Genomic DNA, 52,793 nt, shown 5'->3' with positions numbered 1-52,793 from the left:
TTCCGCTCCGCGGCGCGCCCGAACTCGCCCTCAAGGTCATCATTGAAAGCGAGAGGCCACAATGGCTGCAAGAATCCGTCGACGTCGTTCCGCCTGGTCGCTCTCGCCATTCGAGGCCCTGCTCCTGACCCTGGCCATCGCTGCGCTCATCGGCGCCTTCCTGACGATCGGCTGATCACACGATCCGGAGCGGCTGTCGGATCAGAGCCCTTCGGCCGCTGCGGCTTCGCGAATGCGGCCCACCATGCTGTTCAGACCATTGGCGCGCTGGCGCGTCAGGGCCGACGGCAGACCCAGACGATCCAGGGCGGCGCGCGCATCGAAGGCCAGGATCTCGGCCGGGCGGCGGCCGGAATAGAGTTTCAGCAACAGGGCGATATTGCCCTTGGACAGGGCGCTGTCAGAGTCGGCGTCGAAAAAGAGCCGCCCATCGGCGCGGCGCGTCGCCAGCCAGACCTGGGCGGCGCAGCCCGGCACCTTGTTGGCCTCGACCCGATCGCGCTCGCGCAGGGGCGCCAGACCCTTGCCCAGATCGATGACATACTCGATCCGGCCCTCCCAATCGCCGAGCAGATCGAATTCCTCGACCAGTTCGCTCAGAACCTCGTCAATCGCGCGGGCAGGGATGGCGTCGGTCGTACTCATGCGGGCGACATAGGCTCAGCCGACGTTCACGACAACCGCCGCATTCTTCCCCAACTCCCCGGCCAATGATGCAGGGTTCCAGTCGCCCGCAAGGCGAGCGGCCTAGGGACTGGCGTCGTCCAAGCCTAGACTGCGCCGCTTGATTCACTCGCGTAAAGCTCCGGATTGAACCCGCCCTCCACCCCGCCTCAAGCCGCCGACGCCCTGCCCGACGACGCGCCGGGGGGCTCGGCGCTGGCTGCCTGGCACGCCGGCTGGGCGGCGGCGGTCGGCCTGACGGCGCTGGGCGGCGTCTGGCTCGGCGAGGGCAAGTCCCCCTTGGACGTTCCGGCCGCCCTGGCCATGGCGACGCCGGGCCTGCTGGGACTGAGCCTGCTCGGCCGCGACGGACATGCAGTGCGGACGGCGCTTCTGGTCGCCTGGTCTCTGGCTGCGGCCGCAGCAGCGGGGCTCTCAGGCGGACTGACCGGCCCCTTGGGCGGGTTCGTCTTCATGCCCCTGGCCGCCGCCATCGCCCTGGCGCCGTCGCGGCTGGGGCCCTTCGGCGCCCTGGGATCGGCCCTGGGGATCCTGGCTGGGCTGATCGCCGTCGCCATGAAGGGCGCGCCGGACGTCTCGCCCGGCATGGCGGCCGTTTCCGGCCTCTTGACCGCCGGAGCCACCGCCTCGGCCTTCCGCATGAATGCGGTCAGTCAGGCTCGCCGTCGAGCGGCGACGCGCGCCGCCGTAACCCAGGTCGAGACGGTTCTGGCCGGCCAGCCGGGGCTGACCCTGGTGCTGGATGCGTCGAACATCGCGCTGGCGGCCTATGGCGCGGCGCCGGCGGCCCTGCCGGTCGATCCCCTGTTCGAGGACGGGTTGATCGCCGCCGTCCACGCGCCGGACCGGCCCGCCGTCCAGGCCGCCCTGGCCAAGGCGCGTGCGGGCGCCGAGGCCCAGGTGCGGTTCGCCCCGCGTCTGGCGCTGGACCGCCGCATCCTTCTGGTCGTGCGCCGCCTCGGCAAGGACGAACCGACGCGCCTGATCGCCCTGGCCCTGGACGCCACCCTGCAACACGCCCGCGAGGAAGGCCTGGAAGCCGCCCGCGCCGAGGCCGAGGCCCAGAACGCCGGCAAGTCCCGCTTCCTGGCCAATATGAGCCATGAATTGCGCACGCCGCTGAACGCCGTGCTCGGCTTCTCGGACATCATGCGCCAGCGGCTGTTCGGCCCGGTCCCCGACCGCTACGCCGACTACGCCCAATCCATCCATCAGGCCGGCGGCCACCTGCTGGACCTGATCAACGACGTCCTGGACGTCAGCCGCATCGAGGCCGCCCGCTACAGCTTGACCATCGAGCGCTTCGACATGCGCGAGGTGGTGTCCGCCGCCCTGGCCCTGGTTCGGGTCCAGGCCGACGACAAGGGCGTCGATCTGGCCGCCGTCCTGCCGCCCGACGCCCTGACCGTCGCCGCCGACCGCCGCGCCCTGAAGCAGATCACGCTGAACCTGCTGTCCAATGCGGTGAAGTTCACCCCGACCGGCGGCGCCGTCACCGTCAGCGTCGAGGCTCTGGGCGCCGGCCTGGAACTGACCGTGGCCGACACCGGGGTCGGCGTCGCGCCCGAGGACCTGGCCCGGATCGGCCGCCCCTTCGAACAGGCCGGCGGGGCCGAACAGCGCGCCCAGGGCACCGGCCTGGGCCTGTCCCTGGTCCGGTCGCTGGCCGAACTGCACCAGGGCGCCATGAGCATCGACAGCACCCCCGGCGAGGGCACCGCCGTCACGGTCCGCCTGCCCGTCGTCGTGGCGACGCCCGCCCGCGCCGATGTCGAAGGCGAGGTCATTCCCCTAAACCGCAGTGCCTAGGCTCCCCGGCCCGCTCCCTTGTCAAGGCCATCGCGCCCAGCCTAGAACATACCCATGATTTTCCAGATTCTGTGTCTGACGTTCGGCGTGGCCCTGATGGTGCGGCCGCAGCTGGTCGCCGGCATTCCCGAAGGCCGACGTCGGCGGCGGCTGGCGGCGTTGAACGCCGGCGCATCGGAGAGGTTCTTCGAGGAGCGACGCGCGCTGGAAACCTACCCCGCGCGGCGGGCAGGTCTGGGCCTGTGGCGGCTGCTGGGCGCCGTCATGGTCCTGACGATGCTGGGCCTTCTGCTCCTGCCGCTCTGATCCGCATCCGCTCGTCCCCTAGTTTTCAGGCCTGATCATGATCGCCATGCTCTTCGCCGCCATGATGGCGACCGCCCCGGTCGCCAACGAGCCTCAGGCCCTGGGCGCCTGCGTCTGGTCTCGCCTGTCCCCGGCCGAACAGCAGCAGATCCTGACCGCCTATGAGCGTAGCGTGGCCTCGGGCATGAGCGCCCTCAATCACCGCGATCTGAAGGTGATGGCGGCGGCTCCGGCCTGCGCCGGGCGCAGCGACCTGCCGCCTATGTGGGTGCGTTCCGCCGTCGCCGCCCATGTCATCCAGACGGGCGCGGCCAGCGTCGTCCTGTCAGAAAAGGGCCTGGACCGCGCTCAACTGGATGCGGCCTGGGACGCGGCGCCCATTGACGCTCGCAACTGCACCCTGGCCAACGCCGCCAAGGTGTTCGGCATCGACGGTCCCGCCTGCGCCGACCGCCGCGCGCCCCAGGCCTTCGCCAGCGGGCTGGGTCTGGATCACTCGGTTCGCGCCGACCGCAAGGCGTCGGAACAGGCGCTCATCTACATGAACGCCAAGGCCCAGGAACTGATCGCCCTGACCCTGATCGCCCGCGCGCCGGCGTCCTGAACCTCTGCAAGTCATAGCCGCCTGCGCCACGGGGACCGCACCGGGCGACGCCTAGATCGCGCCCATGGCCAGGAAGGCGCGGCCGGCGGCGAAGTCACCGGCTTCGAAACGCGCCTCGGCCACGCTGTCGTCTCGGAACAGGAATTCGACGACGAAGGTCTCGCGTGGGTCCAGTTGGGCGATGGCGTCGGCAGCCGTTTCCGAGAAGGTCCAGATCTCGCCCTGGCGCGCGCCCTCGCTCAGCAGGGTCGGGTCGGCGGCATGGGCGGCGGCGGCGAAGAAGACGCGGCGCACGGATTCGGGCGGCAGGCCGCCGCCGGTCAGCCAGACGCGCGGGGCCTGCGCCTGATCGCGCATCACCAGTCGTGCGGCATAGGGTCGGGGCCGGCCGACGAAGGAGACCACGGCCGCCGGCGTCGTCGCGGTCGGGCCCACGCCCACCAGGCCGAAGCGGACGGGCGAGCCGCCGGTGGCGCTGTCCTGCACCAGTCGCCAGCCGACGGCCTGGCTTGCATAGCGATCGCCGCGCCAGGCGGCGTGGTCGCCGGGGAAGCTCATCCGCGCGGCGCGCGACCAGCCCGCGAAGCCCGCCTGCACCCGCGCCCGCACGCGGCCGAGGTCGCCGTCGTCGCAGGCGGTGCGCGAAGCTCTCGCCTGCGCCCGCGTCGCCGCCGCCGACAGGTCGGCGACAGGCGTGCCGGCGCGCAGGGCCGCTCCACGCGCCTGCAGCGCGGCGGCGTCCAGGGCGGCGATCAGCTTGGGTTCGAACAGGTCGCACTTCTGATGGGCCGCCAGCACGAAGACCCGGTCGTAGAAGGCGTCGGTCACCGCCGCACGCGCCGCGCCGACCGGCGCCGCCAGCGTCATGGCGGCGAGCGTCACAGCCAGCATTCTGCTGGCGGATCGGGGGGAAAGGCCTATCCTCATGCCCCGACCCTAGGGCCGCAAGGTTCCGGTCCCGTGTCCAATCAGGGTTAGCGAATTGCTTCTATCCACAGATGTCTGGGCCAGCGCCCTGATCCGCCGCGCTGAACTGGAAGGCGCCTACGCCACCGTGGTCAAGAAGGGCGACGCACGCGGCGGGGCCGTGATCGTCAAGGCCTACAACACCGCAGACCGCACGGCGCGCCTGTTCACCGAAGCCACCGGCATGGACGGCGAGCCCCTGTGGATCCAGCCGGTCGTCAGCGAGACGGAGAGCGAGCTGGACGCCTATATCGAGCGCCAGCGCCGCTATGATCCCGACCTCTGGGTGGTGGAGATCGAGGATCGGCAGGGAAGGCATTTCCTGACGGAGAAGGTGCAGGCGGCTTAGAGGCGACTTTCTTTCTCCCTCCCCGTTCGGGGAGGGCGGCTGAGCCGAAGGCGAAGACGGGTGGGGGCGCCAAGGCAGATCAAGCGCGACGCCCCTCTATCGCCGCGCCCTCCCCACCCGGTCGCTGCGCGCCCCCCCTCCCCCAAGTGGGAGGGAGAAAGATCGGGCCTCAAGTAGCCCGAAGGGCGGTAGGCCTCACCTCATCATCCCTAACCGCACGTTCACCGCGTTCGTGAACGGGACCGCAAGCGAGGCGGCGTAAACCGGTCTTCATCGGGCCAGAACGGCCTGCGTAGCGGTGGACGGCCCATGCTGTTTCTCTTGAACGACGTCGTCTTCGATCTGGACGAGGCCTGCCCGGCTCCGAGCCATGACGTGCGGCGCTTCGAGAAGCTGGACTTCGACTATGTGCTGGAAATGGGCTGCGACCTGTTCGCCGAGGACCCCCTGCTGCACCGGAACGACCCCGCCCGCGCCCGACGTCTGGCCTGGCTGATCGCGCACAAGACCGAGGGCGTCAACGCGGCCCTGTTCGCCGCCCCCGACGTCGGCTGCGCCCCTGAACTGGTCGAGCCGCGCTTCTGCGCCCTGCCTGAGATGATCATGCGCCAGCTTCAGTCCCGCGCCGCCCACGGCCGCCTGAGCGCGGTCGCCGCCGACAAGGCCGTCTGGGGACGCATGGCGGCCTGACGCCGCAGCCCCTTTTCCAACCGGGAAACCTTGGTTATGCCTGACGGCATCGCCATCGGGGGGCCATCGACGTGAAGCTTTTCAACCGTTTGCTGCAAGCCATGCGGCGTGGCGCCGTTGTCACGACCCTGTCGGTCGCAGCCGCGACGGCGGCGGGCGTCGCGCCGGCCCACGCCGACTGGATCAAGGCCGAAAGCGAACGCTTCATCGTCTATAGCGACGGCGGCGAGGGCAAGCTGCGCGAGTTCGTGCAGGAACTGGAAGCCTATGACCGCTTCCTGCGCCTGCGCATGGGCCTGGACGCCAGCGACGCGCCGCCGCGCAAACTGCCCATCTATCTGGTCGCCTCGCGCACCGGCCTGGTCAAGGTTCGCCCCGACCTGCCCGACAACGTCGCCGGCTTCTATATGGCGACCGACGAGGACATCTTCGGCGTCGCCATGCGTGACCAGACGGTCGACACGCTGAAGCACGAATATGCGCACCACTTCATGATGCAGAACTTCTCCTATCCCTATCCGGGATGGTTCGTGGAAGGCTTCGCCGAATACTACGCCACCGTCGAGGTCGAGAAATCCCGCGTCCTGGTCGGCAAGTACAACGAAAATCGCGCCTATGCCCTGCAGGCCGCGTCCTGGATGCCGATGACGGAGCTGCTGTCCAAGCGTCCTCTTCAGAGGGCGCGCAATCGCGACACCTATTACCCCCTGGCCTGGCTGCTGACCCACTGGTTCCTGGGCGATGTCGAGCGGCAGAAAACCCTGGATCTCTATCTGCGCGACGTCGGCGCCGGCGGCGATCCGGTCGAGGCGATGGAGCGGGCGACGGGACTGAGCCCGACCGAGCTGCGCCAGACGCTGCGCCGCTACATGAACGGACGGATTCCCTATCAGGGGGTGACGGTGTCCTATCCCGCCGTGCCGATCACGGTGACCCGGCTGCCCCGCTCGGCCAACGATCTCCTGCTACTGAATCAGCGGCTCAAGATGGGCGTCCCGGATTCCATGCGCGCCGCCACCGCCGAGGAGGTGCGCCGCGCCGCCGCCCGTCATCCCGACGATCCCCTGGCCCTGCTGGCGCTCGGCCACGCCGAACTGCATTTCGGTGATCCGGCCGCCGCCGAGGCGCCGCTGCAACGCCTGCTGGCGCTGGAGCCGGACAATGTCGAGGCCCTGCAGTATCTGGTGCGCGCCCGCCTCAAGGCGGCCGAGGACGCCGAGACCCTGGAGGAAACCGACCGCCTGAAGGCCGAGGCGCGGGTCCTGCTCCACCGCGCCTATCGCGCCGATAACGCCAACTACGTCACGCTGATGCTGATCGCCGAAGACCGGAGCGGCGGCGAAGGCTATCCGAACGACAACGACGTGACCGTGCTGGAGGAGGCCTTCGCCCTGGCGCCGCAGTTGGGCCAGACGCGCATCAACCTGGCGCAGGTGCTGATGTTCAAGGACCGCAACCCGGAGGCCGTGACCCTGCTGGAGCCCCTGGTCAACGACCCGCACCGCCCCTCAGCCGGCGCCCGCGCCATGCTGCTGCGCGCCAAGGGCGTGAGCGAGGCCGATGCCGACGCCGAAGAGGCCGAACTGCTGAAGCAGGGCGAGGCCGAGGCCGAAGACACGCCCGCCGAGGATTGAGGCCCGGCTAGAACAGTCCGAAGACGATGTGGACCGTCGTCGCCGCCAGGCAGATCAGGCCGAAGCCGCAGATCAGACCGAATACAGGGTGGAGTTCCCGTTCGCTACGCGCGGAGGGGACCTTGCCCGGATGCACCAAAGCCATGTCGTTTCCTTTCCCTTGCGGCGTCGATCTCATGGACCGGCGTCTCACAGAAACGAGCATGCCCCCAAAAGCCCCGCTTCGCGAAGGGTCTTTCACGGCATCGTGAAAATTGCGCCGTTTACCGACTGTCGCCGCGCTTGATCGCACCGAAATCGCGGCCCCCTCTTTCGCTGCACACCGGCGTTCGCTATCCGTTGAACCGCGTAACGGGGAGATCGCAAATGCGTGTTTTTGCACGAGGAAGTCGCCAGTTCGGTCCGAGGCTTGCAGGGCTTGCGGGGCTTGCCGCGGCGCTGACCGCGAGCCTGCTGAGCGCTACCGCAGCCCATGCGGAATGGCTGAAGGCCGAGACCGACCATTTCATCGTCTATGGCGACACGTCAGAAGCCAGCCTGCGCCGCTATGCCCGCAAGGTCGAACGCTTCGACGCCCTGCTGCGCACCTATTATCCGATCCCGACGGAACACGAGATTCCCAAGCTCGAGATCTTCATGGCGGAGGGACGTCGTGACATGAACCGCGTCTCGCCCGGCATCGGCGAGGGCGTGGCAGGATTTTATTCGCCCAACAGCGGCCGCATCTATTCGGTCGTGGATACGCGCAGTCGAATGGGGGACGTCGTGGTCTTCCACGAATACGGCCACCACTTCATGTATCAGATGCGCGCCAACGCCTATCCGTCCTGGTTCGTCGAAGGGTTCGCCGAATACTATTCGACGGCTGAAGTGGTGAACGACCGAATCCAGTTCGGACGCCACAATCCTGGCCGGATGAACTCGCTGACGATGGGCGCGAACACCTGGGCGGACATAGACGACGTGCTGACGTGGCGTTTGACGGCGGCCGGCCGCTATCCCGCCCATCTCTACTATGCTCAGGCCTGGGCCATGACCCACTACTTCATGAGCACGCCCGAGCGCACACAGATGTTGAGCCGCTATCTGGCGAGCGTCATCGGCGGCCAGGAGTCCGTCGCCGCCATGCAGGCGGCCACCGGGCGAACGTCAGAGCAGTTGCAGAACGACCTGTGGCGCTACATGTCAGGGTCCATCACGATGCTGTCCCCGCAGATCACCCTGCCCGAGCCGCAGGTCACGATCACGCGTGTCCCGCCGGCCGAGGCAGAGGCCGTCTGGCTGGACATTCGACTGGACAACGAGCCCGTTATCGAGACGCCGGCCGAGACTAAGAGCGATAGCGACAAGTCTGACAGCCAGAAGGCGCGCGAAGCACGCGAGCTTCGTGAGAACGCCGAAAACCGGGCTGAACTGATCCGGTCCGCCTTCGCCCTGGCCGAAAAACATCCCGGTGACCGGATGGGCCTGCTGTTGGCCGCACGCGCTCAACGCCTGTCACAGCGGCCCGATCTGGCGATCGGCGTGCTGGAGCCGGCGATCACCGACTCGTTGCAGGACGCGGACATCCTGCGCGTGGCCGGCCTGGCTTTGCTGGATCAGATCGCCAGCGAAGCCGACCCGGACAAGGCCCTGACGATGCGACGCAGGGCCAACGGTTATCTGGCGCGCGCCATGGATGCGGAACCGACGGATTTCCGCATCTACCTGGCCTTGAACGATGTGCGACGTGGTCAGACGGGCTATCCGTCCGACAACGACCTGTCGACGCTTCAGGTCGCCTACGCTCTGGCGCCCCAGTCTTTCGACGCCCGATTGCGCCTGGGTCAGGCCTACATCGCGCGAAATCTGAATGCTGAAGCCATCCAGGTGCTGACGCCTGTGTCCAACAGCCCTCACGCCAGCCACTTCAAGGGCCGTGCGCGCGCCATGATCACCCAGGCCCGGGCGGCCCTCGGCCAGGCAGCGGAGGCCTATGCAGAAGAGCCGAGCGAGGATGATGCGGCGGCGGCCTCAGGCCTACCGCAAACGCCCGCCGCCGCCGACTAGCTGCTCGCCCGGCCCGTTGTCCGGGTGCAGGCGATGGAGTGACTTTTGGCGCGCTCCGCGCTACCTGCCGCCCCATGTCGAAACTGACCCTGCCTGAAGAGGCCGGCCGCCGCCGGACCTTCGCCATCATCGCTCACCCGGACGCCGGCAAGACGACGCTGACGGAGCATATCCTGCTGGCCGGCGGGGCCATTCGCGCGGCGGGCGCCGTGCGGGCGCGCGGCGAGAACCGACGCACCCAGTCCGACTGGATGAAGATCGAGAAGGAACGGGGCATTTCGGTCTCGGCCTCGGTCATGACCTTCGAGCACACCACGGCCGACGGCGTGGCCAAGATGTTCAACCTGCTGGATACGCCTGGCCACGAAGACTTCTCCGAAGACACCTATCGCACCCTGACCGCCGCCGACTGCGCCATCATGGTGCTGGACGCCGCCAAGGGCATCGAGCCGCAGACGCTGAAGCTGTTCGAGGTGTGCCGCCTGCGCGACATTCCGATCATCACCTTCATCAACAAGCTGGACCGCGAAGCCCAGGACCCGATGGCCCTGCTGGACGAGATCGCGTCCCGCCTGCAACTGGACCCCGCCCCCATCTGGTGGCCGGCCGAGAGCGGCAACCGTCTGCGCGGCATGGTCGAAATGGGCACCGGCAAGTTCCAGCCCTACACCAAGAAGCCTGCGGGCGCGAAAGAGGACCCCGGCCACCCCGAGGCCCTGCCCCTGGCCGACGCCGCCCAATACTTCGAGGCGGGCGAGCACGAGGCCCTGATGGAGACCCAGGAGCTGATCGAGGCCGGCTATCCGACCTTTGACCGTCAATCCTTCCTGGAAGGCCATATGACGCCGGTGCTGTGGGGCTCGGCGCTGCGCCACTTCGGCATCGACGAACTGCTGGCCGCCATCGGCGAATGGGCGCCGCCGCCCAAGGTCATGCCGGCGCGGAAAGAAGCCCCGCCCGAGACCCGCAACGCCCCGGCTCCGGTCGAGATCGAGGTCGAGCCGGGCCAGCCCGAAGTCACCGGCTTCGTCTTCAAGGTCCAGGCCAACATGGACCCCAACCACCGCGACCGCATCGCCATGTTCCGCATGGCCTCGGGCAGCTTCAAGCGCGGCATGAAGCTGAAGGTGCAGAACACCGGCAAGCAGCTGAGCGTCAACGCCCCCATCATGTTCTTCGCCTCGGACCGTGAACTGGCCGAGGACGCCTATGCCGGCGACGTCATCGGCATCCCCAACCACGGCGTGCTGCGCGTCGGCGACAGCCTGTCGGAAAGCGGCCTGATCCGGTTTGCCGGCCTGCCCAACTTCGCCCCGGAAATCCTGCAACGCGTCCGCGTCAAGGACCCGCTGAAGGCCAAGCACCTGAAGAAGGCGCTGGAGGGTCTGGCCGAGGAAGGCGTGACCCAGCTGTTCCGCCCCGAGCTGGGCTCGGACTTCATCGTCGGCGCCGTCGGCCAGCTGCAGTTCGAGGTCATGGCCGATCGTCTGGGCGAGGAATACAACCTGGACGTCATCTTCGAGCCCAGCCCCTACGCCGAGGCGCGCTGGGTGGCGCCCGCCGGGGAAGGGACCAAGGCCGACCTCGACGACTTCGCCGGCAAGTACCGCCCGCAGATGGCCGTCGACATCGACCAGGCCCCGGTCTTCCTGGCCAAGTCGAGCTGGGAGACCGGCTACGTCTCCGAACGCTTCCCCAGGATCGCCTTCACCAAGACCAAGGAACGGGGCTGACCTTCGGGGTCAGCCGCCAGCCACCAGAGCCTCGGGCGCCTCGTAGCGTTCGGTCGAGCCGAGGAAGATCTTGTAGAGGTCGCCGACCTTCTCGACCCTGAAGCCCTGGGCGGCGGCGCCGTCCGCCTGACTGACGTCTGAGCCGACGGCGCCGGTCCGGTCGAAGAACAGGCTGCGCGTGCGGCCGTCGGGCAGGCTGACCTTGACCACGGCTGAGCCGTCCGCGTTGCGGATCACGCCGGCGTCGCACTGACCCATGGGCTGCTCAGCGGCCAGCGCGCAGGCGACCGTGCCGGTGGCGTGAAACGCCGTCCCCGCGACACGCGCATCGACCTGTTCCGGCAAGGGTTGAGCCTGAGGCGCGGGCGTATCGGCGGGCGCAGCCTCGATCGGTGCGGGCTGACTGTCCTGGCCGCAGGCGGCGAGGGCCAGGACGCCGACGGCCGCCAAGGCTGACCGGATCACCAGAACGGGCTGCATCTGCATCTCCCCTTGAATAGGCGCACCGAAGGTCGCCCCGGCGCGCCGCCGCGTCAAGGGCGCGCACGTTCAGGTCGTGCGGACCTGCGGCCAATCGACGTTTTGCAGTTGTCATGAGCCCGGCCTAGTCTCATCGCCAAGCGGGAGGTTCGCATGATGATTCAAAGGAATGGCGGACGCCAGCGGTCGCGGGCGCTGCGCAATCTGATGCTGGGCGGCGCCCTGGCGCTGTTGTCGGCTCAGGCGGCCCAGGCCGAGTGGCGGCGCGCCGAGACGGACAACTTCGTCGTCTATGGCGAGGGCGGCGAACGCGACCTGCGCCGTCAGGCCGAACAGCTTGAACGTTTCGACGCCCTGCTGCGTCTTCAGTTCGGCCTGCCGCCGGTCGACGGCGTGCGCAAGCTGCCGGTCTATCTGGTGCGGACCGGCGCGGAGCTGCGTGAACTGCATCCCCGACTGCCCGAACGGGTCGGCGGCTTCTATTCAGCCTCGCCGATCGACGTCTATGCGGCGCTGAACCGGCGCAGCGGCCAGCACATCCTGTTCCATGAATACGCCCACCACTTCATGTATCAGAACTTCCCCGGGGTCTATCCGGGCTGGTTCATAGAAGGCTTCGCCGAGTTCTTCGCCACAGCCACGGTCGATGACGCCGGCAAGATCGAGGTCGGCTATTACAGCCCCGGTCGACTGGCCAATCTGAACGCCCTGTCCTGGCTGCCGATGGATCAGCTGCTGAGCGTGCGGCCGAACCAGCTGGAGGGCCGGGCGCGTGCGGCCTTTTACGCCCAGTCGTGGCTGCTGACGCACTACCTGTTTTCCGATCCCGAGCGGCGGCGGGGCCTGGACGGCTATCTGGCGGCGGTGGGCCGGGGAACGCCCTATGAGCAGGCGCTGAAGGAGCATCTGAACCACACGCCCGACAGCCTGAACGACGCCCTGCGCGCCTATCTGCGCGGACGCATGCCCTATTCCCGCCTCGACATGGCCGAGGTCGAACCGCAGGTGGAACTGACGGTCCTGCCGGACAGCGCCGACCGGATGCTGCTGTATGGCGTCTCGCTGCGCTATGCGAAGACGCCGGAAGAGATGGCGCGCCTTCTGCCGCGGGTCCGCGCCGATGCCGCCCGCTATCCCGATGACCGACTGGCGCTGGTGACCCTGGGCCGGGCCGAACTGCGCGGCGGCGACGCGGCGGCCGGCGAGGCGGCGCTGAAACGGGCGCTGGAGATCGCCCCCGGCGACGTGGAGGCCTTGCAGACCCTGGCCTGGATCAGGCTGGACGCCTCAAAGGCTTTGGAGGGCGCTGCGCGCGGCCGCCTGATCGCCGAGGCCCAGGCCTATCTGGCCGAGGCGATGCGCACGGATCCGACCGACTATCGCACCTATGTCGCCCTGGCCCGGGCCCGGAGCGTGGCGCGCGACTATCCCAACGAGAACGACGTGGCGACCCTGAGGCTGGCCCAGGCCTATGCGCCCCAGGTCCTGGGACTGAGGATGCAGACCGCCGACGCCCTGCGCCGGACCGGGCGGGCCGAGGAGGCCGACGCCCTGATGGCGGCGGTCGCCAACTATGCCCACGAAGGGGCTTCGCCCCCGACGCCGGACACGCCGGAAACCCCGGACGCACCGCCTCCCGAACAGCCCGCCGGCGAGAAGGCCTCAGACTGAGGCCGCCGGGCGCGCCTCGCGCTTCGGGCCGATCTCGAACCAGGGCATGAAGCGCTGGATCAGGGGGCCGTTGGCCAGGGCGTAGAGGATGGTGCCGACGCCGGCCACGCCGCCCAGCAGCCAGCCCCCGCCCAGGACCGCGACCTCGATCGCCGTGCGCGCCCAGCCGATCCGCCAGCCGGTGATCCGCACCAGACCGGTGGTCAGGCCGTCGCGCGGGCCGGGGCCCAGCCCTGCGCCGATATAGGCCGCCGTCGCCGCGCCGTTCAGGACGATGGCGGCGATGAGGAAGGCGATCTTCAGCGCCAGCCCCTCGATCGGCGGCAGGGCCCACAGGGCGACATCCGCCGCCGTGCCGATGACCAGGACGTTGCAGATGGTGCCGACGCCCGGCTTCTGACGCAGCGGAATCCAGATCAGCAGCACCAGGGCCCCGACCAGATTGACGATCAGGCCCAGGCTCAGCCCCGTCAGCTCCGACAGGCCCTGATGCAGGACGCTCCACGGGTTCAGGCCCAGGTCGGCGCGGACCATCAGGGCCAGAGACGCCCCATAAAGCAGAAGACCGAGCTGAAGCTGGATGAAACGACGCATGAACATAGGGCCATAGAGCGCATCAATGGCCTTGTTTTATAGGGCCGCTTTGGCGAGGGTGGCCTTATGCGCGATCTGCTCGTCAACCCCGCCTCCCTGTCGCGTCAGTTGAAAGGCTGGCGCGGGCCGGAGGGCGAGCCCGCCTATCGCCGCCTGTCCGAGGCGCTGAAGCTGATGATCCTGGACGGGCGGCTGCCGCTGGCGGCGCGGCTGCCGGGCGAGCGGCGTCTGGCCGAGACCCTGGGCGTCAGCCGCATCACCGTCAGCGCGGCGCTGGACCGGCTGCGGGCCGACGGCTTCGTCGCCAGCCGCGTCGGCTCAGGTAGCTTCACCGCCCTGCCCGCCAGTCCGGCGGCCCGGCCCGCGCGACGTCTGGACGGCCCCCTGCAACAGGGCCATCAGGCGGGCGTCATCGACATGGCCACCGCCGTCATGCCCGCCGACGAACAGGTCCACGCCGCCTATGCCCGCGCGCTGGAGGCCCTGCCCGCCCACCTGCCCGGCCACGGCTATGAGCCGATCGGGGTCGAGGCCCTGCGCCGCGTCGTCGCCGACCGCTACGCCGCCGACGGCATGGCGACCTCGCCCGATCAGATCGTGACCACGGCGGGGGCGCAGAATGCGCTCGCCCTGCTGCTGCGCGCCGTCACCCGGCCCGGCGACGCCGTGGCAGTCGAGCACCCCACCTATCCCCACGCCCTGGACGCCATGCTGCGGGCGGGCCTGCGCCCCTTGCCGGTGGCCATGACGGCGTCGGGCTGGGACATGGCGGGACTGATCGCCGCCATCGAGCGGAACCGGCCCCGCCTCATCTATCTGATCGGCGCCCATCAGAACCCGACCGGCCATGTCCTGTCCGCCGAGGACGAGGCGACGGTGGCGCGGGCCGCCCAACGCGTCGGCGCCCTGCTGGTGCTGGACGACACCCTGCGCGAGGTCTGGTTCGACCGCCCGCCGCCGCCGCCCGCCGACCACGGCCCCCACGTCGTGCGGCTGGGCTCGACCAGCAAGCCCTATTGGGGCGGGCTGCGCGTCGGCTGGCTGCGGGGCCACGACGCGGTGGTCGAGGCCGTGGTGCGCCACCGCCCGTCGCTGGACCTGGGCGCCCCGGTCATGGAGCAACTGGCGGCCGCCATGCTGCTGAGCGGCGATCCGGCGCCCCTGGCCGCGCGTCGCCGGACGCTGGCGGCGCGCGAGGCCCACCTGCGCGCCCGTCTGGCCGAGGCCCTGCCCGAGTGGAAGACGCGCCGCCCCGACGGCGGCCTGTCGCTGTGGGTCGAACTGCCCCGGCCCGACAGCACGCGGCTGGCCCTGGCCGCGCCGGATCATGGGGTGCGGATCGCGCCCGGCACGCGGTTCGGCCTCAACAGCGCCTTCGACCGCTTCATCCGCCTGCCCTTCAGCCAGACCGAGGCCGATCTGGACCGCGCCGTCGCCGGGCTGGCCGCCGCCTGGCCCACGCTGGACCGCAGCGCGCCGCGAAGGGCGGCGAAAACGGTCGAGGACGCCGTGCTCTAGGCTCGCCGCTCCAGCCCGAAGGTCATGGCGAACATCAGGACGCAGACGAGACTGGAGGCCAGCAGCGCCATGCCCGCCGAGCGGTCCAGCAGGACGCCGTAGCTGAGCGGCGCCGCCGCCTGAAGGAAGCGGGCGGGGGTCAGGATCAGGGCCTGACGCGTGGCGTAGTTGTCCTTGCCGAACAGGTGCAGCGGCAGGACGCCCGAGGCCACGGACAGGAGGCCGTTGCCCGCCCCCTGACCCAGGGCCACCGCCCCCGCCACCCCCTTGCCGCCGAGATAGGCGACGGCCGCGCCCAGCGGGTGCAGCAGGGTGGCCAGCCGCAGCACGGCGACCGGCGAACCCTGGCCCGGCGCCAGGAAGGCCAGCAGCCGCACCCCCACCGCCGCCCCGGCCATCAGGCTGGCCGCGCCCGCCGCCTGGGCCGGCTCCAGCCCCAGCCGTCCCAGCAGGCGCGGCAGGTGGGCGCTCATCGCCGTGGCGATCCACCAGGCCCCCGCGAACAGGACCGCCAGCCGGATCATGCGCCCGTCCCAATGCACCGGCTCGCCGTCCGCCGGGGGACGCGGCCCGGCGCGACCGTCCGGCAGCAGGGTCAGATAGAGGGGCAGGCAGACCAGAAGATGCAGGGCCGCCCAGCCGAAACAGACGCCGCGCCAACCGACCAGCTCCGTCATCGCCAGGGTCATGGGCCAGCCCAGCGCCCCGCCGAAGGCGCCGATCAGGGAGACCGCCGTAATCGGCTTCTTCGCCGCCTCGCCGTGGATGGCGACCAGAACCGCGAAGGCCGGACCATAGAAGCCGACGCCCATGCCGATCCCCAGGGTCAGGATCGAGGCGACCATGCTGACCGGCCCCTGCGACAGGCCCAGCCCCGCCAGACCGGCGGCGAAAACCACCGAGGCCGCCGCCAGCACCTCGCGCCCGCTGCGCTGATCGACCCAGCGCCCGCCAAAGGGACTGAGCGCCGCCGAGATCAGGAAGGCCCCCGACAGACCCGCAAACACCAGCGACGGCCTGGTTCCGGTCCCCGCCGCCAGCGGTTCGGCCAGCACCCCCAGCAGGTAGTAGCTGGAGGCGAAGGCGACGATCAGACCAAGGCCGAGGACGGGGACGATCAGACGGTGCGCGAGGGAGGACGACATGGGCCGGTGTCGCCGCATTGCCGTCGTGGCGAAAGCGACCTATCGGGAAGGGCATGTTCGAAAACCTCACACCTTCCGGCGCCCTGCCCTCGCTGAACGCCCTGCGCGCCTTCGAGGCCATGGCGCGGACCGGCAGCGCCACCCTGGCCGGGGCCGAGCTGAACGTGACCCACAGCGCCGTCAGCCGTCAGGTCAAGGCGCTGGAAGCCCAGATGGGGGTGCGCCTGTTCGAGGGGCCGCGTCACGCCCTGGCGCTGACCCACGCGGGCCGCGACCTGCTGCCCGGGCTGACCGCCGCCTTTGACGGCATCGCCGCGGCGGTCGCCGGCGCGCGGGGCGAGGGTCAGGACCTGCGTGTCGCCGTCAACGCCAGCCTGTCGGTCAAATGGCTGATCCCCCGCTTGCCCGACTTCGGCCGGCTTCATCCCGAGGTGCGAGTGCATCTGGTCGAACTGGCGCCCCATGCGGTCAGCCATCGCGGGGCCGACGTGGTGTTGCGCCTGCTGGCCGCGGCCCAGATCACCGCCCTGAACGCCGAGGTCGTGATCCCCAGCGCCGTCGGCCCGGTGATCGCGCCGGCCCTCTCGGGCGAGGATGCGCGCACGGCGGTCCTGACCGCGCCCCGCCTGACCGCGCGCACCCATCCCAGCGGCTGGAAAGACTGGTCGGCGCTGAGCGGCCAGACCTCGATCGCGACCGCCGAACGCCCGGTAGCCCATCTGCATTTCGTGCTCGATGCGGCCCTGTCAGGCTGGGGCGCAGCGGTCCTGCCCTGGGCGCTGGCGGCGGAAGCGGTCGGGGACGGTCGGCTGCTGGCCCCGTTCGGGTTTCAGGCCGACGGCGGAGCGGTCGCGGCCATCCCCGGCGCGGGCGAGCCGTCGCGGGCGCGCCGCGCCTTCGTCCGCTGGCTGGTCGATCAGGGCCGCGCCATGCGCCCGGCGCCCCTGCCGACCTGACTGCAACCTGAAGCTTTACTGAACACGTCTTTCATCCGACACACGCTCGTGGTTGTCTAGGGAGAGGCGGCGCCGGCTCCTTCCCGCCCGGCGCGCCGTGGAGTTCCTGATGTTCATCCCTGTCGTCACCGCGCTTGCGGTTCTGGGCCAGACCGCCCCGACGACCCGGCTCGTTTCCTATGACGAGGCGGTGCGGTGCGCTGGGCTGACCCAGGCGGCGTCGGAGCTGGAAGGCGGGGAAAGCCGTTATGGCCGCACCCTTTATGACGCGGCCCTCTACTGGTCGCTGGCGGCGATGCAGGCCGCCACGGCTTCGGGCCGCGATCCCGTTGCGGCCGAGAACGACCAGACCCGCGCCCGCGTCGATTCGGTGAAACGGCTGTCCGCCGGCGAGGCGGACGCCCGCGCCGTGCTGCAACGCTGCCGTCAGAAAACGCCGCGCCTGGGCTGATTCCTCGGCCCGCCGACACGCCCCACATTTTCCTCGTTATGCTCAAGCCGAACCGTTCCAGCGGCGCTGCGTTTGCTTGTGCGTCTGCAGGATCGCCCTCGCGATCCCGAAGCGGGACGACGAAGGTCTGGAATGTTCGAATTCGGCAGAGATCTGCGGCGGCTGTTCGAGAAGGCGCGCGACAGCGACGATCTGGGCTGGCTGGAACTGATCGGGGTCGGCCTGGTCGAGATCGAGGCCCGGCAGCAGAGCGTCGACGCGGGTCGGGTCTCCTGCGCTCGTCCCCATGAGGCGGCGCTTCGCGCCTCCGCCCTGTGGCGAGAGCACGCGCGCCGCAGCGGCGCCGCCGCCAGCCTGAACAAGGCCGAGGCCGCCGCCCGCGACGCCCTTCATCACGCCCACAATGACGACGAGGCCATCCGCGCCACGCTGGAACTGGCCCAGGGCGGGATGCTCGCCTTCGACCTTTGCGGCGAACCCGCCAGGCTGGAGGCTGTGCTCACCCTGCTCGCCGCCCTGCCGGCCGCACGCCGCAGCGACACCCTGGCCGCCGTCACCGCCCTGCACGCCCGCCTGAGGGCGCGGCAGGCCTCCCTCTCGGGCGAGACGGAGGCCCTGCAAGAGGCCGCCGCCCTGCTCGACGGGGCCCTTCAAGGACTGAAGGGACAGCAGCGACCCCTGGAGGAGGATTTGCGCCTGGACCGCGCCGCCCTGATGCTGGAGGCGGGGCTGGCCGCGCGCGACCCGCGCATGCTGGATCAGGCCGGCGCCGACCTGCGCGCCCTGGTCGAGGCCGCCACGCCGGAACAGCGCCCGCTGAGCCGCGCCCGCGCCCTGGCCCTGTGCGCCGCCGGGATGGCGGCCCTGGCCGCCGTCGCCGACGACGTCATGGCGCGCGACCAGGCCCACGCCCTGTTCGACGCCGCCGCTGACCAGTTCACGCCCGATCACAGCCCCCTGGACTGGGCCGCCATCCAGGTGCTGCGGGCCGAGCGGGAGACCCTGCCCCTGCTGGTCCTGGTTCAGGCCGAGGCCCTGACCGAGGGCGGCGGACTGGTGCTCGGCGCCCTGGCGCACGAACGGCGGGTGGCCCAGGAAGCGACGCGCGCGGGTTCGGTCGGCGACCTGAGCGCCCTGCTGGACATCGAAACCGGCCTGCGCCGTCGTCTGGTTCGCCCCTCAGGCGTCTCGACGCCGCTGGACTGGGCCGCCGACCAGATCGGCATGGCGCGCATCGCCCTGGCCCGCGCCCGCTGGACCGGCGAGACGCCGCGCGAACTGGGGTTGATGCTGGTCGAAGCCGCCGCGACGGCGCGTGAGTATGGAGCCACCGCCCTGGCTCAGCGCGCCGAGCGACTGGCGCGAACGCCCGAGACGGCCTGAGCTCTTCCGCCGCAGCGGCCTTGACCCGGCCCCTCCGGGCGCCTAGCTGACGGGCTTCTCTGAAAGGCCCCAATCGTGACCGATCAAACGACCGCCCAAGCCGCCGACCCTGTCCACGCCTTCATCGCCCAGACCGTGGCCGAGCACGACGTGGTCCTGTTCATGAAGGGCACGCCGGACGCCCCGCGCTGCGGCTTCTCCTCGCTGGCGGTGCAGATCCTCGACCACGTGGGCGCAGCCTTCGTCGGCGTCGACGTGCTTCAGGACGAAAGCCTGCGCGACGGCATCAAGGCCTTCACCGACTGGCCCACCATTCCCCAGCTCTACGTGAAGGGCGAATTCGTCGGCGGATCGGACATCGTGCGCGAGATGTTCCAGGCGGGCGAACTTCAGGCCCTGATGGTCGAGAAGGGCGTGCCCCTCGGCGAGGCCTAGGCCCCGATGGCCCGGCCGCAGTTGATCCCGCGCGAGGACCGCGAGGTCTTCATCGTCCCTCTGGACGTGCGGCCGGAACACATCGACGAGAACAACCACGTCAACAATGTCGTCTATGTCGGCTGGCTTCAGGACGTCGGCACGGCCCACTGGAACGCGCGCTTCGACGAGGCGACGCGGGCGAAGTGGTCCTGGGTCGCCCTGCGGCACGAGATCGACTACCTGCGCGCCATCGCCCCCGGCGCGACCGGCGTGGTCGCCCGCACCTGGGTCGGCGACCCGCAAGGCCCGCGCTTCAACCGCTATGTCCGCATCGAGGACGGCGAGGGCCGCCTGTGCGCGCAGGGGCTGTCGGAATGGTGCCTGGTCGACGCCGAAGCCCTGCGCCCCGCCCGCATCCCGGCGGAGATGCTGGGGCCGTTTTCGGCTTAAGCTGACTGACTTTCTCCTCCCCATTCCATGGAGAGGTGGCGCGTCGCAATAGCGACGTGACGGAGGGGGCGGCGCTACGTCAGCCGCTCCAGCACCACGCCCCTGATGGCATTCAACACGCCCTCTATCTCGCCGCGCACATCGCTGGCTTGAACCCGGAGCACGGCGATCCCTCGCCCCGCAAACCACGCCGTACGCCTGGCGTCATGACGCGCCTGATCGGGGTCGCCGTGGACCATGCCGTCCACCTCAACGGCCAGCCTCGCCTCGGCGCAGTAAAAGTCGAGGATGTAGGGACCGACAGGATGCTGTTTGCGAAACTTCAGCCCATCGAGCTTGCGCCCCTTGAGTAGCAACCAAAGCTGAGCTTCCGGCGGCGTCAAAGCACGTCGCATACGACGCGCCCGTTCGTAGCTTATGCTGTCAGCCACAGCGTCGCCCCCTCCACCACTTCGTGGTCCCCCTCCCCATTGCTGCGCAACAGGGAGGAAAGAGCAAGGCCTACAAACTGATCGGGTTCAGCACGCGCACCGCAGCGCCCGATTCCAGGCCCAGTTCGGCGTAGGTCCAGCTGACGGTCACGCCTTCGCGGACGATCGCCTTGCACAGGTCAGGCGCGCGGCGGATCAAGCTGAGCTCGGTCGGATCTGTATCCTTGATCTTGACCTCGAAGCTGGAGGCCTCGGTGCAGCCGTTCGAGCCGACCACGACGCTCAGACGCTGACCGTCGAAGTCGACCTTGCGGACGGCTTCCAGGACTTCGGTCTGAACGGCGACCTGGTTGGCGGCGTTGATGTTGACCTTCCGCTCCCCGCCCTCGCTCGAATAGATGACGCAGCCGCCCAGCAGCGGCAGCAGGGCGAAGGCCGCGACGGCTGCCAGACGCATCAGTTGGCCTCGGCGGGCGACGAGTGGATGACGCGGGTGGTCGGCTTGTCGCTGGCGATGATGATGCAGCCCGAGAGCATGGGCGCGGCGACGGCGGCGACGGCGAGAGCGATGATGAGACGGCGCATAGGTGTTCCCCTTCTTGGCTGGCCGCAAACTGCCAGCGTCGCCGTTCCGTATCACGTGAATAATCGGAAAGGCGGGGGTTGAACGAAACCGCCACAGCCATAGCTACTGTGTCGCCCACCTCCCCGGGACCATCGAAAGACCTCTGCATGAGCCTGCTGTTCACCCCGCGCGCCGTCGGGCCGCTGACGCTGAAGAACCGCATCGTCGTCGCCCCCATGTGCCAGTATTCGGCCGTGGACGGCCTTCCCCAGCCCTGGCACGCCCAGCACATCGGTCGCATGGCCCTGTCGGGCGCCGGCCTGGTGGTGATCGAGGCGACGGGGGTCGAGGCGGCGGGCCGCATCTCCTGGGCCGACACCGGCCTGTGGAACGACGCGCAGGAAGCCGCCTTTGCGAAGATCATCCGCCACATCCGCACCTATTCCGACACCCCCATCGGCGTCCAGCTGGCCCACGCGGGCCGCAAGGCCTCGACCAATCCGCCGTGGATCGACCGGGGCGGCCCCGCCCCCGCCGACAAGGCGTGGGAGACCTTCTCCGCCTCGGCCCAGGCCTTCAAGGCCGACTGGCACACGCCGACGGCCCTGGACCAGGCGGGCATGGACAGGGTGGTCGAGGCCTTTGTCGAGTCAGCGAAACGCGCCGACCGGGCCGGGTTCGATCTGGTCGAGCTGCACGCCGCCCACGGCTATCTGCTGACCCAGTTCCTGTCGCCGCTGTCGAACGAACGGACCGATGCGTTCGGCGGCTCGCTGGAAAACCGGATGCGCTTCCCGCTGCGGGTGGCCCAGGCCCTGCGCGACGCCTGGCCCCGGAACAAGGCGCTCGGCGTCCGCTTCAACGGCTCGGACTGGACCGAAGGCGGCATCACCCCGGACGAGGCCGCCGCATTCGGCGCCGCCCTGCACGCCATGGGCTATGACTATCTGCACCTGACCAGCGGCGGCAATGTCGCCACGGCCCGCATCCCCGGCGACCAGCCCAACTATCAGGTCGCCTTCGCCGAGGCGGTCAAGGCGGCGACGCCTGAGGCCAATGTCATGGCCGTGGGCATGATCGTCACCCCGCAACAGGCCGAGGACCTGCTGGTTCAGGGCAAGGCCGATCTGATCGCCGTGGCCCGCGCCGTGCTGGACGATCCCAACTGGGGCCACCACGCCGCCGTCGCCCTGGGCCAGTCGGAGGGCCTGCCCGTCCAGTACGAACGGGCCGGCGCGGCGCACTGGCCCGGCTATGCGGCGGCCAGGGCCCTGGCGGACGATTCCGTCGCCGCCTGAGCCGGACCTGACGGCGTCGCCGCGGTCACGGCGGCGCCGTTGGACAGGGCGTCGGCCTCGGGCTGAGGTCGGCCCAGCAGGTAGCCCTGCACCTCGTTGCAGCCCTGGGCCCGCAGGAAGGCCAGCTGTTCCGGCGTCTCCACGCCCTCGGCCAGAACCGGGATCGACAGGCTTTCGCCAATGGTCAGGACAGCGCGGATGATGGCCCGCGACTGCGGCGCCTCGCCGTCCAGCTCGGTCATGAAGGAGCGGTCCAGCTTGATCTTGTCGAAGGGGAAGGCCCGAAGGGTCGACAACGACGAATAGCCGGTGCCGAAGTCGTCCATGGCGATGGTGACGCCCAGCGCCTTCAGCTGACGCAGCACATGGGTCGTCCGCTCCATGTCGCTGATCATGGCCGTCTCGGTGATCTCCAGCTCCAGCCGCGAGGCCGCCAGGCCCGTCTCCGCCAGGACCTGCTGCACCAGACGCGGCAGGTCGACATGACCCAGTTGCACCGGCGACAGATTGACCGCGATGCGATGGGGCTCGGCCCAGGCGGCGGCCTGCTTGCAGGCCTGACGCAGCACCCATTCGCCGATCGGCAGGATCAGGCCGGTCTCTTCGGCCACGGGGATGAAGTCCGACGGCGGAATGTTGCGGCCGGTCTCGTCCCTCCAGCGCAGCAGGACCTCATAGCCGGTGGCCTTGCCGGTCTCGACCGAGGCCTGGACCTGATAGTGGAGCTGGAACTGCTCGTTGTCCAAGGCCTCGCGCAGGGCCTGGGTGACGCGGCGCCGGGCGCGGACGGCCTGATCCATGTCGGCCTCGTAGAAGCAGATGTCGACCGTCAGCGACCCCTTGGCGCGGTACATGGCCAGGTCGGCGTTGTTGATCAGGGTCGACAGGTCGTCGGCGTCCTGGGGCCAGAGCGAGACGCCGATGCTGGCCCCGCAGGACAGGTCGGCGTGGTCGATGGTCACGGGACGAACCACGGCCGCGCGAAGCCGCTCGGCAACGGCCTGGGCCTCGGCGCGTGAGGCCACCGGGGCCATGGCCACGAACTCGTCGCCGCCCTGCCGGGCGACGAACTCGCCCTCCTTCAGGGCGTCGCGCAACTGATCCGAAATCCGACACAGCAGCTGGTCGCCGACGGCGTGGCCGTAGAGGTCGTTGACCTCCTTGAACCGGTTCAGGTCGAGGGCGAACAGGGCCAGGGTCTGTCCCGGCTTGATGGTCGCCGTCTGGCGGTTCAGACGTTCGAGGAAGGAGGCGCGGTTGGGCAGGCCCGTCAGGCTGTCGTTGCGCGCCAGATGGGCGATGCGGCGCTCCTGGGCCTGGCGGGCGCGCAGGTCGCGCACGGCGTAGATCATGACCGCCCCCTCGCTGACGTGGTCATGCTTGGCCGACAGTTCGACCGGCAGGACCTCGCCCGAGACCGTCTTCAACGACGACTGCACCATGTCCCCGTCGGCCAGGCGCGCGGCGTCTTCGGCCCAGTCGGACAGGCTCTGGCCGATCAGGGCCTCGCGCTCGACGCCGATCAGGGCGGTCAGGGCGCCGTTCAGGGCGACGATGACGCCGTCGCGCTCGACCGCCATGCCGTCGACGCTGCCTTCGATCAGGTGCTGCAGCCGCACCTCGGCCTGACCGCGCGACTGGCTGTCCAGCGCATAGCTGGCGGCGCCGGCGCCCAGGACCAGCAGGCCCACGCCCGCGACGCCGATGGCGATGGCCTGGTGGGCGTCATTTCCCGTCAGGGCGCCGTCCAGCGGCGCAAAGGGCAGGATGATCATGGCCGACATGGCGGTGAAGTGCAGGATCACGATGCCCAGGACCATGCAGACGATGGCCAGCCAGCGCCCCCGCGCGTCGGCGGCCTTGTCCGCCAGGCGGAAGGACAGGGCGCCGAACAGCAGGGAGCCCGCCACGGCGGCGACGACATAGGCGCTCGACCAATGGATCACCGCATCCACGGCGAACGCCGCCATGCCGATAAAGTGCATGCTGGCCACGCTCAGGCCGAACAGCAGGCCGCCCATGATCGCCGCCCCGCGCAGCCTTTGCGCGGCCAGCAGCAGGGCCGCCCCCGACCCTGCGATGGCCACCAGCAGCGACACGCCCGTCAGGCCCGGCTCATAGGTGACGAGAACGCCGGGCTCATAGGCGATCATGGCGACGAAATGAGTGCACCAGACCGTGGCGCCGCCGGCGACGGCGCCCAGGAAGACCCAGGCGATGCGCGCGCCGGCCCGCGTGCTGCGGACCCGCTTCAGCAGGCTGATGGTGATCCAGCTTCCCAGCACGCAGACAAGAGCGGCCAGGGCGACCAGCGCCGGATTATGGGCGGTGGTCAGGCAATCGACGAGACGCATGGGATCCTGGGGGGAAGGATACTGAAACGACCCTTTCCCTAGAGCCCCAATCCTTAATCCGTGGTCGTCTTAAATGGCTAACAAAGCCTTGCCGTGACACCGGGGGTCAGGACGCCTCTTTCGGCTTGTCTTCCGGGCGCATCATATAGGGGTTGTTGACCGACACCTCGGCGCCGGGCGGCAGGCCCAGCTCCTCGAAGCTCCATTGCAGCTGCACCCCGTCGGATCGCGGCTGGCTGCACTGGTCCTCGTCCACCCGGCGCAGGGTGATGACGGCGCTGTCGCGCAGCCGCGTGATGAAGGGTTTGACGTCAGCCTTGCTGGTGCAGCCGTTCGAGCTGACCCAGAAAACCGCCGTGTCGCGCGTAAAGGCGGCGGCGTGAATGGGCTCCAGCTGGCCCGGCATGTCCGCCGTGCGCACCGCCGGATCGCCGGACGTCGTGGCGCAGGCTGCCCCCGAAAGGGCGACGGCGGCGACGGCGCAAAGGGCGATGGTTCGTCTCATCTCGGCCTTCCGGAGCGGACCCCTGTCCGCCCGTGCAGAATGCGCTGCTTCTTTCCCCAAGGGAACAGCGATCCTGAATAAGAAAGAAGCCCCGGTTCTCACCGGGGCTTCCATCAACTCTATCGTCGAACGCCTGAAATCAGGACGAGTAGTATTCGACGACCAGGTTCGGTTCCATCTTGACCGGGTACGGCACGTCCGACAGTTCGGGAACGCGCACGTAACGGATCGAGAAGCCGCGATCACCCTGTTCCAGGTAATCGGGGATGTCGCGTTCCGACGACTGCTGGGCTTCAAGCACCAGAGCCATGCTGCGCGACTTTTCCTTGATCTCGACAACCTGGCCCGGCTTGACGCGGTACGAACCGATGTCGACCTTCTTGCCGTCGACGGTCACGTGGCCGTGGCTGACGAACTGGCGAGCGGCCCAGACGGTCGGGACGAACTTGGCGCGGTAGACGATGGCGTCCAGACGCGATTCCAGCAGGCCGATCAGGTTTTCCGAGGTGTTGCCCTTGCGGCGGCCGGCTTCATCATAGATGGCCGAGAATTGCTTCTCGGTGATGTTGCCGTAGTAGCCCTTGAGCTTCTGCTTGGCCTTCAGTTGCAGGCCGAAGTCCGAGACTTTCGACTTGCGGCGCTGACCGTGCTGGCCGGGGCCGTACGAGCGCTTGTTGACCGGAGACTTGGCGCGGCCCCACAGGTTTTCACCCATGACCCGATCGAGTTTGTACTTGGCGCTATGGCGCTTGGACATAAGTCACTCTTCATGCTGATGCGGCCCGGCCCCTCCCCGATTGGAGCGGCGATCTCAACGGCGGTCCACGCATCGTCCGTAGTCAATCTGCGCCTCGGGCCGGAACCCGATGCGAGAAGGGCGGGCTTATGAAGGCCCGGCCCTCCAGAGTCAAGCCAGACGGGCGTTTCAGCCCTTGGCGGCTTCGTACAGCTCGTTGACCTTGTTCCAGTTCACCACCGACCAGAAGGCCTTGAGGTAGTCGACGCGGCGGTTCTGATACTTGAGGTAGTAGGCGTGCTCCCAGACGTCGGCGGCCAGAAGGACGGCGCCCTTCTCATCGGCCACGTCCATCAGCGGGTTGTCCTGGTTCGGGGTCGAGGTGACCTTCAGCTTGCCGTCCTGCAGGATCAGCCAGGCCCAGCCCGAGCCGAACTGGCCGGCGCCGGCGGCGTCGAAGTCGGCCTTGAACTTGTCCAGACCGCCCAGTTCGGCGTCGATCTTGGCGGCCAGCTCGGCCGAGGGCTCGCCCGCCTGATCGGCCGGGGCCAGCAGTTCCCAGAACAGGCTGTGGTTCCAGTGGCCGCCGCCGTTGTTGCGCACCGCCTTGGGCAGTTTCGACATGGTGGCGAACAGCTCTTCCAGCGACTTGCCCTGCAACGAGACGTCGGCGTCCACGGCCTTGTTCAGGTTGTCGACATAGGTCTGATGGTGCTTGTCGTGGTGGAAGGTCATCGTCTCCTTGTCGATGGCCGGTTCCAGCGCGTCATAGGCGTAGGGCAGCGGGGGCAGGGTGAAGGCCATGGGGAGCTTCCTCTTGGGGGTTTTCGAGTCTTCTGCACCCTATCTAGGGCCGCGCGCGAAAGACCCAAGCCTTTAGGCCGGAGTTTGTTCGGTTTTTTGCCGAAAACGCCCTGATCTGGAACTGGACGGTCCAGACGGCTGTTCCTCCCCAGCCCCCTATCGCCAACACTGTTCGGAAAGGAGGAGGACATGCCCTCGCGATCCCTCCGCAAGTCCGCGCCCCTGAGCGACGCCGAAGCCGAGTCCCTGCGGTTGCAACTGCTGGAGATCATCCCCCGCCTGCGTCGGCACCAGCTGCTGGATCTGGCCGACACCCTTCACGAAGCCGCCCGCGAACGCCGCAGCGGCGAGCCGCGCCATTTCGACATGAGGGTCTAGCCGACCCTTTTCGTCCGATCAGGCGGCGCGAAGATAGTCTCTGACCCTTGTGCGGCGCGCCCGGACAGGCAGACTGCCTGGCGTGTTCGACAGGGGCGTCCTCGTGCTGAGACTGTGCATCATCTTGACGACCGGACTGACGCTGTCCGCCTGCTCGACCGGTGTGACGGAGTCCTTGCGCGCGGCGGACGCCGCAGCCTCCACCGCCCAATGCCGAACCACGCCGCAACCGGGCGGCGGTTCGACCATGGACTGCACCCTGTGGCAGCGCACCACGACGACAACCACCACCACCCGGCCCAATGGTGAAACCACCACGACCGTGGAGCGAACCCGCGCTGGCGGCGACACCTAGCCGGATTTCGGGCGCCACGCGCTTCAGCCCCCGGGCCGTTCCCGCCCGCGCTTTGGAGGTTGAGCGTCAAAAGCGGCTGCGGCGAATGTCAGCTGAGGGTGGAAAGCGGACGCTCTATGCGGAGGTCCGCCTCACCAATCTGCCATAGAGATAGCCCGCTAGAATGCCAGCCGCAGGTGCGCTTACTGCCGTTGTCACTGCCGCAATTTGACGGAACCCGTACGGCGTGAAGCCTAGCACTAAGGCCAACCCTCCGTATGAACCCAGCAGTAGAGGCCCAAGTATGATCCCCGCAGCGGCATGGGCTGCGCCGGATAGCCCCCCTGCGACCATGTAGCTTCGGCTGTCATCCCTCAGGCTCGCAATCGCGAAAGATGGGGCAAGGAAGATAGCTGCGCCGATAAACCCAAAAGGCACCGACAAGAGAGGCCCCAGGAATACGTCGTAGAGAAGCCTACCGAAACTGCTCCATAATTCACGCCCAAACGAGGTGTAACCGAGTAGCTGTCGTGTAGCGGCTGGCGAGCCGTCCATGCTGACGATGTACGGTAGGGTGTCGAACGCCCACAAGAATATCGAACCCAAACCCATGGTGAAGGCTGGCGCGATCACCGCCGCCATGGCCAGGCCGAAGATTGATAACTTCAAAAGGCAGCCCCCCGCACTCTCGAATTTCAGGATAGCTTAAACCCATGACCTTCACCAATGTCCGCAATGGGTCGATTTGCGAACATGACTACCGACCCGAAAGCACGCCGTCATCCCGGCCGTAGCGAAGCGAAGAGCCGGGCCCCAGGCGTCTGGACCTGATGCGGGCGGGGCTTGAAATCCGCCGCCAGGGTCGCGGGTTCTGCTGCGCAGCCCGGGGATGACGGCGTGGCGTCATCAAGCCCGCGTGGAGGTCCTGCTTCACGGCCAAGGTCTTGATGTCCAACGGCCTGCCCCCTTTCCTCCCCATTTCATGAGGAGGAAAGAGGAGTATCAGCCTGCGTGCAGTTCCTGCTTCACGCGTTCAGCCAGGGTCTTGATGTCCAGCGGCTTGGGCAGGAAGGAGACGCCAGTCTCGTCCTGCAACAGGTCCGAGAAGTCGCTCTCGGCATAGCCCGAGATGAACATGACCGGGGCGTCGCCGAGGAAGGGCCGCGCCTTTCTCAGCAGGGACGGACCGTCCAGCCCCGGCATGATGACGTCCGAGATCATCATGTCGATCTGGCCCGCCCATTCCTCGGCGAGGATCAGGGCCTCCTCGCCGTCGCAGGCCTCGATCACCTCATAGCCGCGCTGGCGCAGCAGGCGGGCGGCGATGCCGCGCACGGCGGCCTCGTCCTCGACGAACAGGATGCGGCCGGCGCCCGACAGGTCGCGCGGGGCGGCCTTGACCGCCTTTTCGACCACCGGGGCGGCGACCAGCTCCTCGGCCGAGGCGGCGGGCAGGAAGATGCGGAAGGCGGCGCCGGCGCCCTCCAGATTGCTCACGCTGATGTGCCCGCCCGCCTGCTGGACGATGCCATAGACGGTGGCCAGACCCATGCCGGTGCCCTCGTTGACCGCCTTGGTGGTGAAGAAGGGCTCGAAGATCTTGTCCAGCAGGTCGGGCGGCACGCCGGGGCCGGTGTCGGACACCTCGATCAGGGCGGTTTCGCCCGCAGCCTCGCGCCAGCCCAGGTCGCGGGCCTGAGCCTCGGTCAGGCGGCGGGTCCGAATCGTGACCACGCCCGCACCCGGCTCGACCACGCCGCGCATGGCGTCGCGGGCGTTGACGGCCAGGTTCATGACGGCGGTTTCCAGCTGGCTCTTGTCAGCCAGGACCAGGGGCATGTCGCGGCCGTAGTCGGTTTCCAGCCGCACGTCCTCGCGCAGCAGGCGGCGCAGCAGGACGGCGAACTCGCCGACCAGTTCGCCCAGGTCCAGACGCTCGCGCCGCACCGTGGACTTGCGCGAGAAGGCCAGCAGCTTCCTGACCAGATCGGCGGCGCGGATGCCGGTCTGGCGGATCTGGTTCAGGCCGTCATAGGAGGGGTCGCCGACGGGATGCCGCTCCAGCAGCTCGGACAGCTGCATCTGGATGGCGGTCAGCAGGTTGTTGAAATCGTGGGCCACGCCGCCGGCCAGCTGGCCCACGGCCTGCATCTTCTGGGCCTGCGACAGCTGCAGCTCCATCGACTTCTGCGACGAGACGTCGAACAGCCAGACGCGGCGCTTGTCGCCTTCCGGGGCGACATAGAGGTGCAGGTGGCGGTCGGGATAGGCGCGCGCCACCAGCTCGATCGGCCCCGAAGACCCGGCGGCCAGCTTGGTCCTGGCCTCGGTCACGCCCGCCAGGTCGAACAGGTGGCCGAAGGCGGCGTCGCCCGAGGCGGCGGGGCCGGTTAGGACGGCCAGCGCCGCGTTGGAATCCTCGGCCTTGCCCGCGAACAGGTCGTCGCCGGCGATGACGGTCGAGCCGAAGGGCGCGCCGGCGGCCATGGCGCGGGCCTCGCCGCTGACCTTGGCGGGGGCGACCACGGGCGCGGTCTGCGGCACCGGCAGGACGGCGTCCGGGGCGGCGCGCACCAGGAAACGCCCCTGCCCCGCCTGACCGATCAGGACCTCGATCTCGCGCGCGCCGATCTGGACGATGGCGCGGCCCTGATGGCCTTCGCGCGCCTGGGCGAAGGCCATGTAGAGGGCCTGGGCCGACTTGCCGCGCGGAAGGGCGGTGACGGCGCCGTTCTCCTCGGCCCAGGCGCCGTTGTAGGCCAGGACCTGACCGGACGGCCAGACCAGGGCGGCGGGCTCCGCCATGGCGTCCAGCATCTCGACCGCCGTGTCGCCGTTGGCGCGACGCACCTCGGCGCGGCCGAAGGCGAACAGCCAGATCAGGGCCGTGGCCCCGGCCGCGAAGATCAGGATCAGGCCGGGCGCCGTGAAGGCGTTGGCGCGAAAGGCCGGATAGACCATGGCGGCGACCGCCAGGGCGAAGCCCAGGGCCATCACCACCAGAAGCGGATCAAAGGTCGGACGGCGAGTCGCCGCTGCTTTGGTCTTGGAAACGGTCATGGCGCCTCGCCCGCGCGAATCAGTGGTGGTCAGCATATCGAAGCTCGTTCCAGCACCCTAACGGGACGCCTCTCCCTCCCCGTTCGGGGAGGGTGGTCGCGCAGCGACCGGGTGGGGAGGGCTTGGCGAAACGGACGCAGCGCTTGATCAGCCATGCCGCCCCCACCCGTCTGACGCGAGGCGTCAGCCACCCTCCCCATGAAGGGGAGGGAGAGGCGCAGCGCTTCGGCCCCGTCCTCACCGCCGTTTCCGGCTCTGCATGACGAAGCCGATCACCTTGGCCGCCGCCTCGAAATGTTCGCGCGGGATGACCTCGTCCACCTCGACCGTCGCATAGAGGGCGCGGGCCAGGGGCACGTTCTCGACGATGGGCACGCCGCTCTCCCTGGCCAGCTCCCGGATGCGCAGAGCCACCGCATCCACGCCCTTGGCCACACAGGTCGGGGCGCCGTCGCCTTGATCCGGCTCGTAGCGCAGGGCCACAGAGTAGTGGGTCGGGTTGGTGATGACGACCGTGGCGCCGGGCACGGCCTGCATCATGCGCTGGCGGCTGCGCTGCATGCGGATCTGCCGCAGCTTGCCCTTGATGTGGGGGTCGCCCTCAGTCTGCTTGTAGTCTTCCTTGGTTTCTTCCTTGGTCATCCGCATCCGCTTGGCGAAGCGGAACTTCTGCCAGATGAAGTCGGCGCCGGCGGTGAAGGCCAGGAAGATCAGGGCCGAGATCATAAGGGCCGCCGCCAGGTCGCGGGCGAAGGGCAGGATCATGGCCGGGCTCATGGCGGCCAGGTTCTCCAGCTCGCGCGTGTGCGGCTTCAGCACCTGCCAGCAGACGGCCCCGATGGCGACCAGCTTGAGAAAGGTCTTGATGAACTGAACGATGCCGTCCGGCCCGAAGAGGCGCTTGAAGCCGGACAGGGGACTGACCGCCGACCACTTGGGCTTGATCTTCTCGGCGGTGAACATGAAGCCCGACTGGAACAGGTTGCCGCCCACGCCGCCGACAATGACCGCCAGCATCAGCGCCGCCAGGAAGGGCGTCACCGCCCAGACCGCGCGCATGCCGATCTCCAGACCCGCGCCGGCCTCCAGCCCGCCGATCATGGCGTGGGGCTCGGCCAGGAAGGGCAGCATGTCCTCGGCCATCTGCTGCGAGAAATAGCCGCCGCCGATCAGCAGGACCGCCGTCGCTCCGGCCAGCGACATGGCCGACGCGACGTCCGGCGACTTGGCGACATCCCCCTTCTTGCGGGCCTCCTCAAGCTTTCGCGGGGTGGCCTCTTCGGTTTTGGACTCGGGATCGGAACCTTCAGCCAAGGCTCCCTCCCGTGAACACCCGCGCCAGGGCGCGATAGCGGTCGATGAAGATGGTCCCCAGCACGCCGAGGCTCAGCGCGAAGATCGAAAGCCCCAGCAGGACGCTGAGCGGGGCGGCGGCGAAATAGACCTGGAACGCCGGCATGACCCGCGCGATCAGACCCGAGGCCAGGTTGAAGATCAGGGCGAAGACCAGGACCGGGGCCGACAGCTGGACGCCCAGCATGAAGCTCTGGCTCAGGGTTCTGACCGCCATGGCGGCGAAGTCGGACGTGATCATCGGCTTGGCGGGCGATATGGCCTCGTAGGAGCCCAGGATGCCGGCGATGAACAGGTGGTGGGTGTTGGTGGCGAAGATCAGCGTCACCCCCAGCAGCATCAGGAAGGCCGAAAGGGTCGAACCCGGCGAGGCCTGCAAGGGGTTGGCGGTCTGGGCGAACCCCAGGGTCGTCTGCTGCGAGATGATCTCGCCCGCCGTGACCAGGGCCGTCATGAAGCTGCGCAGGATGACGCCGATGGCCAGACCGGTCGCCACCTCGCGGATGATCCAGCCCACCATGCCGCCCAGGGTCGGCGGCAGGGCCGGCAGGGTTCCCGCCACCAGCGGCCACATGACCAGCGACAGCAGCAGGGCCAGCGACAGGCGCACGCGCGGCGGCACATAGGATTCACCAATGCCGGGAATGGTCATCAGGATCGCGCCGACCCGGGCGAAGATCAGCCCGCCGGCCCAGATCTGTTCGGCGGTGGCGTAGGACTCCATGCCTCGACTACATCCCGGCGATGCGGGCGGCGATCTCGCGCATGAAGCCGCCCAGAAGCGCCCCCATCAGCGGCAGGAACAGCAGCAGCGACACGAAGATGGCGATGATCTTGGGCGCATAGATCAGGGTCTGTTCCTGAATCTGCGTCAGGGCCTGAAACAGGCCGATGACCACGCCGACCACCAGGCCGACGACGAGCACGGGCGCGCATAGCTGGATCGTCAGCCAGATGGCGTCGCGGCCAATATCCAGAACTTCCGCGCCGCTCATCGACCACCCCAGGGAACTCGGCAGAAAATGCCGACAGGATGGTTAACAGGCCGTTTACCTCCGAACTTTCCTCTCCATTCCATGGGGCGGTGGATCGGACGCGAAGGCGGTCGAGACGGAGGGGACGACGCCGGGGTCAACACGAGAGGCGCATTGACCGGCCAACCTCGCGTCGCCCCCTCCCCATGGGAATGGGAGGAAAGCGGCTGGATTGATCGCCACGCCCAGCTATATGGACAAGCCATGACCGACCACGCGCACAAACCCTCCGTCTCGCAGGCCGAAGCCGAAGCCGCCGTCCGCACCCTGATCCAGTGGGCGGGCGACAACCCCGACCGCGAGGGTCTGGTGGAAACCCCCAAGCGGGTGGCCAAGTCCTATCGCGAGCTGTTCCAGGGCTATGAGGTCGAGCCGCGCGAATATCTGGAGAAGACCTTCGAGGAGGTCGGCGGCTACGACGAACTGGTCGTGCTGAAGAACATCCGCTTCGTCAGCTTCTGCGAACACCACATGCTGCCGGTCGTCGGCGTGGCCCACGTCGGCTACCTGCCCACCGACCGGGTCGTGGGCATTTCCAAGCTGGCCCGCGTGGTGCGCGGCTTTGCGCGGCGTCTGCAGATCCAGGAGAAGATGACCTCGGACATCGCCCACGCCATTCAGGACGTGCTGCGCCCGCACGGCGTCGGCGTGGTCATCGAGGCCGAGCACAGCTGCATGACCATGCGCGGCGTCGATGTCCCCGGCGCCAGCCTGTCGACCAGCTGCCTGCTGGGCACCGTCCGCGAAGATCCCCGGACGCGCGAGGAATTCCTGCGGCTCGTCCGGGGCTAGCCTCACGCCCTAGCCCTTGATGAAGGCCAGCAGGTCGGCGTTGATGACGTCGGCGTGGGTGGTGCACATGCCGTGCGGCAGTCCGGGATGGATCTTCAGCGTCCCGTTCTTCAGCAGGGGCGCCGACAGCCGGGCCGAGTCGTCGATGGGCACGATCTGGTCGTCGTCGCCATGCAGGACCAGGGTCGGCACGCTGATGGCCTTCAGATCCTCGGTGAAATCGGTTTCCGAGAAGGCCTTGATGCAGTCGTAGTGAGCCTTGGCCCCGCCCTGCATGCCCTGGCGCCACCAGTTGTCGATCACGCCCTGCGACACCTGGGCACCCTCGCGGTTGAAGCCGTAGAAGGGACCGGCCGGCACCTCGCGATAGAACTGCGCCCGGTTGGCCGCCAGGGCGGCGCGGAAGCCGTCGAACACCTCCAGCGGCAGACCGCCGGGATTGGCCTCGGTCTTGAGCATCAGGGGCGGCACGGCGCCGATCAGGACCGCCTTGGCCACACGGCCGTTCGGTTCGCCGTGCCGCGCGACGTAGCGCGCCACCTCGCCGCCGCCGGTCGAGTGGCCGATATGAACAGCGTCCTTCAGATCCAGATGCTTCGCCAGCGCCGCCACGTCGGCGGCGTAGGTGTCCATTTCATTGCCGTTGTCTGTCTGGGTCGAGCGGCCGTGCCCGCGCCGGTCGTGCGCGATGACGCGATAGCCCTGGCCCAGAAAGAACAGCATCTGGGCGTCCCAGTCGTCGGCGCTGAGCGGCCAACCGTGATGGAAGACCAGGGGCTGCCCGCCGCCCCAGTCCTTGTAGAAGATCTCGGTCCCGTCGTCGGTCGTGATGAAAGGCATGGTTTGGCATCCTGTCGCCATGGGCCCGCGAGCCCGTTGGAAGAGAGCACGCACGCGTCTGGCGTCACGGTCAGAAGCCGCACGTCAGATCGGAAACTGGACTGAAGGGGCGGGGAAGGTCGCCCATGCCAAGCCTAGCACGATCGAGGCTGTATCGCGCCCGCCCGCCGATCACGAATCCGCGCGCCCTCTCTCGCAAGGCGTCCTCGGAGGGATTGTCGTCATGGGCGGGCGTGGCTTTCCGTGTCGCCCCGGGTCGTGGCCGTTCAGGCGTATGGCCGTCGGCGAGGAGCCGAGCGTCGCGCCGGCTGACCGGCCCCCTTCTTGCGTGTCCAGCTCTGAAGGAGCCATCGCCATGGGCTGGACCGCGTTTTCGTCTCATAATGAGCCGCCGCCGATCATGCGCGGCGGATGGCTGGACGCCCTGCGGTTCATCGTGGCCTCGCTGATCATCCTGCACCATTTCCAGGCTTCGGCGCCCGTGCCTCTGGCCGACGCCGTGCATCCGGTGTTCGAGCGGGGCGGTTTCCTGCTGACCAACTTCTTCCTGATCGACAGCGGCTATGTGCTGATGCGGGTGTACGGCGCGGCCGTCGGCGGCGGGCGGATGTCGAAGACCGACTTCTTCCTCAAGCGGTCGCTGCGGGTGTTTCCGGCCCATCTGATCATGCTGGGCCTGCTGGTGGCCATGGTGCTGCTGGGCACGGCCATCGGCCTGCCGCCGACCCATCCCGAGTGGTTCGCCTGGGACCAGTTGCCGGCGCAGGCGGCCCTGGTCCAGTCGTTCGGCGTGCATGGCGGTCTGGGCTGGAACGCGCCCAGCTGGTCGATCTCGGCCCTGCTGGGCTGTTACCTCGCCTTCCCCTGGGTGCTGCGCGGCCTGACGCGGGTCGGGCCGTGGATGGCGCTGGGGCTGGTGGTGGTCGGCTATCTGGCGGCCAATGAACTGTGCTGGGCCATCCTCAAGTATCCGGTCTATCAGATGCCGCTGGCCCTGGGCATCTGGCGCGCCCTGCCCCTGTTCGTGCTGGGCATGGGGCTGGCCTGGTTTGCGCAAGGCGTCTGGATCCACCCGCGACTGGCCGGATGGGCCCTGCTGCTGGCCTCGGTCGGTCTGGCTGTGGTCCAGTATTTCGACAAGCACGCCCTGATCTCGCTGACCCTGATCTCCATCATCATCCTGGCGGCGGGCGCCGTGCCGGTGACCAGGCCGTCGAAACTGGTCGAGCAGGCGGCGGTCGTCTCCTTCGCCATGTTCATCTCGAATGAAGTGGTCCGCATCGGCTGGTTCGGCCTGGCCGAGGCCACGGCGAACAGGCTGAACCTGGGCGAAATCTGGCGCTGGGCCCTGTGGATCATGGGCGTCGGCGCGGCCTTCGTCTTCGCCTTCCTGTTCCACTACGGCGTCGACAATCCGATCCAGAAACGCATCCGCGCCTGGCTGAAGAAGCGCGGCCATTCGCGCGCCGAGATCAAGCAGCCGGTGGTGTCGCTGGAAGGCTGATCTGATCCTCCCTTGTCGCGGAGCGACGGGGGAGGGGGCGAGCGCCACACGCGGTCCTCTCGTCATTTTGAACACCAGCCTGCATCCGCCCCCTCCACCATGCTGCGCATGGTCCCCCTCCCCCGCTTCGCAGGGGAGGATCAAGATCACCCCGTCGAGCCGACCAGATGCAGGATGTTGCCGTCGGGGTCCTTGAACCAGGCCAGACGCATGGACCCGCAGACGTGGACGTCGCCCTCGCGGCCCATGTCGTCGTAATGCTCAAAGGCCGCGCCCCTGACTTTCAATGCGGCGACGATGTCGTCCAGTTCGACGCCGACGTCCCAGGTCACCGCATTGGCCTGATTCGTCCCGGCGAAGTCGGACCTGTAGACGGTCAGCCAGGTGTTGCCCGTGCGATAACCCAGCATCCCGTCCATCGACGTATCGGCCAGGTTCAGGCCCAGCACGTCGGAATAGAAGGCCCTGGCCCGGTCCAGATCCTTCACCGCCACGATGGCGGATGAGTTCTTGTCCTTGAGCATGATGTCTCTCTCCCTGATCGGGAGAGAACCGCTGACGGCGGGGGTTCGACCCCTTTCCTCCCTGTCGCGAAGCGATGGGGAGGTGGATCGGTCGCGATAGCGGCCGAGACGGAGGGGGCGGCGCTGCGGCGTCAATTCGCGCGCCTGACTGCTAAAGTCGCGCCGCCCCCTCCACCGCTACGCGGTCCCCCTCCCCACGTCGTGGGGAGGAAAGAAGAAACGCGCCCTCAGATCGGCATCCGCATGATTTCCTGATAGGCCGAGATGACCTGGTCGCGCACCGCCATGACGGTTTCCAGCGAGGCTTCGGCGGACGAGACGGCGGTGACGACGTCGATCAGGCTGCCCTGGCCCTGGACCATCTGGGCCATCTGGGTTTCGGCGCCGCGCGTCTGCTGCGCCGTCTGGGTCATGACGTTCTGCAACAGTTCGGAGAAGCCCGGCCCCTGCGCCGCAGAGGCTGCGCTGGGCGGCGTGGCTGTGGGCATGGCCCCGCCCTGCACCGCCGCATAGGCCTTGGCCGCCATCATGGGGTTCATGATCTAGGCCCTCTTATTTCTTGATGATGTCGAGGGTGCGGGACTCCATGTTCCGCGCCGTCTCGATGATGTTCAGGTTGGCCTCATAGGCGCGCTGCGCCTCGCGCATGTCCATGGCCTCGACCAGGGTGTCGACGTTGGGGCGCTGGACATAGCCTTCCGCATTGGCCGCCGGGTGCGACGGGTCGTATTCCATGCGGAACGGGCTCTGGTCCGGGCGGACCTCGGCCAGGACCACGCCGGTCGCGCCGTTGACGTTCTTGGCCTGGAAGATCGGGGTCTGACGGCGATAGGGTTCGCCCCCCGCGACCGTGGCCGTCGACTGGGCGTTGGCGATGTTCTCGGCGATGACGCGCATCCGCGACTGCTGCGCCTTCAGCGCGCTGGCGGCGACGCCCATGGCGTTGTTGCGGGGGGCGACGGTGACGGGATCAGGCATGGCTTAAGTCTCCTGCCTCAGACGCCGGGCTTCTTGGCGGCCATGCGGATCATCTGCATGGACTTCTGGTAGAAGCCGATGGCCGCGTCATAGGCCATGCGGCTCTCGGCCATCTTCAGCATCTGCTCCTCGACCACGACCGAGTTGCCGTCGAGCGTGGTCTCGGAATCGGGCGATTTCAGCGAGTCGAAACGGGCGGCCTGACCCGGCGGCGCGATGTGGCGGGCGTTGGTGGCGACCATCTTCAAACCGCCGCCGGTGCGCATGGCCTCGGCGAAGTCGGTCGGCGCCTTCAGGTCGCGGGCCATGAAGCCCGGCGTATCGGAGTTGGCGACGTTCTGGGCGATCACGCGCTGGCGATCGTCGAGCCATCCGAGACGGCCCTTGATCTGGTTCAGCAGCGGAATGTCGGTGACGGACACGAAAGGCCCTCGAACGGTTGATCGGCAGAATTTGCCGCCTGCATGGTTAATATTCCGTCTTCCTAAACGCGCCGTTAACCACGAGGCGCGAAACGTGCGGGCGAAGCGGCGCGCTCCTAGGCGCCGCATTCCCGCGCCTTGGGGGCCTCGAATCCGCATGAATTTCCTCGACCTGTTCCGGGCGGTGTTCGGCCTGGCGATCACCCTCGGTCTGATCGGCCTGGCCGCCTGGGCCACGCGTCGCTATGCGCCCCAGGTGCTGGCCAGGTTCCAGGCCGAACGCGGCGCGCGGCGGCTTCAGGTGATCGAAACCCTGGTGCTGGACCCGGCCAGGCGCCTGGTCCTGGTGCGGGTGGACGCCGAGGAGCGGCTGATCCTGCTGGGCGAGGGCCGTGAACTGATCGAGCCGCGCGGCGTGGCGGTCGAGGCGGGAGACGTCAAATGAGCCGCTTCAGCCCTTCTCCCTCCCCTTCATGGGGAGGGTGGCTGGCGCGCAGCGCCAGACGGGTGGGGGCGCTTGCGCCGACCAAGCGCCGCGCTCGTATCATCAAGCCCTCCCCACCCGGTCGCTCCGCGACCACCCTCCCCAAAAAGGGGAGGGAGAGTGTCTTCGCCCTGCCCAACCGCGCCGAGCTGAAACGCGCAGCCCTGCTGTCGCTGATCACCACCGCACTCTGCCTGGTCTGGCCTCTGGGCGCCCTGGCGCAGGAGGCGGCGCAGTCCGGGTCGGCCATCAACATCGACCTGGGCACCGGCTCCGGCCTGACCCAGAGGGTGGTCCAACTGGTCGGCCTGATGACCGTGCTGTCGCTGGCGCCCTCCATCGTCATCATGACCACCAGCTTCGTGCGCATCATCGTGGTGCTGTCCCTGCTGCGGACGGCCTTGGGCATGCAGCAGTCGCCGCCGAACGCCGTCCTGGTCTCCCTGGCCCTGTTCCTGAGCGCCATCGTCATGGCCCCGACCTGGCAGGACGCCTATGATTCGGGCATCCGTCCGCTGATGGATCAGCAGATGGAGCTGCCCCAGGCCTTCGATGCCGCCTCCGAACCGGTGAAAACCTTCATGCTGGCCCAGGTGGATCGCGGCGACCTGGCCCTGTTCACCCGACTGTCGAAAATCGAGCCCCCCCAGGACGTGCAGGAACTGCCCCTGCGGGTGGTCACGCCGGCCTTCATGATCAGCGAGTTGAAGAAGGCCTTCACGATCGGATTTCTTCTTTTCGTTCCGTTCCTTGTGATCGATCTGGTGGTCGCCAGCGTGCTGATGTCCATGGGTATGATGATGCTGCCGCCGGTGGTCATCAGCCTGCCCTTCAAGCTGATCTTCTTCGTGCTGGTGGACGGCTGGCGACTGGTGGCGGGAAGCCTGGTCGAGAGCTTCCAGAGAGGGGTCGGCGGGGGATAAATCCCCAGCCTCCGGGGCTTTGAGCGTCATGCGGGCTTGCCAAGCTGAGGCAAACGCGTGTTGATCCTCCGGTCTTCGTCCGGGAATCGGACGACCACCACTGGGAAAACCCTTATGACCACTCAAGCCGAACTGATCGCCGCCGTCGCCAAGGACGCAGGTGTCTCGCAGGCCGACGCCGGCCGCGTCCTCGACGCGATCGTCAAGAACATCCACAAGAGCCTGGTTTCGGGTTCGGACGTTCGCATCTCGAACCTGGGCGTGTTCGACACCGCCGAGCGCGCCGAGCGCGAAGGCCGCAACCCCGCAACGGGCGCGACCATCAAGATCGCTGCTTCGAAGGCTGTGCGCTTCCGCGTCTCCAAGCCCCTGAAGGACGCCGTCAACGGCTAAGCCTTCTGGCTTGCCCTTCCCTCCTCGCGGGGGAAGGGCATCGGCCCCTCTCCCTGTGGGTGAGGGCTTGAGCCTCCAAGAGCGAAGCGATTGGTCCAGGCGACCCGGAGGGCGGCGCGTAGCAGCCAAAGGGTGAGGGTTCCCGGGTGATGTCGGCGCAAGCCGCCGCTCGGTGCTTCTTTCGGAAACCCTAGCCCCTCACCCTTTCGCTTTGCGGATCGCCTCCGGCTCTCCGAAGCTCAAGCCCTCTCCCGCCGGGAGAGGGTTTTTCAATTAGGCGCCCGTTTTCTGCCCGCCTGTCTTTTCACGGAACTCGGCCTTCGTCGCCGCGATCCAGCCCGCATAGGTGTCGGCCCCGGCGCTGAGCGTGGCGAAGTCCTGCGGTCGGCCCGAACCATCGGCGCCGTCCAGCCCGGCCAGGGCGATGCGGATGCCGCCCGGCGAGCGGGCCTTCTCGGCGAAACCGCCATAGTTGCGTGACAGACGGTTCAGCGCCCCGGCGTCGCGCGCCAGCGAATAGCCGACCCCGGCGCGGATCAGCCGGTTCTCCTCGTCCGCCGTCAGCGGGATGACGGCGTCGCGATAGCGGGTTCCGAGCTGCTGCTCGTAGATGGCCGCCGCCGCGCCCCACTGCTGCTGTTTCCAGAAGATTTCAGCCCGCACGTCGCGGCCCGCCGGCGACGCATCATTGCCCAGCAGCTCCAGCGCATGATCATAGCGGCCCAGTTCCATCAGGGCGCGGGCCTCCAGGGCGCGGCGCTCGGTGTTCATGGCGGTCGGCAACAGGGTGGTGCGCGAACTCCACAGGGCCTGCAGCGCCTGCTCCGGCTGACGGTTCATCAGATAGACGGCGGCCAGATTGGTCGAGACCTGGGCCTTGGCCACGCCGTCGAGGCGGTTGTCGGCCTGATACTTCAGCAGCTCCGCCGCCTGATCCAGCAGATCGACGTCGATCAGACGCCGGGCCAGACGCCGCACCATCTCGTCGCCGTCAGCGCCGACCGGGGTCAGTTCGCGGAAGTCGAAGAAGAGCGCCAGGGCCTGAACCGGCTGCAGGCCGTCGGCGGCCCCGTCGAGGAAGAGGGCGCGGAAGGCGTTGTCCAGATCGGACTGCAGCTTGTCGCCGCCGGGCAGGACCACGATCTTGCGGCCCGCCGCCTTCAGCGTGGTCAGGGCCTCGCGATAGCGGCCCTGGGACAGATAGAGCTCGCCCAGGCTGCGGATCACCGCCAGTTCGGTCGCGTCGCCGCGCCAGCGCCATTTCAGCGCCTCCAGCTGAGCCGCCGCCGCGTCGGGCTTCATCGTCCCCTTGGCCATCTCCAGACGCACGACGCCGAGACGGGCGGGCGTCGAAATGCCGTCCAACGGGGCGCGGGCCACAGCCTTGTAGACGGCCAAGGCGCGCTCGGGCGTCTGTTCCAGCTCGAACAGCCGGGCCTGGACCAGACGCGCGGCCAGCTGGTCCGGGGCGGAAATCCCCGGCTGGCTGAAGACATAGGCCAGCAGCTCGCGCGCGGCGTCCAGATCGCCAGTCTCGACCGCCGCCATGGCGTGGGCCGTGCCGAAACGGGCGCGCCATTCGGGCGTGAAGTTGTCGACCACGCCGGAGCCGGCGGCGAAGGCTTGCCGCGCCGTGGTCCAGTCGCCGCGTTGGGCGGCGATATAGCCCTGCCAGACGCGAGTGGACGGATCGCCGGCGAGCGCCCCGGACGAGAAGTCGGCCTCGGCCTCGGCCAGACGGTTGATGGAGACGCGGGCCGCGCCGCGCAGGCCGCGCACCTCGGCCACGCCCTGCATGGCGGGAGACTGTTTGACCAGGGCGTTCAGCACGCCGATCGCCTCATAACCCAGCCCCTGCCCCACCAGGAAACGGGCATAGGCCAGACGGGATTCGATGGGGGCGCGCGGGTCTTCGGCGGCGCGACCGCTTTCCTGTTCGGCGGCTTCCTGCAACACGCGATGGCGCGCGCTGAAGCTGTCCCCGCCCAGATCGGCCCAGTCGGCGATGATCAGGGCCGGACGCACGGCGGCGCGCGGGGCCTGTGTTTCCTGCTCCGCCGCTTCCAGACCCACGCTGGGGGGCGACAGACGCAAGCCCTTCGGCCGCGACAGGGTGACGATGTCGCCCTCGGCCTCGACCGTCAGGTCGTCGGTCGGCGTCTCGATCGCCAGGCCATGGGCGGTGGGCAGCAGGGCCAGATCGACGGTGCGACGGCCGGTCTTCAGCCCCTTGCCGGGGGCCAGGGCGGTGACGGCGGCGAAGCGGTCGCCGACCATGGGATCGGTCAGCCAGACCGTCTTGGTGGCCCCGGCCATGCGGGCGGTCAGGGCGGTCCGGGCGCTGTCGTCGCGGCCGATCTCGACGCCGGTCACGCTCGCGGCCGCGCCGCCCAGGGTGACGATCCAGGACGCGCCGTCGGCGCGGGCCGAGACGGTCTGCCCCTCGGCGGCGGGAATACGGATGGCGGTGAACTCGGGGCCGGCGGCCCAGCGCGCCTTGGCCGCAGCGCCGGCCTTTGCGGCGGCGGGCATGTTCATGCGGGCGGCGGCGTCGAACACCACCCAGACCGCGTCGCCGCGACGGAAGACGGCGGCCCCCACGGGCGCGGCCCAGGCGAAGGTCAGGCGGGTGGTCTCGTCCTTGACCTCGGCGGTCACGGGCACGGCCCCGCCGGCGGGCACGACCGAGGGCTTGGCGCCCTCCGGCACGGCGCCGGGGGCATAGAGGTTGAGCCAGACCGCGCCGTCGGCCGAGCCGGTGCGCACGCCCGCCCCCTCGGCCAGGGTCAGGACCAGTTCGGTGCCGCCCGAGGCCGCGCGGGTCTCGACCTTCTCGACCCCCTTGGGCGGATCGACCCTCAAGCGACTGACGTCCGGCGCGGCGGTCGTGCCGATCCGGACGATGACGGCGCGGCCGTCCTGGCGCACCCGGGCGCGCGCGCCCACAGCCCCGGCGAATTCGATCTTGGTGAAGCCGGTGTTGGCGCCGACGCGGATCTCGACCGGACCGCTGCCGACGTTGACGCCCTCGGCGTGCGGAGCCATCGGCGCGAACACGACGACGCCCGCCGCGGCGGCCGCCACGGTCGATTTCAGAACGCGCTTGCTGGCGGTGGCCCCGGACATACGCGCGCACACTCGCGCGAAAGGGCTTTCATCGCGGTTAACGCGGGTTAAGCGCCGTCGCCATCATCTGCAGCGCCTGACGCAGACAGGCCAGCCGGCACGGTCCGCGCCCGATGTCGCCGAAGCGGCGCAGCACATGGGTGACGTCGCCCTCGCGCCGGGCCAGGGCAAAATGCACCCGCCCCGCCTCGTCGCCCGGCCCGGCCGCGCCGGCGAAACCGGTGATGGCCAGGGCCAGATCGGCGTCCGAGCCTGTGATCGCGCCCACCGCCATGGCCCGCGCGACGGCTTCGGACACCGCGCCCTGGGCGGCGATCAGATCCGCAGGCACGCCCAGAAGCTGGGATTTGGCCCTGTCGGTATAGACCACGAAACCCCGCTCGAAGACATGGGAGCAGCCCTCGACGTCCGTCAGGACCGAGGCCAGAAGGCCCCCGGTGCAGCTTTCCGCCGTGGCCAGCGCTACCTCCTGATCGCAGGCCGCCTGGAGCACCCGTCGGATCAGGGCCTCGACATCCGCAGGCAGGCTGTCGCTCAGGGTTTCGGTCATCGGCAAAACAACGGACGCCCCCTCGCCGCGTTCCTGCATGAAAAACCTGAGAATTCAGGTGGGACAAATCACCCGCTTGCGACGCCGGCGCGAAAGGCCGACATCCGAGGGTATCGACGTTATCGTCACCCCGTTCCGTCAGGTGTTGTTGTGTCAGACCCCGTCTATCCGCCGCTCAGCCCCTTGAAGACCGGCGTCCGCTGCCGCTGCCCGCGCTGCGGCGAGGGTGCGCTGTTCCAGGGCTATCTGACCATCCGCAAGGACTGCGCGAACTGCGGTCTGGACTACAGCTTCGCCGATCCGGCGGACGGCCCGGCCTTCTTCGTGATGTCGGCGGTGGGCATCGTCGGCATGATCGGCTTCATGATCTTCGAGTTCAACGTCCACCCGCCGATCTGGGTGCATTTCGTCGTCACCCTGCCGATCCTGGCCCTGATGTGCCTGGGCGTGCTGAGGCCGTTCAAGGGCTGGATGGTGGCCGAGCAGTATTTCCACAAGGCCGAGGAAGCCGTCTTCTCCAGCGTCGGCAAGCACGGCGAGGGCTATGGCTGGCGCGGCCAGGCCGAGCGCGCCGCCCGCGAGCAGGCGCGCAAGGCCGACTGACGCCCTAGATCCCGAGTTCCGGCATCAGGCCGGCGACCACGCCCCGCATGTTGGTCTCCTTGGGCGCCATGGCGCGCAGGAAGTTCAGCGTGTTCGCCGCGCTGTCGAAGAAGGCGAAGTTCGACTGGGTGAAGCGGCAGTTGTTGAAATTGGGCGCCAGGCCGCCGCGATAGACCAGCCGCGCATTCTTGAACTCGCAGTTCACGAAGGTGGCGCCGTCGATCTCGACTTCGCCGCTCAGAACCTGATCGCGCGTCTGGGTCATGCTGTCTCTCCAAGGAATGATGGCGCCAGACATAGGGGATTCCCCGTCCGGCGCCACCCGACCTAGCGGATCAATCGCAGCGTCACGCCCACCGTGCGCGGCGCGCCGAGGAAGGCGCCGAGCGTGCCCGTCTGGAACGGCGCGCCGAAGGCCACCTGACGATAGTCCTGATCGAACAGGTTCCGGCCCCACAGCTCGACGCTCCAGGCCTCGTCTTTCGCCAGCGCCACACGCCCGTCCACCAGCCAGAAGCCCGGCTGGCTCTTGGCCGGGTCCAGGTCCGAGCCGGTGTTGTATTCCGACGAATACTTGGCGGCCAGGGTGACGCGGCCGGTCAGCCCCGCCGCCACCGGACGCTCATAGGTTCCCGCCAGCGACCCGCTCCACAAAGGCGCGAAGGCCAGACGACGACCGGCCAGCAGGGGCAGGCCCGGCACGGCCTCGTCGCCGTATTCCGTCTGGGCGTAGGTGACGCCGCCTTGCAGCGACAGGCCCTCGACGGGCCGGAACATGAAGTCGGCCTCGACGCCCTTGGCGCGGACTTCCGGCACCGAGCGGACCAGGAAGGTGGTGCCGAGGAAGGTGTTCAGCTGGAAGTCGTCATAGGTCTGGCGGAAGGCGGCGGCGCCGATCAGCAGGCGGCGATCCAGCAGGACGCTCTTGACCCCAACCTCGAGTGCGTCAGCGGTCTCGGCCCCGAAGGCGCGCGAGGCGTCGGGCACCAGATTGGTCTGGCCCCGGTCCAGATTGAAGCCGCCGTTCTTGCGACCGCGCGACCATGAGGCGTAGAGGCGCACGCCTTCGCCGGCCTTGAACTCGGCGCGGGCCAGGCCGGTCCAGGCCTCGTCCTTGACCGTCTCGGACGACGTCAGGCCGTTGAAGGCCGGGTTGGACCAGGGCAGGCAGAGCGTGCCGTTGACCACGCCATTGGCCAAGGCCGCGGCGCAGGCGCGGCCGCCGTCGGTGTTTTCATAGGCCGCGCTCATGTCCTTGGTCTCATGCGTGCGGCGCAGCCCCCCGGTCAGGGTCAGGCGGTCGGTGGCGGCGTAGGAGACCTGGCCGAACAGGGCCGCGCTCCGGGTCGTCTGCCAGTAGCGGTCCAGCTGACCCTCGCCCTCGACGAAGCTCTGGCCCACGGCCAGGCCGGTCAGGGTCGAGACGTAGGCGGGGTCGCCCAGCGGATTGGCGGTCGAGCGCGACAGCAGGCGGCCGACATAGGCCTCGTAGTCGGCGCCATAGAAGAGGCTGTCGCGACGGGTCAGCTTCTCGTCCGACAGGAAGAGGCCGCCCGACCAGTCCAGACGCCCGCGCTGGCCCGACAGGCGGACCTCCTGCGTCAGGGTGCGGAAGCGGTTGGACCAGCTGCCGTCGTCCGGACGATAGGCCAGGTCGGCCGACGTAAAGTCCCAGTCCTGACTGATGACGCCGCGCCAGTCGCGCACCGCCGTGGTGCTGTCCAGCGTCGCCCAGCCCAGGTCGGCGGTCAGGTGCAGGGCCAGACCCTTGTCGCGGATACGGGTGTTGGTGTCGCGGTTGGAATAAGCGACGCGCGCCCAGGGGTCGGGCGTCGCCGCCACCCCGCCGTCGGGGGCGAAGGTGGCCAGCAGGGGCGCCGTGCCGCCGGTGACAAGCTGCACGCCGACGCAGCAGCGCTCGTCCCGCTCGGTCCAGTCGGCGGTCAGGCGGGCGGTCAGGTCGGGCGTGGCGCGCCACAGCAGCTGGCCGCGCACGGTGTCGTAGTGCTCGTTCTGGTCGTCGGTCGCGGTGCGGGGACCGTCGCCCGTCTTGACGTCGGACAGGCCGTCACGACGGCGCGCGGCGACATAGAGGCGCCCGGCCAGAACCTCGTCCACAATGGGGCCGGTCAGCGAGACCGAGCCACCCTGGGTTCCGTAGTCGCCGAAGGTCGCCTCGCCTGCCAGACGCGGGGTGAACGACGGCGCGGCGGTGACGACGTTGATGACGCCCGCCGAGGCGTTCTTGCCGAACAGGGTCGGCTGCGGGCCTTTCAGCACCTCGATGCGCTCGACCTCGCCCAAGTCGCCCAGGGCCACGCCGTTGCGGGGGCGATAGACGCCGTCGATCATGACGCCGACCGAGCTTTCCAGCCCCGGATTGTCGCCCACCGTGCCGACGCCGCGGATGCGGGCGGTGGTGAAGGTCTGGTTCGAGGTCGAGGCTGTGATCAGGCCCGGCGTCAGGATCTGCAGGTCCTTGATGTCGCGCACGCCGACGTCGTTCAGCAGCGGCTGGCCCGCCACCGTCAGCGACAGAGGCGTCGTCGCCAGAGCCCCTTGGCGTCGCTGCGCCGTCACCACGATCTCGGACACCTGGGTCGGCCCCTCGGTCATCGCCGTCGGCCGGTCGTCAGCGACAGCAGGCGCGGCAAAAACGAGCACGGACAGGGAGGCGGACGCGAGAAACGCGGCGCGGACAGGGAATTTCATGGAGAGGAGCAACCGCTTGGCGGAGCGACGGCGCACGGCTCTGTCGCGGACTGGAGCCGCGCTCTAGCAGTCCGGCTTTACGGTTGAAAGCCTTCCCTGACGTCAGCCGATGATGACTTTTCAGGCCCGCCCGGCCATGGGGCCAGAGGCGCAAGGGGCGAAACTGACCTCGACCCGGCTGCCGCTGCCGATGTCGTTGCGCCCCGCCCGGCTCATTCGACAAAGCGCACCAGGATCGCCGCCGGCCCCCGTTTCGTATGTCGTGATCAGATCCAGCAGGCGTTCCGCCTCCGCCAGCGAGGTCGGCGACTGGTCCAGAAGCCACCGCTCCAGATCGCCCAGATCGACCGTCAGACCACCATCCCTCACAGCGCCTTCGACCTGGCTTCTATTCCACTGACGCAAGAGGGCGCGCGCCGCCTCCATGGTCCATTCCTGCGCCATTACGCGCCTCCCGCGCGAAGCGCCGGGCGTAGGACGCCTCCCAGACGCCGAAGAAGACGCACAGACTGTCCAGCAGCCAGACGGCCCAGTTCACCGTGACGACCGCCCATTGCAGCCGCTCCCAGGCGAAGAAGGGCGCCAGATAGGCGATGACCGCGATGAACTGGAACCCGGCCAGGGCGACGATCCACCATCGCTCGCCGCGCTCGGCCAGCGCCCAGAAGGTCAGGAACAGCGCGACGTCGAGCAGGGCGGCCCATACCATCATGCCGGGCACATGCAGCATTTGCAGCACCGTGGTCGCAGCGACTGCGCCGATCAGGGCGAAGGTCGCTGCACGATCGATCCACTCCCCCCGCCACAGGATCAGCGCCAGGCCGATCAGGTTGGCGCTCAGCATCACGATATGAAAGGGGTGCACCGCTGGTCGTCAGCCCGTGCATGGCCTGCACCCGCCGCCAGCGGATACGGCGGCCCGCACCGGGCGCCTCTGTTTCGGGACTGGCATCGGCGTCGAGCCTCCTGAGTGACGATCACCGCAGGCGCTGGACGGACTCGAGAACGGGATTGGCGAGGCTGGCGCCGACTGCGGCGATGATCAACCAGGCCAGAGACCAGCCCATGATCAGCCACAGCAGGGAGCCCCCCAGCTTCCTGGGCCGGCGCCAGCCGTCCAGCGCTGCGTACCGTTCATAGAGCGAACGCCGCGCCTTCCCGCCCCCGAGCGCTGTCGAAGGCGCTGCAGAGACAGGCTCAACTGGAGCAACCAGAGCCGCGTCGGATAGGGGGAATGATCCCCCTGAGTAGAGATCACTCAGGCGACGCGCGGCCTGCAGGCGGTCGGACACGCCGAGCTTTTCATAGGCCCGATGCAGATGGTTCTGAACCGTGCGCGGCGACAGGTTGAGCCGCTGCGCAATCTCCTTGTCGCCCAGCCGCAAACCCGCCAACCGGACGATTTCCAGTTCACGCGGCGTCAGCTTCGGGTCTGAAATTTCCTTCGTCACAGCCTAGCGTTAACGACTCCGCCCCCATCACGTCTAGATAGTATCATGCAGGGCGCACCTGTTTAGCCTGCGTCGCAAGGCGCTACCCGGCCAATGTTCCCGAAGCGTCCAGCGTCGCGTCCGCATTCTCGATGACCGTTACGCCGACCGTGTCGATCCCATACTCAGTCTTCAGCGTCGCCATCCAGCCGAACAGGGCCGCGGAAGCGACCCCGGGCGCTTCGAACCCGATACCGCCGGCCTCGTCCACCGAGAGGGCGACAGACAGGCCCGTCGCCTCGGCGGCGCTGCGCGCCGCCTGCTCGACCTCGATCAGGGGCATGGGCGCCCCGGCCTTTTCAGGCGTCAGCGCCGCCAGACCGCTCTCGATGCGGTTCAGGCTGGCGACCGCCGCGACCCGCCGCTCCGCCGCCGCCTCGCGCCAGGTCCAGGCGGGCCGCAGAACCAGCAGCCAGATCAGGACCGCCGCGATCAGCAGCCCCATGACCGCCAGCATCCTCTGCTCGCGCACCGAACGGCCGTCCCACCACAGGCCGATCGACTGGATGATCCGGCTCATCAGGCGCCTCCCACGCGGACTTCCGAGACGACCTTGCCCTGGTCGTCCACGGTGCTTTCATCGGTCAGGCTCATGCCCTTGGCGGCCATGGCCTGCTGCAGGGCGTCGAGGTCCTGATAGGCGGGGTAGGTGACGGTGGCCCGCACGCCGTCTTCATCGGCGGTCAGACTGTCCAGCTCGGCCACTTCCACGCCCTCGACGGCGGCGAACAGGGCGGCGGCGGCCGCCGTGGGTCCGCCCGGCGGCGGGGCCGTGGTCAGACGACGCGAGGCCTCCGCCACGGCGTCGGCTGTCGGCGGGATGTCGGGAAAGGCCTTGCGCGCAGCGGCCTCGGCGCGATGGTCGGCGTCGCGGGCGCGCCATTCATCATGCCCGGCGGCGGCGAGCGTCAGGATCAGCGGCGAGACGACCAGGACCGCCGCCAGCGCCCCGGCGCGTTTCCATCCCCGCCGGTCCGCCTCGATCCGGCGTCCCGCCCCCGCCAGCAGGTTGATCGGCGGGTTCAGGGCGGCGGCGGCCAGCAGGCGCTCGATCTCGTCGGCGCGGCCAATGCGTTCCAGCGCGCGCCCCACGGCCACGGCCTCGGCCAGATCGGGCTGGACGCTGAGCGCCAGTTCACGCCCGCGCAGGGCCAGATCGGCGCCGAAGACGGCCGCGCTCAGAGCCCCCGCCTCCGCCGGTTCCGGCAGGATCAGGCTGTCGGGGATCATGACGTCGGCCTTCAGACCGAGGCTGGACAGGTAGTCGCCCCAGGTCTGCAACAGACCGCGCGCCGCCACCGCGACCAGCCGCCGCTCGCCCGGCGCCGCGACGGGCCCCAGGGCGGCGCTCAGCCGGTCGGCGGGCGCCGCCAGGTCGTCGCGTAGCAGATGCAGCGCCGCCGCCGCCACCTGGGCCGGGCTGCCCGACGGCAGGTCCAGCCAGCGGATCAGGACGTCGGCGCCGGGAACCACCGCCACCGTCCGCATCGGCTCGGGCGCAGGCCCGCCCAGTTCGACCACGCCGCGCGTCAGCACGGTCCCTTGCGCGTCCAGCGTCAGGCAGGAGGCCGGCAGGGCCGCCGAGGGCGGGATCAGGATCAGTCGGATGCGGCTCATTCGTCCAGGGTCCAGCGTTGGATGACAGTGCGCGCAGGCCCGGCCTGAGGCAGTTCGATCAGGGCGGTGCGGACAGCGCGGCTTGCGCCGAACTCCACATCCACGCGCAGGTTGAAGAAACGGGTCAGGACCGTCAGCTGGTCCTGCACCGTGATCGGCAGTTCGACGCCCCGCATCGGCCCCTGCATCAGGAAGGCGTTGGCGTCGCTCCATCCGTTCGCCGGTCGGGCGGCGATGGCGGCCTTGGCCGAGGCCAGGCTCAGCCTGCCGTCGGCCAGCATGACCAGCAGGGGCGCCTGCTCGGGCCTCAGGGTATTGGGGTTGATCGGCGACAGATCCGTGGTCGGCAGGGCGCAGAGGTAGGGCCGCAGGGCGACATAGGTCTCGGCGTCCACACCCTTTACGGCGCGCAGCTCGCTGACCTCGGCCAGCAGGGTTCCAGCGGTGCGATAGGGCTGGGCCTGACCGGCATAGGCCGCGTCCTCGCCCCCTTGGGCGCGCGGCGTCGTGTCGGTGTCGATCCAGTCGGTCAGGGCGTCGGCGATCGCCCGCATCCGCCCGTCCGGCAGGTTCAGGGCGCGGCCCAGGGCGACAAACTGCTGAATGCCCAGAGGTCGGGCGACATAGACCTCCAGCTGGCCCTCGACCACGCTGTTCAGGTTGAAACAGGCCTGACCGTCGCTGAGGCGGGCGGTGATCGAACCGTCCTCGACCGGGAAACTGAGCACACGGCCGTTCCAGTCCGGCTGGATCGGCGTCTTGACCGGGTCGAGATCACGCAGGCGCCCGATCTGGCGCCGCGCCAGAGCCTCCGCCCCCGCCGCATACCACTGAGCCTGGCTTTGCGTTTCCGCATTCATGGTGCGGCGGACTGAGAAGCGGATGTCGTCCAGCACCAGCACCGCCACCGCCGCCATCACCGCCACCAGCAGCAGGACGGTCAGCAGAGCCATGCCCTCACGCTGTTTCGGGCGCATCTTCATCGCCCGCCCCCGACCACGAACAGCTGGCGCACCGGGCCATAGCCTTCCAGCGTCAGGTCCAGCCGCACCGCGTCCGGCAGGGGCCGATCCGGCGACGGCAGGAAACGCGGCGCCTCGGCCCCCTCGCTGATGAAGGCCAGCGTAGGCGCGTTGACGCCTTGATACAGGACCTGCGGCGGGCCGGGCCGCGCCCCGTCCAGATAGGGATAGACCCGTCGCTCCAGCCGGTCCTCGACCAGCCGGTATTCGACCCTTTGCAGCGAGGCGCGCGGACGGCCGTCGGGGTTGCCCCACCCGGCGCGGACCAGCACCAGCAGGGGATCGCCCGGCGCCTCGGCGGCCAGGATGGTCGAGAAGGCCGGCTGGCCGTTGGCGGCGCGCACCCGTCGCGGCGCCGCCTGCCCCAGGTCGGCGCTCAGGGAGGCGCGCAGGCGTTGCAGTTCGGCCGTGCGGTCGGTCGCGGCCTTGACCACGAAGCGGTTGTCGATGCTCTGGCTCAGCACCAGCACCCCCGCCGCCGCCAGCAGGGCGAAGATCAGCAGGGCGATCATCACCTCGATCAGGGTGAAGCCGCTTCTCGCCGTCTGGGCGCGCGATTTCACGGCGCGACCGCCCGGAACAGGACGCGCTCGGCGGCCTGGCCCTCGTCGTCGGAGACGCGGATGTCGATGCGCAGGATGTCGGGGTCGTCGGTCGCCGTCACCGACCGGGTCCAGCGCCAGTCGCGGCCGGCCAGGGGTTGCGTGCCGTCGCTGTCGCCCGGCGCCGGCGCCGGCCGCGCCGTCATGGCCTCGACCGCCAGATTCTCGGCCACGATCCCGCCCAGGGTCCGGGTCTCGGCGCGCGCGGCCGAGCGCGTGTTCTCGCCGCCGAGATTCAGCAGGGCCAGCGCCGCCAAGCTGAACACCGCCAGCGCCACCAGCAGTTCGATCAGGGTGAAGCCCCTCCTCCCCTTGCCGCTCGCCTTCATTTCACCCGCACCTCGCCCGCCGCATCGACGGCGACGGTCACGGCGCGCGGGCCGCGCGACAGGGTCAGCGCCGCCGCGTCGGCCACGCCGGTCGGGTCGAAGACGACGCGCAGGGGCGCGTCCGCCGGCTGGCCCTCGGCCCTAGCGGCGGTGTCCTCGGCCCAGCGCTCCTCGCCGAAGGGACCGTCGGTCAGGGGCGACCACTGGACGCCGTCGAAGCTGGAGAAAGCGTAGCCCGTCGCCGTGGCCTCGACCGCCACGGCGCGGTTGGTCAGCAGGGCTTCTTCGCGCGCCCGCACCAGTCGCGCAGCGAAACGCTCGGCCTCGTCGCCGACGGGCGGGCGCGGATCGGGCACGGCCAGCACCACGGCCCCGGCGGCCAAGCCGATGATGGCGACGACCATCAGCAGCTCGATCAAGGTAAAGCCCTGACGGGCTCTACCTTGATCTTTTTCGCTATCGCTCGCCGCGCGGCGGCTCGCTGCATGAGCGAGATTTCGAGCGCGAGACAACGGATTTTGGGCGGACGCCTCAGCTCTGCCAGTTGCCGATGTCGGCGTCATTGCCCTCGCCCCCTTCCTGGCCGTCGGCGCCGTAGGAGAAGACGTCGAACTGACCGCCGTGGGCGGACGGGCGGCGGTATTGATAGGCATTGCCCCAGGGATCCTCCGGCAGGCGGCGGATATAGCCGCCCTCGCGGTAGCGTTCCGGGCGGGCCAGCCCGGCGGGCGGCGCGGTCAGGGCCTGCAGGCCGCTCTGGCCGTCGGGGAAGCTGAGGTTGTCGAGTCGGTAGGTCTCGACGGCCTGTTCAAGGGTCGAGATGTCGGCCCGCGCCTTGCCGATCATGGCCTTGTCCTGGGTCGGCAGGACGTTGATCGCCACCACCGTGGCCAAGAGGCCGATGATGACGATGACCACCATTAATTCGACGAGCGTAAAGCCCTGGCGGGCTTTGCGCCGTGAAGCGCTATCGCGAGCGACGCGGTCGCTCGCTGCTTGAGCGCGGACACAAGCGCTCTCGGTGGCGACTGGCTCGGCGGGATGTTGCGGCTGCATTTCGGTCATGGCGGGTTCCGGTCTCACCCCATCGCCAGGGTGTTGATCTGAAGGATGGGCAGAAGGATCGACAGGACGATCAGGG

Annotated in this window: 61 protein-coding genes (1 of these 61 only partly in view); 24 read left to right on the top strand and 37 right to left on the bottom strand. The window is 69.0% G+C overall.

Features of this window, described 5'->3' with window-relative positions; all coding sequences use genetic code 11:
- Window positions 1-201 precede the first annotated feature (201 nt).
- On the bottom strand, window positions 202-645 hold the full coding sequence (locus tag ACOZBP_RS12645; RefSeq protein ID WP_422676787.1) for a SufE family protein: 444 nt from the start codon (window positions 643-645) through the stop codon (window positions 202-204).
- Window positions 646-810: 165 nt separating this feature from the next.
- Between ACOZBP_RS12645 and ACOZBP_RS12640 the strand changes: the two genes are divergently transcribed.
- From ACOZBP_RS12640 to ACOZBP_RS12630, 3 genes are read left to right on the top strand one after another with little or no spacing between them, the layout of a single operon-like run.
- Window positions 811-2,493 (top strand): sensor histidine kinase, encoded by a 1,683-nt coding sequence (locus tag ACOZBP_RS12640; protein ID WP_422676786.1) that lies wholly within the window; start codon window positions 811-813, stop codon window positions 2,491-2,493.
- A gap of 54 nt (window positions 2,494-2,547) precedes the next feature.
- Window positions 2,548-2,799 carry a hypothetical protein gene (locus ACOZBP_RS12635; RefSeq protein WP_422676785.1) on the top strand — a complete coding sequence of 84 codons (252 nt, stop codon included), beginning with the start codon at window positions 2,548-2,550 and terminating at the stop codon, window positions 2,797-2,799.
- A 37-nt stretch (window positions 2,800-2,836) separates the two neighbouring features.
- The gene (locus ACOZBP_RS12630; protein WP_422676784.1) at window positions 2,837-3,403 is read left to right on the top strand and encodes a hypothetical protein; all 567 of its coding nucleotides are present in this window, start codon (window positions 2,837-2,839) and stop codon (window positions 3,401-3,403) included.
- Between the two features lie 51 nt (window positions 3,404-3,454).
- Here the strand turns inward: ACOZBP_RS12630 and ACOZBP_RS12625 are convergent, their stop codons facing one another.
- Window positions 3,455-4,294, bottom strand: a complete 840-nt coding sequence (locus ACOZBP_RS12625) for a hypothetical protein (protein ID WP_422676783.1) — start codon at window positions 4,292-4,294, stop codon at window positions 3,455-3,457.
- A gap of 91 nt (window positions 4,295-4,385) precedes the next feature.
- Here ACOZBP_RS12625 and ACOZBP_RS12620 point away from each other — a divergent pair, with 91 nt between their 5' ends.
- From ACOZBP_RS12620 to ACOZBP_RS12610, 3 genes are all read left to right on the top strand, one after another.
- The gene (locus tag ACOZBP_RS12620; protein WP_422676782.1) at window positions 4,386-4,718 is read left to right on the top strand and encodes a DUF1491 family protein; all 333 of its coding nucleotides are present in this window, start codon (window positions 4,386-4,388) and stop codon (window positions 4,716-4,718) included.
- 309 nt (window positions 4,719-5,027) lie between these two features.
- Complete coding sequence (locus tag ACOZBP_RS12615) at window positions 5,028-5,408, top strand: hypothetical protein (protein ID WP_422676781.1); 381 nt, start codon at window positions 5,028-5,030, stop codon at window positions 5,406-5,408.
- Between the two features lie 71 nt (window positions 5,409-5,479).
- A complete protein-coding gene (locus ACOZBP_RS12610) occupies window positions 5,480-7,042 on the top strand; it encodes a tetratricopeptide repeat protein (protein ID WP_422676780.1) in 1,563 nt (520 codons plus the stop codon).
- Between the two features lie 7 nt (window positions 7,043-7,049).
- On the opposite strand, the gene ACOZBP_RS12605 is transcribed toward ACOZBP_RS12610, so the two are convergent.
- Entirely contained in the window at window positions 7,050-7,187 is a 138-nt protein-coding gene (locus ACOZBP_RS12605) for a hypothetical protein (RefSeq protein ID WP_422676779.1), read from the bottom strand.
- 221 nt (window positions 7,188-7,408) lie between these two features.
- Here ACOZBP_RS12605 and ACOZBP_RS12600 point away from each other — a divergent pair, with 221 nt between their 5' ends.
- Together ACOZBP_RS12600 and ACOZBP_RS12595 are read left to right on the top strand one after the other, a co-directional pair.
- Window positions 7,409-9,091: a DUF1570 domain-containing protein gene (locus ACOZBP_RS12600; RefSeq protein ID WP_422676778.1), complete on the top strand. Its 1,683-nt coding sequence runs from the start codon at window positions 7,409-7,411 to the stop codon at window positions 9,089-9,091.
- Between the two features lie 74 nt (window positions 9,092-9,165).
- The gene (locus tag ACOZBP_RS12595; protein WP_422676777.1) at window positions 9,166-10,824 is read left to right on the top strand and encodes a peptide chain release factor 3; all 1,659 of its coding nucleotides are present in this window, start codon (window positions 9,166-9,168) and stop codon (window positions 10,822-10,824) included.
- 9 nt (window positions 10,825-10,833) lie between these two features.
- Here the strand turns inward: ACOZBP_RS12595 and ACOZBP_RS12590 are convergent, their stop codons facing one another.
- Entirely contained in the window at window positions 10,834-11,304 is a 471-nt protein-coding gene (locus ACOZBP_RS12590) for a hypothetical protein (RefSeq protein WP_422676776.1), read from the bottom strand.
- A 153-nt stretch (window positions 11,305-11,457) separates the two neighbouring features.
- On the opposite strand from ACOZBP_RS12590, the gene ACOZBP_RS12585 reads away from it, so the two are divergent.
- Window positions 11,458-12,975 carry a hypothetical protein gene (locus ACOZBP_RS12585; RefSeq protein ID WP_422676775.1) on the top strand — a complete coding sequence of 506 codons (1,518 nt, stop codon included), beginning with the start codon at window positions 11,458-11,460 and terminating at the stop codon, window positions 12,973-12,975.
- On the opposite strand, the gene ACOZBP_RS12580 is transcribed toward ACOZBP_RS12585, so the two are convergent.
- Complete coding sequence (locus tag ACOZBP_RS12580; RefSeq protein ID WP_422676774.1) at window positions 12,967-13,569, bottom strand: YczE/YyaS/YitT family protein; 603 nt, start codon at window positions 13,567-13,569, stop codon at window positions 12,967-12,969. The two genes, ACOZBP_RS12585 and ACOZBP_RS12580, sit on opposite strands and share 9 nt — an antisense overlap.
- A 66-nt stretch (window positions 13,570-13,635) precedes the next feature.
- Between ACOZBP_RS12580 and ACOZBP_RS12575 the strand changes: the two genes are divergently transcribed.
- Window positions 13,636-15,087, top strand: coding sequence for a PLP-dependent aminotransferase family protein (locus tag ACOZBP_RS12575; protein ID WP_422676773.1), 1,452 nt, complete (start codon window positions 13,636-13,638; stop codon window positions 15,085-15,087).
- On the opposite strand, the gene ACOZBP_RS12570 is transcribed toward ACOZBP_RS12575, so the two are convergent.
- Window positions 15,084-16,232, bottom strand: coding sequence for an MFS transporter (locus tag ACOZBP_RS12570; protein ID WP_422676772.1), 1,149 nt, complete (start codon window positions 16,230-16,232; stop codon window positions 15,084-15,086). The genes ACOZBP_RS12575 and ACOZBP_RS12570 overlap by 4 nt on opposite strands.
- Before the next feature lie 53 nt (window positions 16,233-16,285).
- Between ACOZBP_RS12570 and ACOZBP_RS12565 the strand changes: the two genes are divergently transcribed.
- The 5 genes from ACOZBP_RS12565 (at window position 16,286) to ACOZBP_RS12545 (ending at window position 19,889) form a co-directional block, all read left to right on the top strand.
- On the top strand, window positions 16,286-17,188 hold the full coding sequence (locus ACOZBP_RS12565; protein WP_422676771.1) for a LysR family transcriptional regulator: 903 nt from the start codon (window positions 16,286-16,288) through the stop codon (window positions 17,186-17,188).
- 109 nt (window positions 17,189-17,297) lie between these two features.
- Complete coding sequence (locus tag ACOZBP_RS12560) at window positions 17,298-17,639, top strand: hypothetical protein (RefSeq protein ID WP_422676770.1); 342 nt, start codon at window positions 17,298-17,300, stop codon at window positions 17,637-17,639.
- A 132-nt stretch (window positions 17,640-17,771) separates the two neighbouring features.
- Window positions 17,772-19,022, top strand: a complete 1,251-nt coding sequence (locus ACOZBP_RS12555; protein WP_422676769.1) for a hypothetical protein — start codon at window positions 17,772-17,774, stop codon at window positions 19,020-19,022.
- 75 nt (window positions 19,023-19,097) lie between these two features.
- Window positions 19,098-19,457: a Grx4 family monothiol glutaredoxin gene (gene grxD / locus ACOZBP_RS12550; RefSeq protein ID WP_422676768.1), complete on the top strand. Its 360-nt coding sequence runs from the start codon at window positions 19,098-19,100 to the stop codon at window positions 19,455-19,457.
- 6 nt (window positions 19,458-19,463) lie between these two features.
- Window positions 19,464-19,889 carry an acyl-CoA thioesterase gene (locus ACOZBP_RS12545; RefSeq protein WP_422676767.1) on the top strand — a complete coding sequence of 142 codons (426 nt, stop codon included), beginning with the start codon at window positions 19,464-19,466 and terminating at the stop codon, window positions 19,887-19,889.
- A 74-nt stretch (window positions 19,890-19,963) separates the two neighbouring features.
- On the opposite strand, the gene ACOZBP_RS12540 is transcribed toward ACOZBP_RS12545, so the two are convergent.
- The 3 genes from ACOZBP_RS12540 to ACOZBP_RS12530 all read right to left on the bottom strand — a co-directional run bounded on the left by ACOZBP_RS12540 (window position 19,964) and on the right by ACOZBP_RS12530 (window position 20,905).
- The gene (locus tag ACOZBP_RS12540) at window positions 19,964-20,320 is read right to left on the bottom strand and encodes an endonuclease domain-containing protein (protein ID WP_422676766.1); all 357 of its coding nucleotides are present in this window, start codon (window positions 20,318-20,320) and stop codon (window positions 19,964-19,966) included.
- Window positions 20,321-20,390: 70 nt separating this feature from the next.
- Window positions 20,391-20,777 carry a hypothetical protein gene (locus tag ACOZBP_RS12535; RefSeq protein WP_422676765.1) on the bottom strand — a complete coding sequence of 129 codons (387 nt, stop codon included), beginning with the start codon at window positions 20,775-20,777 and terminating at the stop codon, window positions 20,391-20,393.
- Window positions 20,777-20,905 carry a hypothetical protein gene (locus ACOZBP_RS12530; protein ID WP_422676764.1) on the bottom strand — a complete coding sequence of 43 codons (129 nt, stop codon included), beginning with the start codon at window positions 20,903-20,905 and terminating at the stop codon, window positions 20,777-20,779. The genes ACOZBP_RS12535 and ACOZBP_RS12530 overlap by 1 nt, the downstream gene beginning before the upstream one ends.
- Before the next feature lie 147 nt (window positions 20,906-21,052).
- Here ACOZBP_RS12530 and ACOZBP_RS12525 point away from each other — a divergent pair, with 147 nt between their 5' ends.
- Window positions 21,053-22,183, top strand: a complete 1,131-nt coding sequence (locus ACOZBP_RS12525; RefSeq protein ID WP_422676763.1) for an NADH:flavin oxidoreductase/NADH oxidase — start codon at window positions 21,053-21,055, stop codon at window positions 22,181-22,183.
- Here the strand turns inward: ACOZBP_RS12525 and ACOZBP_RS12520 are convergent.
- The 4 genes from ACOZBP_RS12520 to ACOZBP_RS12505 form a co-directional block, all read right to left on the bottom strand.
- Complete coding sequence (locus tag ACOZBP_RS12520; protein WP_422676762.1) at window positions 22,138-24,537, bottom strand: bifunctional diguanylate cyclase/phosphodiesterase; 2,400 nt, start codon at window positions 24,535-24,537, stop codon at window positions 22,138-22,140. The two genes, ACOZBP_RS12525 and ACOZBP_RS12520, sit on opposite strands and share 46 nt — an antisense overlap.
- Window positions 24,538-24,643: 106 nt before the next feature.
- Window positions 24,644-25,042, bottom strand: coding sequence for a hypothetical protein (locus tag ACOZBP_RS12515; RefSeq protein ID WP_422676761.1), 399 nt, complete (start codon window positions 25,040-25,042; stop codon window positions 24,644-24,646).
- Between the two features lie 139 nt (window positions 25,043-25,181).
- Window positions 25,182-25,799 carry a 30S ribosomal protein S4 gene (gene rpsD / locus ACOZBP_RS12510; protein WP_292032585.1) on the bottom strand — a complete coding sequence of 206 codons (618 nt, stop codon included), beginning with the start codon at window positions 25,797-25,799 and terminating at the stop codon, window positions 25,182-25,184.
- Between the two features lie 168 nt (window positions 25,800-25,967).
- The gene (locus ACOZBP_RS12505) at window positions 25,968-26,582 is read right to left on the bottom strand and encodes a superoxide dismutase (RefSeq protein WP_422676760.1); all 615 of its coding nucleotides are present in this window, start codon (window positions 26,580-26,582) and stop codon (window positions 25,968-25,970) included.
- A 189-nt stretch (window positions 26,583-26,771) separates the two neighbouring features.
- Here ACOZBP_RS12505 and ACOZBP_RS12500 point away from each other — a divergent pair, with 189 nt between their 5' ends.
- Both ACOZBP_RS12500 and ACOZBP_RS12495 read left to right on the top strand, forming a co-directional pair.
- Complete coding sequence (locus ACOZBP_RS12500; RefSeq protein WP_422676759.1) at window positions 26,772-26,960, top strand: hypothetical protein; 189 nt, start codon at window positions 26,772-26,774, stop codon at window positions 26,958-26,960.
- A 124-nt stretch (window positions 26,961-27,084) separates the two neighbouring features.
- Entirely contained in the window at window positions 27,085-27,315 is a 231-nt protein-coding gene (locus ACOZBP_RS12495; RefSeq protein ID WP_422676758.1) for a hypothetical protein, read from the top strand.
- A gap of 981 nt (window positions 27,316-28,296) precedes the next feature.
- Here the strand turns inward: ACOZBP_RS12495 and cckA are convergent.
- From cckA to fliQ, 4 genes are all read right to left on the bottom strand, one after another.
- Entirely contained in the window at window positions 28,297-30,354 is a 2,058-nt protein-coding gene (gene cckA / locus ACOZBP_RS12490; protein WP_422676757.1) for a cell cycle histidine kinase CckA, read from the bottom strand.
- Window positions 30,355-30,591: 237 nt separating this feature from the next.
- Window positions 30,592-31,668 carry a flagellar biosynthesis protein FlhB gene (gene flhB / locus ACOZBP_RS12485; protein WP_422676756.1) on the bottom strand — a complete coding sequence of 359 codons (1,077 nt, stop codon included), beginning with the start codon at window positions 31,666-31,668 and terminating at the stop codon, window positions 30,592-30,594.
- Complete coding sequence (fliR, locus tag ACOZBP_RS12480) at window positions 31,661-32,431, bottom strand: flagellar biosynthetic protein FliR (protein ID WP_422676755.1); 771 nt, start codon at window positions 32,429-32,431, stop codon at window positions 31,661-31,663. Before fliR ends, flhB begins: the two co-directional genes overlap by 8 nt.
- A gap of 7 nt (window positions 32,432-32,438) precedes the next feature.
- Window positions 32,439-32,702 carry a flagellar biosynthesis protein FliQ gene (gene fliQ, locus ACOZBP_RS12475; protein ID WP_105564070.1) on the bottom strand — a complete coding sequence of 88 codons (264 nt, stop codon included), beginning with the start codon at window positions 32,700-32,702 and terminating at the stop codon, window positions 32,439-32,441.
- Between the two features lie 243 nt (window positions 32,703-32,945).
- On the opposite strand from fliQ, the gene folE reads away from it, so the two are divergent.
- On the top strand, window positions 32,946-33,533 hold the full coding sequence (gene folE, locus ACOZBP_RS12470) for a GTP cyclohydrolase I FolE (RefSeq protein WP_313001184.1): 588 nt from the start codon (window positions 32,946-32,948) through the stop codon (window positions 33,531-33,533).
- Between the two features lie 9 nt (window positions 33,534-33,542).
- Here folE and ACOZBP_RS12465 read toward each other — a convergent pair whose 3' ends face one another.
- Window positions 33,543-34,373 carry an alpha/beta fold hydrolase gene (locus ACOZBP_RS12465; RefSeq protein WP_422676754.1) on the bottom strand — a complete coding sequence of 277 codons (831 nt, stop codon included), beginning with the start codon at window positions 34,371-34,373 and terminating at the stop codon, window positions 33,543-33,545.
- A 355-nt stretch (window positions 34,374-34,728) separates the two neighbouring features.
- Between ACOZBP_RS12465 and ACOZBP_RS12460 the strand changes: the two genes are divergently transcribed.
- Window positions 34,729-35,877 carry an acyltransferase family protein gene (locus ACOZBP_RS12460; protein WP_422676753.1) on the top strand — a complete coding sequence of 383 codons (1,149 nt, stop codon included), beginning with the start codon at window positions 34,729-34,731 and terminating at the stop codon, window positions 35,875-35,877.
- A 146-nt stretch (window positions 35,878-36,023) separates the two neighbouring features.
- On the opposite strand, the gene ACOZBP_RS12455 is transcribed toward ACOZBP_RS12460, so the two are convergent.
- From ACOZBP_RS12455 to flgB, 4 genes are all read right to left on the bottom strand, one after another.
- Window positions 36,024-36,401: a VOC family protein gene (locus ACOZBP_RS12455; protein ID WP_422676752.1), complete on the bottom strand. Its 378-nt coding sequence runs from the start codon at window positions 36,399-36,401 to the stop codon at window positions 36,024-36,026.
- A gap of 227 nt (window positions 36,402-36,628) precedes the next feature.
- Window positions 36,629-36,940, bottom strand: coding sequence for a flagellar hook-basal body complex protein FliE (fliE, locus tag ACOZBP_RS12450; RefSeq protein WP_184265730.1), 312 nt, complete (start codon window positions 36,938-36,940; stop codon window positions 36,629-36,631).
- A 13-nt stretch (window positions 36,941-36,953) separates the two neighbouring features.
- Window positions 36,954-37,340: a flagellar basal body rod protein FlgC gene (gene flgC, locus ACOZBP_RS12445; protein ID WP_422676826.1), complete on the bottom strand. Its 387-nt coding sequence runs from the start codon at window positions 37,338-37,340 to the stop codon at window positions 36,954-36,956.
- Window positions 37,341-37,396: 56 nt separating this feature from the next.
- Window positions 37,397-37,801 (bottom strand): flagellar basal body rod protein FlgB, encoded by a 405-nt coding sequence (gene flgB / locus ACOZBP_RS12440; RefSeq protein ID WP_422676751.1) that lies wholly within the window; start codon window positions 37,799-37,801, stop codon window positions 37,397-37,399.
- Window positions 37,802-37,958: 157 nt separating this feature from the next.
- Between flgB and ACOZBP_RS12435 the strand changes: the two genes are divergently transcribed.
- The 3 genes from ACOZBP_RS12435 (at window position 37,959) to ACOZBP_RS12425 (ending at window position 39,601) form a co-directional block, all read left to right on the top strand.
- On the top strand, window positions 37,959-38,246 hold the full coding sequence (locus tag ACOZBP_RS12435) for a flagellar biosynthetic protein FliO (protein ID WP_422676750.1): 288 nt from the start codon (window positions 37,959-37,961) through the stop codon (window positions 38,244-38,246).
- Between the two features lie 170 nt (window positions 38,247-38,416).
- Entirely contained in the window at window positions 38,417-39,208 is a 792-nt protein-coding gene (fliP, locus tag ACOZBP_RS12430; RefSeq protein WP_422676825.1) for a flagellar type III secretion system pore protein FliP, read from the top strand.
- A gap of 114 nt (window positions 39,209-39,322) precedes the next feature.
- Complete coding sequence (locus ACOZBP_RS12425; protein ID WP_105564062.1) at window positions 39,323-39,601, top strand: HU family DNA-binding protein; 279 nt, start codon at window positions 39,323-39,325, stop codon at window positions 39,599-39,601.
- Between the two features lie 273 nt (window positions 39,602-39,874).
- Here ACOZBP_RS12425 and ACOZBP_RS12420 read toward each other — a convergent pair whose 3' ends face one another.
- Together ACOZBP_RS12420 and ACOZBP_RS12415 are read right to left on the bottom strand one after the other, a co-directional pair.
- Window positions 39,875-42,727, bottom strand: coding sequence for a hypothetical protein (locus tag ACOZBP_RS12420; protein ID WP_422676749.1), 2,853 nt, complete (start codon window positions 42,725-42,727; stop codon window positions 39,875-39,877).
- A gap of 37 nt (window positions 42,728-42,764) precedes the next feature.
- Window positions 42,765-43,277 (bottom strand): CinA family protein, encoded by a 513-nt coding sequence (locus tag ACOZBP_RS12415; protein ID WP_422676748.1) that lies wholly within the window; start codon window positions 43,275-43,277, stop codon window positions 42,765-42,767.
- A gap of 150 nt (window positions 43,278-43,427) precedes the next feature.
- On the opposite strand from ACOZBP_RS12415, the gene ACOZBP_RS12410 reads away from it, so the two are divergent.
- On the top strand, window positions 43,428-43,880 hold the full coding sequence (locus tag ACOZBP_RS12410) for a DUF983 domain-containing protein (RefSeq protein WP_422676747.1): 453 nt from the start codon (window positions 43,428-43,430) through the stop codon (window positions 43,878-43,880).
- A gap of 4 nt (window positions 43,881-43,884) precedes the next feature.
- Here ACOZBP_RS12410 and ACOZBP_RS12405 read toward each other — a convergent pair whose 3' ends face one another.
- The 13 genes from ACOZBP_RS12405 to gspF form a co-directional block, all read right to left on the bottom strand.
- Window positions 43,885-44,145, bottom strand: a complete 261-nt coding sequence (locus ACOZBP_RS12405) for a hypothetical protein (protein WP_422676746.1) — start codon at window positions 44,143-44,145, stop codon at window positions 43,885-43,887.
- Window positions 44,146-44,207: 62 nt separating this feature from the next.
- Complete coding sequence (locus ACOZBP_RS12400; protein WP_422676745.1) at window positions 44,208-46,592, bottom strand: TonB-dependent receptor; 2,385 nt, start codon at window positions 46,590-46,592, stop codon at window positions 44,208-44,210.
- 120 nt (window positions 46,593-46,712) lie between these two features.
- Window positions 46,713-47,036 carry a hypothetical protein gene (locus ACOZBP_RS12395; RefSeq protein WP_422676744.1) on the bottom strand — a complete coding sequence of 108 codons (324 nt, stop codon included), beginning with the start codon at window positions 47,034-47,036 and terminating at the stop codon, window positions 46,713-46,715.
- Complete coding sequence (locus ACOZBP_RS12390) at window positions 46,981-47,457, bottom strand: hypothetical protein (RefSeq protein WP_422676743.1); 477 nt, start codon at window positions 47,455-47,457, stop codon at window positions 46,981-46,983. The genes ACOZBP_RS12395 and ACOZBP_RS12390 overlap by 56 nt, the downstream gene beginning before the upstream one ends.
- 112 nt (window positions 47,458-47,569) lie before the next feature.
- Window positions 47,570-48,043 (bottom strand): response regulator transcription factor, encoded by a 474-nt coding sequence (locus tag ACOZBP_RS12385; protein ID WP_422676742.1) that lies wholly within the window; start codon window positions 48,041-48,043, stop codon window positions 47,570-47,572.
- A gap of 82 nt (window positions 48,044-48,125) precedes the next feature.
- The gene (gene gspM / locus ACOZBP_RS12380) at window positions 48,126-48,602 is read right to left on the bottom strand and encodes a type II secretion system protein GspM (RefSeq protein WP_422676741.1); all 477 of its coding nucleotides are present in this window, start codon (window positions 48,600-48,602) and stop codon (window positions 48,126-48,128) included.
- Complete coding sequence (gene gspL, locus ACOZBP_RS12375) at window positions 48,602-49,699, bottom strand: type II secretion system protein GspL (protein ID WP_422676740.1); 1,098 nt, start codon at window positions 49,697-49,699, stop codon at window positions 48,602-48,604. Before gspL ends, gspM begins: the two co-directional genes overlap by 1 nt.
- Window positions 49,696-50,676, bottom strand: coding sequence for a type II secretion system minor pseudopilin GspK (gspK, locus tag ACOZBP_RS12370; RefSeq protein WP_422676739.1), 981 nt, complete (start codon window positions 50,674-50,676; stop codon window positions 49,696-49,698). Before gspK ends, gspL begins: the two co-directional genes overlap by 4 nt.
- Before the next feature lie 2 nt (window positions 50,677-50,678).
- The gene (gene gspJ, locus ACOZBP_RS12365) at window positions 50,679-51,284 is read right to left on the bottom strand and encodes a type II secretion system minor pseudopilin GspJ (protein WP_422676738.1); all 606 of its coding nucleotides are present in this window, start codon (window positions 51,282-51,284) and stop codon (window positions 50,679-50,681) included.
- Complete coding sequence (gene gspI, locus ACOZBP_RS12360; RefSeq protein WP_422676736.1) at window positions 51,281-51,652, bottom strand: type II secretion system minor pseudopilin GspI; 372 nt, start codon at window positions 51,650-51,652, stop codon at window positions 51,281-51,283. The genes gspJ and gspI overlap by 4 nt, the downstream gene beginning before the upstream one ends.
- Window positions 51,649-52,071, bottom strand: a complete 423-nt coding sequence (locus ACOZBP_RS12355) for a GspH/FimT family pseudopilin (protein ID WP_422676735.1) — start codon at window positions 52,069-52,071, stop codon at window positions 51,649-51,651. Before ACOZBP_RS12355 ends, gspI begins: the two co-directional genes overlap by 4 nt.
- A 112-nt stretch (window positions 52,072-52,183) precedes the next feature.
- Window positions 52,184-52,717 carry a type II secretion system major pseudopilin GspG gene (gene gspG / locus ACOZBP_RS12350; RefSeq protein ID WP_422676734.1) on the bottom strand — a complete coding sequence of 178 codons (534 nt, stop codon included), beginning with the start codon at window positions 52,715-52,717 and terminating at the stop codon, window positions 52,184-52,186.
- 14 nt (window positions 52,718-52,731) lie between these two features.
- Window positions 52,732-52,793, bottom strand: the end of a protein-coding gene (gene gspF / locus ACOZBP_RS12345) for a type II secretion system inner membrane protein GspF (RefSeq protein WP_422676733.1). The gene runs 1,153 nt beyond the window's last position; the window shows 62 of its 1,215 coding nt (coding positions 1,154-1,215); the start codon falls outside the window, past its right edge; its stop codon occupies window positions 52,732-52,734.

Origin of the sequence: Brevundimonas sp. NPDC058933 (assembly GCF_049315965.1) — a bacterium.
Lineage (GTDB): Bacteria > Pseudomonadota > Alphaproteobacteria > Caulobacterales > Caulobacteraceae > Brevundimonas.
Note: the sequence above shows the minus strand (reverse complement) of the source record. Positions and strands in the feature narration are given on the sequence as shown.

Excerpts from the sequence above, each read along its gene's own strand:
- fliE (WP_184265730.1), bottom strand. The coding sequence starts at position 36,940 with ATGAACCCCATGATGGCGGCCAAGGCCTATGCGGCGGTGCAGGGCGGG.
- gspG (WP_422676734.1), bottom strand. The coding sequence starts at position 52,717 with ATGACCGAAATGCAGCCGCAACATCCCGCCGAGCCAGTCGCCACCGAG.
- ACOZBP_RS12535 (WP_422676765.1), bottom strand. The coding sequence starts at position 20,777 with ATGCGTCTGGCAGCCGTCGCGGCCTTCGCCCTGCTGCCGCTGCTGGGC.
- gspM (WP_422676741.1), bottom strand. The coding sequence starts at position 48,602 with ATGAGCCGGATCATCCAGTCGATCGGCCTGTGGTGGGACGGCCGTTCG.
- ACOZBP_RS12545 (WP_422676767.1), top strand. The coding sequence starts at position 19,464 with ATGGCCCGGCCGCAGTTGATCCCGCGCGAGGACCGCGAGGTCTTCATC.
- ACOZBP_RS12600 (WP_422676778.1), top strand. The coding sequence starts at position 7,409 with ATGCGTGTTTTTGCACGAGGAAGTCGCCAGTTCGGTCCGAGGCTTGCA.
- ACOZBP_RS12400 (WP_422676745.1), bottom strand. The coding sequence starts at position 46,592 with ATGAAATTCCCTGTCCGCGCCGCGTTTCTCGCGTCCGCCTCCCTGTCC.
- ACOZBP_RS12615 (WP_422676781.1), top strand. The coding sequence starts at position 5,028 with ATGCTGTTTCTCTTGAACGACGTCGTCTTCGATCTGGACGAGGCCTGC.
- ACOZBP_RS12575 (WP_422676773.1), top strand. The coding sequence starts at position 13,636 with ATGCGCGATCTGCTCGTCAACCCCGCCTCCCTGTCGCGTCAGTTGAAA.
- gspK (WP_422676739.1), bottom strand. The coding sequence starts at position 50,676 with ATGCGCCCGAAACAGCGTGAGGGCATGGCTCTGCTGACCGTCCTGCTG.
- folE (WP_313001184.1), top strand. The coding sequence starts at position 32,946 with ATGACCGACCACGCGCACAAACCCTCCGTCTCGCAGGCCGAAGCCGAA.
- ACOZBP_RS12525 (WP_422676763.1), top strand. The coding sequence starts at position 21,053 with ATGAGCCTGCTGTTCACCCCGCGCGCCGTCGGGCCGCTGACGCTGAAG.
- ACOZBP_RS12415 (WP_422676748.1), bottom strand. The coding sequence starts at position 43,277 with ATGACCGAAACCCTGAGCGACAGCCTGCCTGCGGATGTCGAGGCCCTG.
- ACOZBP_RS12645 (WP_422676787.1), bottom strand. The coding sequence starts at position 645 with ATGAGTACGACCGACGCCATCCCTGCCCGCGCGATTGACGAGGTTCTG.
- ACOZBP_RS12565 (WP_422676771.1), top strand. The coding sequence starts at position 16,286 with ATGTTCGAAAACCTCACACCTTCCGGCGCCCTGCCCTCGCTGAACGCC.
- fliQ (WP_105564070.1), bottom strand. The coding sequence starts at position 32,702 with ATGAGCGGCGCGGAAGTTCTGGATATTGGCCGCGACGCCATCTGGCTG.
- ACOZBP_RS12570 (WP_422676772.1), bottom strand. The coding sequence starts at position 16,232 with ATGTCGTCCTCCCTCGCGCACCGTCTGATCGTCCCCGTCCTCGGCCTT.
- ACOZBP_RS12585 (WP_422676775.1), top strand. The coding sequence starts at position 11,458 with ATGATGATTCAAAGGAATGGCGGACGCCAGCGGTCGCGGGCGCTGCGC.
- ACOZBP_RS12505 (WP_422676760.1), bottom strand. The coding sequence starts at position 26,582 with ATGGCCTTCACCCTGCCCCCGCTGCCCTACGCCTATGACGCGCTGGAA.
- ACOZBP_RS12460 (WP_422676753.1), top strand. The coding sequence starts at position 34,729 with ATGGGCTGGACCGCGTTTTCGTCTCATAATGAGCCGCCGCCGATCATG.
- ACOZBP_RS12555 (WP_422676769.1), top strand. The coding sequence starts at position 17,772 with ATGTTCGAATTCGGCAGAGATCTGCGGCGGCTGTTCGAGAAGGCGCGC.
- ACOZBP_RS12605 (WP_422676779.1), bottom strand. The coding sequence starts at position 7,187 with ATGGCTTTGGTGCATCCGGGCAAGGTCCCCTCCGCGCGTAGCGAACGG.
- ACOZBP_RS12500 (WP_422676759.1), top strand. The coding sequence starts at position 26,772 with ATGCCCTCGCGATCCCTCCGCAAGTCCGCGCCCCTGAGCGACGCCGAA.
- ACOZBP_RS12530 (WP_422676764.1), bottom strand. The coding sequence starts at position 20,905 with ATGCGCCGTCTCATCATCGCTCTCGCCGTCGCCGCCGTCGCCGCGCCC.
- ACOZBP_RS12405 (WP_422676746.1), bottom strand. The coding sequence starts at position 44,145 with ATGACCCAGACGCGCGATCAGGTTCTGAGCGGCGAAGTCGAGATCGAC.
- ACOZBP_RS12595 (WP_422676777.1), top strand. The coding sequence starts at position 9,166 with ATGTCGAAACTGACCCTGCCTGAAGAGGCCGGCCGCCGCCGGACCTTC.
- cckA (WP_422676757.1), bottom strand. The coding sequence starts at position 30,354 with ATGACCGTTTCCAAGACCAAAGCAGCGGCGACTCGCCGTCCGACCTTT.
- flgC (WP_422676826.1), bottom strand. The coding sequence starts at position 37,340 with ATGGGCGTCGCCGCCAGCGCGCTGAAGGCGCAGCAGTCGCGGATGCGC.
- ACOZBP_RS12580 (WP_422676774.1), bottom strand. The coding sequence starts at position 13,569 with ATGCGTCGTTTCATCCAGCTTCAGCTCGGTCTTCTGCTTTATGGGGCG.
- fliR (WP_422676755.1), bottom strand. The coding sequence starts at position 32,431 with ATGGAGTCCTACGCCACCGCCGAACAGATCTGGGCCGGCGGGCTGATC.
- ACOZBP_RS12515 (WP_422676761.1), bottom strand. The coding sequence starts at position 25,042 with ATGAGACGAACCATCGCCCTTTGCGCCGTCGCCGCCGTCGCCCTTTCG.
- ACOZBP_RS12635 (WP_422676785.1), top strand. The coding sequence starts at position 2,548 with ATGATTTTCCAGATTCTGTGTCTGACGTTCGGCGTGGCCCTGATGGTG.
- ACOZBP_RS12630 (WP_422676784.1), top strand. The coding sequence starts at position 2,837 with ATGATCGCCATGCTCTTCGCCGCCATGATGGCGACCGCCCCGGTCGCC.
- ACOZBP_RS12520 (WP_422676762.1), bottom strand. The coding sequence starts at position 24,537 with ATGCGTCTCGTCGATTGCCTGACCACCGCCCATAATCCGGCGCTGGTC.
- ACOZBP_RS12395 (WP_422676744.1), bottom strand. The coding sequence starts at position 47,036 with ATGGCGCAGGAATGGACCATGGAGGCGGCGCGCGCCCTCTTGCGTCAG.
- gspI (WP_422676736.1), bottom strand. The coding sequence starts at position 51,652 with ATGAAGGCGAGCGGCAAGGGGAGGAGGGGCTTCACCCTGATCGAACTG.
- ACOZBP_RS12455 (WP_422676752.1), bottom strand. The coding sequence starts at position 36,401 with ATGCTCAAGGACAAGAACTCATCCGCCATCGTGGCGGTGAAGGATCTG.
- rpsD (WP_292032585.1), bottom strand. The coding sequence starts at position 25,799 with ATGTCCAAGCGCCATAGCGCCAAGTACAAACTCGATCGGGTCATGGGT.
- ACOZBP_RS12625 (WP_422676783.1), bottom strand. The coding sequence starts at position 4,294 with ATGCTGGCTGTGACGCTCGCCGCCATGACGCTGGCGGCGCCGGTCGGC.
- ACOZBP_RS12590 (WP_422676776.1), bottom strand. The coding sequence starts at position 11,304 with ATGCAGCCCGTTCTGGTGATCCGGTCAGCCTTGGCGGCCGTCGGCGTC.
- ACOZBP_RS12465 (WP_422676754.1), bottom strand. The coding sequence starts at position 34,373 with ATGCCTTTCATCACGACCGACGACGGGACCGAGATCTTCTACAAGGAC.
- ACOZBP_RS12435 (WP_422676750.1), top strand. The coding sequence starts at position 37,959 with ATGAATTTCCTCGACCTGTTCCGGGCGGTGTTCGGCCTGGCGATCACC.
- ACOZBP_RS12425 (WP_105564062.1), top strand. The coding sequence starts at position 39,323 with ATGACCACTCAAGCCGAACTGATCGCCGCCGTCGCCAAGGACGCAGGT.
- ACOZBP_RS12560 (WP_422676770.1), top strand. The coding sequence starts at position 17,298 with ATGTTCATCCCTGTCGTCACCGCGCTTGCGGTTCTGGGCCAGACCGCC.
- ACOZBP_RS12420 (WP_422676749.1), bottom strand. The coding sequence starts at position 42,727 with ATGTCCGGGGCCACCGCCAGCAAGCGCGTTCTGAAATCGACCGTGGCG.
- gspL (WP_422676740.1), bottom strand. The coding sequence starts at position 49,699 with ATGAGCCGCATCCGACTGATCCTGATCCCGCCCTCGGCGGCCCTGCCG.